General features: G+C 67.1%; 51 protein-coding genes and 7 pseudogenes (2 of these 58 cut by a window edge). 15 read left to right on the top strand and 43 right to left on the bottom strand.

The features are described 5' to 3' along the window. Both A4U64_RS28680 and A4U64_RS27600 read left to right on the top strand, forming a co-directional pair. Window positions 1–196, top strand: the 3' end of a protein-coding gene (locus A4U64_RS28680; RefSeq protein ID WP_232334160.1) for a hypothetical protein. 296 nt of this gene lie to the left of the window's left edge; 196 of the gene's 492 nt are visible here — the last part of the coding sequence; its start codon lies beyond the left edge, outside the window; the stop codon is at window positions 194–196. A 268-nt stretch (window positions 197–464) separates the two neighbouring features. Beyond that, window positions 465–802, top strand: a pseudogene (locus A4U64_RS27600) (transposase); the annotation flags it as partial. Window positions 803–888: 86 nt separating this feature from the next. Here A4U64_RS27600 and A4U64_RS03440 read toward each other — a convergent pair. After that, window positions 889–1,863 carry a GlxA family transcriptional regulator gene (locus tag A4U64_RS03440; protein WP_043798401.1) on the bottom strand — a complete coding sequence of 325 codons (975 nt, stop codon included), beginning with the start codon at window positions 1,861–1,863 and terminating at the stop codon, window positions 889–891. A 143-nt stretch (window positions 1,864–2,006) separates the two neighbouring features. Between A4U64_RS03440 and A4U64_RS03435 the strand changes: the two genes are divergently transcribed. After that, entirely contained in the window at window positions 2,007–2,645 is a 639-nt protein-coding gene (locus A4U64_RS03435) for an isochorismatase family protein (protein ID WP_043798402.1), read from the top strand. Window positions 2,646–2,801: 156 nt separating this feature from the next. Here the strand turns inward: A4U64_RS03435 and A4U64_RS03430 are convergent, their stop codons facing one another. Continuing rightward, a complete protein-coding gene (locus tag A4U64_RS03430) occupies window positions 2,802–3,308 on the bottom strand; it encodes a hypothetical protein (RefSeq protein WP_043798404.1) in 507 nt (168 codons plus the stop codon). Window positions 3,309–3,464: 156 nt separating this feature from the next. Between A4U64_RS03430 and A4U64_RS03425 the strand changes: the two genes are divergently transcribed. The 3 genes from A4U64_RS03425 to A4U64_RS03415 all read left to right on the top strand — a co-directional run bounded on the left by A4U64_RS03425 (window position 3,465) and on the right by A4U64_RS03415 (window position 6,575). Then, window positions 3,465–4,892: a DUF2254 domain-containing protein gene (locus A4U64_RS03425; RefSeq protein ID WP_065922179.1), complete on the top strand. Its 1,428-nt coding sequence runs from the start codon at window positions 3,465–3,467 to the stop codon at window positions 4,890–4,892. Window positions 4,893–5,142: 250 nt separating this feature from the next. After that, complete coding sequence (locus A4U64_RS03420; RefSeq protein WP_006936671.1) at window positions 5,143–5,913, top strand: IclR family transcriptional regulator; 771 nt, start codon at window positions 5,143–5,145, stop codon at window positions 5,911–5,913. A 74-nt stretch (window positions 5,914–5,987) separates the two neighbouring features. Then, the gene (locus A4U64_RS03415; protein WP_043798406.1) at window positions 5,988–6,575 is read left to right on the top strand and encodes a TetR/AcrR family transcriptional regulator; all 588 of its coding nucleotides are present in this window, start codon (window positions 5,988–5,990) and stop codon (window positions 6,573–6,575) included. Window positions 6,576–6,633: 58 nt separating this feature from the next. Here A4U64_RS03415 and A4U64_RS03410 read toward each other — a convergent pair whose 3' ends face one another. From A4U64_RS03410 to A4U64_RS03395, 4 genes are all read right to left on the bottom strand, one after another. Further along, window positions 6,634–7,767, bottom strand: a complete 1,134-nt coding sequence (locus tag A4U64_RS03410; protein WP_029545685.1) for a Rieske 2Fe-2S domain-containing protein — start codon at window positions 7,765–7,767, stop codon at window positions 6,634–6,636. A gap of 51 nt (window positions 7,768–7,818) precedes the next feature. Continuing rightward, window positions 7,819–8,055, bottom strand: coding sequence for a hypothetical protein (locus tag A4U64_RS03405; RefSeq protein ID WP_006930830.1), 237 nt, complete (start codon window positions 8,053–8,055; stop codon window positions 7,819–7,821). Between the two features lie 327 nt (window positions 8,056–8,382). Next, a complete protein-coding gene (gene rph, locus A4U64_RS03400) occupies window positions 8,383–11,001 on the bottom strand; it encodes a rifamycin-inactivating phosphotransferase (RefSeq protein ID WP_065922178.1) in 2,619 nt (872 codons plus the stop codon). A 312-nt stretch (window positions 11,002–11,313) separates the two neighbouring features. Further along, entirely contained in the window at window positions 11,314–12,069 is a 756-nt protein-coding gene (locus tag A4U64_RS03395) for an SDR family NAD(P)-dependent oxidoreductase (RefSeq protein WP_084648594.1), read from the bottom strand. 168 nt (window positions 12,070–12,237) lie between these two features. Between A4U64_RS03395 and A4U64_RS03390 the strand changes: the two genes are divergently transcribed. Further along, window positions 12,238–13,254 (top strand): ERCC4 domain-containing protein, encoded by a 1,017-nt coding sequence (locus A4U64_RS03390; RefSeq protein ID WP_084648593.1) that lies wholly within the window; start codon window positions 12,238–12,240, stop codon window positions 13,252–13,254. A gap of 79 nt (window positions 13,255–13,333) precedes the next feature. Here A4U64_RS03390 and A4U64_RS03385 read toward each other — a convergent pair whose 3' ends face one another. Continuing rightward, window positions 13,334–13,936, bottom strand: coding sequence for a TetR/AcrR family transcriptional regulator (locus A4U64_RS03385; protein WP_043798410.1), 603 nt, complete (start codon window positions 13,934–13,936; stop codon window positions 13,334–13,336). Further along, on the bottom strand, window positions 13,933–15,063 hold the full coding sequence (locus A4U64_RS03380; RefSeq protein ID WP_232334159.1) for a saccharopine dehydrogenase: 1,131 nt from the start codon (window positions 15,061–15,063) through the stop codon (window positions 13,933–13,935). The genes A4U64_RS03385 and A4U64_RS03380 overlap by 4 nt, the downstream gene beginning before the upstream one ends. 73 nt (window positions 15,064–15,136) lie before the next feature. Here A4U64_RS03380 and A4U64_RS03375 point away from each other — a divergent pair. Next, window positions 15,137–15,793 (top strand): annotated as a pseudogene (locus A4U64_RS03375) (arabinosyltransferase domain-containing protein); the annotation flags it as partial. Window positions 15,794–15,917: 124 nt separating this feature from the next. Here A4U64_RS03375 and A4U64_RS28155 read toward each other — a convergent pair. From A4U64_RS28155 to A4U64_RS03365, 4 genes and pseudogenes are all read right to left on the bottom strand, one after another. Next, complete coding sequence (locus tag A4U64_RS28155; RefSeq protein ID WP_157127562.1) at window positions 15,918–16,067, bottom strand: hypothetical protein; 150 nt, start codon at window positions 16,065–16,067, stop codon at window positions 15,918–15,920. A gap of 29 nt (window positions 16,068–16,096) precedes the next feature. Further along, complete coding sequence (locus A4U64_RS03370; RefSeq protein ID WP_006930815.1) at window positions 16,097–16,663, bottom strand: dihydrofolate reductase family protein; 567 nt, start codon at window positions 16,661–16,663, stop codon at window positions 16,097–16,099. Window positions 16,664–16,692: 29 nt separating this feature from the next. Then, a pseudogene (locus A4U64_RS27595) lies at window positions 16,693–16,977 on the bottom strand (hypothetical protein); the annotation flags it as partial. 88 nt (window positions 16,978–17,065) lie between these two features. After that, a pseudogene (locus A4U64_RS03365) lies at window positions 17,066–18,080 on the bottom strand (transposase). Window positions 18,081–18,102: 22 nt separating this feature from the next. Here A4U64_RS03365 and A4U64_RS03360 point away from each other — a divergent pair. Beyond that, on the top strand, window positions 18,103–18,684 hold the full coding sequence (locus tag A4U64_RS03360; protein WP_065922174.1) for a dihydrofolate reductase family protein: 582 nt from the start codon (window positions 18,103–18,105) through the stop codon (window positions 18,682–18,684). Window positions 18,685–19,443: 759 nt separating this feature from the next. Further along, window positions 19,444–20,040, top strand: coding sequence for a maleylpyruvate isomerase family mycothiol-dependent enzyme (locus A4U64_RS03350; protein ID WP_043798414.1), 597 nt, complete (start codon window positions 19,444–19,446; stop codon window positions 20,038–20,040). A gap of 173 nt (window positions 20,041–20,213) precedes the next feature. On the opposite strand, the pseudogene A4U64_RS29195 reads toward A4U64_RS03350, so the two are convergent. The 3 genes and pseudogenes from A4U64_RS29195 to A4U64_RS03340 form a co-directional block, all read right to left on the bottom strand. Then, window positions 20,214–20,282: pseudogene (locus A4U64_RS29195) on the bottom strand (hypothetical protein); the annotation flags it as partial. 62 nt (window positions 20,283–20,344) lie between these two features. Then, complete coding sequence (locus A4U64_RS03345; RefSeq protein WP_043798416.1) at window positions 20,345–20,743, bottom strand: (R)-mandelonitrile lyase; 399 nt, start codon at window positions 20,741–20,743, stop codon at window positions 20,345–20,347. Window positions 20,744–20,810: 67 nt separating this feature from the next. Continuing rightward, entirely contained in the window at window positions 20,811–21,071 is a 261-nt protein-coding gene (locus A4U64_RS03340) for a flavodoxin (protein ID WP_084648708.1), read from the bottom strand. Window positions 21,072–21,209: 138 nt separating this feature from the next. Between A4U64_RS03340 and A4U64_RS28145 the strand changes: the two genes are divergently transcribed. Then, entirely contained in the window at window positions 21,210–21,359 is a 150-nt protein-coding gene (locus A4U64_RS28145) for a hypothetical protein (protein WP_157127561.1), read from the top strand. Between the two features lie 389 nt (window positions 21,360–21,748). Here the strand turns inward: A4U64_RS28145 and A4U64_RS03335 are convergent, their stop codons facing one another. The 4 genes from A4U64_RS03335 to A4U64_RS03325 form a co-directional block, all read right to left on the bottom strand. Next, entirely contained in the window at window positions 21,749–26,314 is a 4,566-nt protein-coding gene (locus A4U64_RS03335; RefSeq protein WP_065922171.1) for an AAA domain-containing protein, read from the bottom strand. Window positions 26,315–26,571: 257 nt separating this feature from the next. Next, window positions 26,572–26,955 carry a hypothetical protein gene (locus A4U64_RS03330; protein ID WP_232334157.1) on the bottom strand — a complete coding sequence of 128 codons (384 nt, stop codon included), beginning with the start codon at window positions 26,953–26,955 and terminating at the stop codon, window positions 26,572–26,574. A 31-nt stretch (window positions 26,956–26,986) separates the two neighbouring features. Continuing rightward, on the bottom strand, window positions 26,987–27,193 hold the full coding sequence (locus A4U64_RS28445; protein ID WP_029545710.1) for a hypothetical protein: 207 nt from the start codon (window positions 27,191–27,193) through the stop codon (window positions 26,987–26,989). 279 nt (window positions 27,194–27,472) lie between these two features. After that, window positions 27,473–29,044, bottom strand: coding sequence for a bifunctional NAD(P)/FAD-dependent oxidoreductase/class I SAM-dependent methyltransferase (locus A4U64_RS03325; RefSeq protein WP_065922170.1), 1,572 nt, complete (start codon window positions 29,042–29,044; stop codon window positions 27,473–27,475). 78 nt (window positions 29,045–29,122) lie between these two features. On the opposite strand from A4U64_RS03325, the gene A4U64_RS03320 reads away from it, so the two are divergent. After that, the gene (locus tag A4U64_RS03320) at window positions 29,123–29,686 is read left to right on the top strand and encodes a helix-turn-helix domain-containing protein (RefSeq protein ID WP_065922169.1); all 564 of its coding nucleotides are present in this window, start codon (window positions 29,123–29,125) and stop codon (window positions 29,684–29,686) included. 142 nt (window positions 29,687–29,828) lie between these two features. Here the strand turns inward: A4U64_RS03320 and A4U64_RS27585 are convergent. The 4 genes and pseudogenes from A4U64_RS27585 to A4U64_RS03300 form a co-directional block, all read right to left on the bottom strand. Continuing rightward, a pseudogene (locus A4U64_RS27585) lies at window positions 29,829–30,186 on the bottom strand (transposase); the annotation flags it as partial. A gap of 697 nt (window positions 30,187–30,883) precedes the next feature. Continuing rightward, window positions 30,884–31,336, bottom strand: coding sequence for a hypothetical protein (locus A4U64_RS03310; RefSeq protein WP_065922167.1), 453 nt, complete (start codon window positions 31,334–31,336; stop codon window positions 30,884–30,886). Between the two features lie 151 nt (window positions 31,337–31,487). Continuing rightward, entirely contained in the window at window positions 31,488–31,715 is a 228-nt protein-coding gene (locus A4U64_RS03305; RefSeq protein WP_065922166.1) for a hypothetical protein, read from the bottom strand. Window positions 31,716–32,546: 831 nt separating this feature from the next. Next, window positions 32,547–32,924, bottom strand: coding sequence for a VOC family protein (locus tag A4U64_RS03300; RefSeq protein ID WP_065922165.1), 378 nt, complete (start codon window positions 32,922–32,924; stop codon window positions 32,547–32,549). 767 nt (window positions 32,925–33,691) lie between these two features. Between A4U64_RS03300 and A4U64_RS03295 the strand changes: the two genes are divergently transcribed. The 3 genes and pseudogenes from A4U64_RS03295 to A4U64_RS29145 all read left to right on the top strand — a co-directional run. Continuing rightward, on the top strand, window positions 33,692–34,291 hold the full coding sequence (locus A4U64_RS03295; protein WP_065922164.1) for a hypothetical protein: 600 nt from the start codon (window positions 33,692–33,694) through the stop codon (window positions 34,289–34,291). A gap of 7 nt (window positions 34,292–34,298) precedes the next feature. Then, on the top strand, window positions 34,299–34,943 hold the full coding sequence (locus tag A4U64_RS03290) for an RES family NAD+ phosphorylase (protein WP_202916754.1): 645 nt from the start codon (window positions 34,299–34,301) through the stop codon (window positions 34,941–34,943). 287 nt (window positions 34,944–35,230) lie between these two features. Beyond that, a pseudogene (locus A4U64_RS29145) lies at window positions 35,231–35,347 on the top strand (type II toxin-antitoxin system RelE/ParE family toxin); the annotation flags it as partial. Between the two features lie 145 nt (window positions 35,348–35,492). On the opposite strand, the gene A4U64_RS27580 reads toward A4U64_RS29145, so the two are convergent. From A4U64_RS27580 to A4U64_RS03195, 20 genes are all read right to left on the bottom strand, one after another. Then, window positions 35,493–38,090, bottom strand: coding sequence for an ATP-binding cassette domain-containing protein (locus tag A4U64_RS27580; protein ID WP_198163384.1), 2,598 nt, complete (start codon window positions 38,088–38,090; stop codon window positions 35,493–35,495). 130 nt (window positions 38,091–38,220) lie between these two features. Continuing rightward, window positions 38,221–39,099, bottom strand: coding sequence for a branched-chain amino acid ABC transporter permease (locus A4U64_RS03280; protein WP_065922162.1), 879 nt, complete (start codon window positions 39,097–39,099; stop codon window positions 38,221–38,223). 28 nt (window positions 39,100–39,127) lie between these two features. Further along, window positions 39,128–40,318, bottom strand: coding sequence for an ABC transporter substrate-binding protein (locus tag A4U64_RS03275; RefSeq protein ID WP_065922161.1), 1,191 nt, complete (start codon window positions 40,316–40,318; stop codon window positions 39,128–39,130). Window positions 40,319–40,478: 160 nt separating this feature from the next. Continuing rightward, on the bottom strand, window positions 40,479–41,237 hold the full coding sequence (locus A4U64_RS03270; protein ID WP_065922160.1) for a class II aldolase/adducin family protein: 759 nt from the start codon (window positions 41,235–41,237) through the stop codon (window positions 40,479–40,481). A 53-nt stretch (window positions 41,238–41,290) separates the two neighbouring features. Next, window positions 41,291–42,556 carry an amidohydrolase family protein gene (locus tag A4U64_RS03265; RefSeq protein WP_065922159.1) on the bottom strand — a complete coding sequence of 422 codons (1,266 nt, stop codon included), beginning with the start codon at window positions 42,554–42,556 and terminating at the stop codon, window positions 41,291–41,293. Between the two features lie 256 nt (window positions 42,557–42,812). Then, the gene (locus tag A4U64_RS28135; RefSeq protein WP_157127560.1) at window positions 42,813–43,052 is read right to left on the bottom strand and encodes a hypothetical protein; all 240 of its coding nucleotides are present in this window, start codon (window positions 43,050–43,052) and stop codon (window positions 42,813–42,815) included. 42 nt (window positions 43,053–43,094) lie between these two features. Further along, entirely contained in the window at window positions 43,095–44,888 is a 1,794-nt protein-coding gene (locus A4U64_RS03260) for a CoA-transferase (protein ID WP_198163382.1), read from the bottom strand. Between the two features lie 30 nt (window positions 44,889–44,918). Continuing rightward, complete coding sequence (locus A4U64_RS03255; RefSeq protein WP_065922157.1) at window positions 44,919–45,917, bottom strand: PDR/VanB family oxidoreductase; 999 nt, start codon at window positions 45,915–45,917, stop codon at window positions 44,919–44,921. Window positions 45,918–46,036: 119 nt separating this feature from the next. Further along, the gene (locus tag A4U64_RS03250; RefSeq protein ID WP_084648589.1) at window positions 46,037–47,503 is read right to left on the bottom strand and encodes an aldehyde dehydrogenase family protein; all 1,467 of its coding nucleotides are present in this window, start codon (window positions 47,501–47,503) and stop codon (window positions 46,037–46,039) included. Further along, on the bottom strand, window positions 47,500–48,588 hold the full coding sequence (locus A4U64_RS03245; protein WP_065922156.1) for an alcohol dehydrogenase catalytic domain-containing protein: 1,089 nt from the start codon (window positions 48,586–48,588) through the stop codon (window positions 47,500–47,502). The genes A4U64_RS03250 and A4U64_RS03245 overlap by 4 nt, the downstream gene beginning before the upstream one ends. Window positions 48,589–48,650: 62 nt before the next feature. Next, window positions 48,651–49,823, bottom strand: a complete 1,173-nt coding sequence (locus A4U64_RS03240) for a cytochrome P450 (protein ID WP_065922155.1) — start codon at window positions 49,821–49,823, stop codon at window positions 48,651–48,653. Window positions 49,824–50,749: 926 nt separating this feature from the next. Further along, window positions 50,750–51,541 carry an enoyl-CoA hydratase/isomerase family protein gene (locus A4U64_RS28130; protein WP_054373365.1) on the bottom strand — a complete coding sequence of 264 codons (792 nt, stop codon included), beginning with the start codon at window positions 51,539–51,541 and terminating at the stop codon, window positions 50,750–50,752. A gap of 295 nt (window positions 51,542–51,836) precedes the next feature. Further along, complete coding sequence (locus A4U64_RS03230; RefSeq protein ID WP_168580965.1) at window positions 51,837–52,730, bottom strand: hypothetical protein; 894 nt, start codon at window positions 52,728–52,730, stop codon at window positions 51,837–51,839. A 51-nt stretch (window positions 52,731–52,781) separates the two neighbouring features. Then, on the bottom strand, window positions 52,782–53,687 hold the full coding sequence (locus A4U64_RS03225) for a fumarylacetoacetate hydrolase family protein (protein ID WP_065922153.1): 906 nt from the start codon (window positions 53,685–53,687) through the stop codon (window positions 52,782–52,784). Window positions 53,688–53,713: 26 nt separating this feature from the next. Further along, window positions 53,714–54,415 carry a 4-carboxy-4-hydroxy-2-oxoadipate aldolase/oxaloacetate decarboxylase gene (locus A4U64_RS03220; RefSeq protein WP_065922152.1) on the bottom strand — a complete coding sequence of 234 codons (702 nt, stop codon included), beginning with the start codon at window positions 54,413–54,415 and terminating at the stop codon, window positions 53,714–53,716. Further along, window positions 54,415–55,122 (bottom strand): PIG-L deacetylase family protein, encoded by a 708-nt coding sequence (locus tag A4U64_RS03215; RefSeq protein WP_065922151.1) that lies wholly within the window; start codon window positions 55,120–55,122, stop codon window positions 54,415–54,417. Before A4U64_RS03215 ends, A4U64_RS03220 begins: the two co-directional genes overlap by 1 nt. A gap of 41 nt (window positions 55,123–55,163) precedes the next feature. Further along, the gene (fdxA, locus tag A4U64_RS03210; protein ID WP_065922150.1) at window positions 55,164–55,514 is read right to left on the bottom strand and encodes a ferredoxin; all 351 of its coding nucleotides are present in this window, start codon (window positions 55,512–55,514) and stop codon (window positions 55,164–55,166) included. After that, the gene (locus tag A4U64_RS03205; RefSeq protein WP_198163380.1) at window positions 55,511–57,109 is read right to left on the bottom strand and encodes an FAD-dependent oxidoreductase; all 1,599 of its coding nucleotides are present in this window, start codon (window positions 57,107–57,109) and stop codon (window positions 55,511–55,513) included. The genes fdxA and A4U64_RS03205 overlap by 4 nt, the downstream gene beginning before the upstream one ends. 62 nt (window positions 57,110–57,171) lie before the next feature. Further along, window positions 57,172–57,606 (bottom strand): nuclear transport factor 2 family protein, encoded by a 435-nt coding sequence (locus A4U64_RS03200; RefSeq protein ID WP_065922149.1) that lies wholly within the window; start codon window positions 57,604–57,606, stop codon window positions 57,172–57,174. Further along, window positions 57,599–57,671, bottom strand: the final stretch of a protein-coding gene (locus A4U64_RS03195) for a Rieske 2Fe-2S domain-containing protein (RefSeq protein ID WP_198163378.1). The gene runs 1,109 nt beyond the window's last position; the window shows 73 of its 1,182 coding nt (coding positions 1,110–1,182); its start codon lies off the right edge, out of view — the gene reads right to left on this strand; its stop codon occupies window positions 57,599–57,601. The genes A4U64_RS03200 and A4U64_RS03195 overlap by 8 nt, the downstream gene beginning before the upstream one ends.

The raw sequence follows: 57,671 nt of genomic DNA, 5'->3' as shown, positions 1-57,671 counted from the left end.
ACCTGCTCGCCATCGCGGCCCGCACGAGCGCACCGTTCGACTCCTGCTGCGGGTCGCCGAAAATCACACGGTGACCGTCCGGATGGAGATGCTTCGTCGATTCCACAACGGAGCACACCACAAACCTGCCCGCCCCACCTCGCCGGACCGTGGCCGATCTTCTCGAGGCCGCGGCGCGTCGCCGAGGCGACCATGAGCGCCGGGCAGCTGCCCGGCGCGCCGGGGAGGAAGCCCGCCGGCACAAGGCCCGTGGTCTCGCATCGACGCGATGATCGCCACCCGAAAGTCCGGCGAGTACGACGCCGCCGCCGCACTGCTCACCGATCTCCGGACGCTCGCCGAACGCGACGCCGACGTGACACCTTCACCCAGCGCATCCTGGCACTACGTCACACGCTTGCGCGCAAACCACGCCTCATCGAACGTCTCAACCGGGCAGGCCTATGACCCGGCACCAATCCGGGAAGTCGGCGAAGGCCGCCGACCACCTCGACGCCGCAGTGTCGGATCTGTTGGGGTTCAAGGTATTTCCCAAACAGATCTGGAAGCAGATCTGGAGCAATCATCCGCAGGGGGCGCCTCAACAAAAGAAGTCCGTAGGAGAACCAATGTGGTCGGGATCTTTCCGGATCGTACCGCGTTGATCCGTCTCGTCGAGGCGGTGCTCGCGGAGCGAGCACGATGAGTGGATCGAAGGGCGCCGCTACCTCGGACTGGATGTGCTCGCCCGCTCCCGTACCAACACGGCCGAAGAACCGTGACTGAACCCGCCGAGGAGGTTGCACCGGCCTTGACTACCTGACCTCCCGCCGAGGAATCACGCGGCGACGTCGTACACCACCTCACGGGACTTGGCCCCTCGCCGGTGACTCGCACCTCGTGTCACTTTCACGTCCTCCTGGGTACCAGCGGTTGCGGCCGGGATGCGAACTGCCGACGATAGGCGGTGGGTGAAGTTGCGAAGGCGGAGGTGAAGTTCTGCCGGAAGGTGGCGCTGCTGCCGAAGCCGCACGCGGACGCGACGGCATCGATGCTCCAATCCGTGGTTTCGAGCAGAGCGCGTGCCTCCTGCAGTCGGCGCGTGAGAATCCAGCGTGCCGGCGTGGTGCCGGTGGCCTGCCGGAAGTGCCTGACAAAGCTGCGCCGGCTCATCCGGGCCCGATCCGCGAGTCGATCGACCGCGAGCGGTTCGTCGAGCCGGGTCAGCGCCCATTCGAGCACCTCGGCGATCGCGGTGTCGGTGGCGGGCCGCGCGAGGGGACGTTCGATGTACTGTGCCTGTCCCCCTTCTCGGTGCGGAGCCACGACCAGGTATCGGGCCACCCGGGTGGCGATCGCCGACCCGAGGTGTTTGCGGACCAGGTGCAGACAGGCATCGATCGCCGAGGCCGTACCTGCGGACGTGAGGACGTCGTCGTGGTCGATATAGAGAACCGAGGAGTCCACCTCGGTGCCGGGGCAGCGTTCGGCGAGCAGCGGCATCGCCTCCCAGTGGGTGACCGCCGCACGACCGTCGAGCAGCCCGGCGTCGGCGACGGCGAACGCCCCCAGACACAACCCGGCGATCACCGCACCCCGCGCATGTGCCTGGCGCAGCTGTCTTTTCAACTCTGCACCGATCGGCCTCGGGGGCATCGGCCACGACGGGACGATGACGATGTCGGCCCAGTCGACCGTCTCGGGTCCGGTCACCTCACCGATCGGGTATCCCTCGGCGGTACAGACCGAGCCGGCCCGGTCCGACCACAGCCGGGTCTGCCAGTCGGGGGCCGGACCGAGACGGCGCACTTCGGCGAACACCAGCAACGGTGCCGCGAGGTGGAACATGGTGATCCCGTCGAAGGCGTAGACAGCGATTCGCATCCTGTTCTCCCGGGTTGGCCCGATCTCATCGAAAGTGTGCATTCGTGCCACTTCCGGCCAGGGTAGACCTGCCGAACAATCGGGCAGTGAGGCGCTCACCCCGTGGGCGCGACACCCCGAATGATTTCCCAGGGAGGAAACCCGTGACCGCACCCCGCCGTGCCCTCGTCGTTGTCGACGTCCAGCAGGAGTACTTCGACGGACCACTCGAGATCCAGTACCCGCCGCGCGAGCAGTCGCTCGCCAACATCGAGGCCGCCCTCGACGCTGCCGCCGCCCACGACGTCCCGGTCGTCGTCGTTCAGCACCGTATGCCCGACGGAGCCCCCGTCTTCGTCGAAGGTTCGCGAGGATGGTCGCTGCACCCGGATCTCGAGCGGCGCATCGACCCGACGTGCAAACGCGTGCACAAGCAGTACGCGAGCGTGTTCGCCGGCACCGACCTGGCCGGCTGGTTGCGCGCCCGCGAGGTGGACACCGTCACGATCGTCGGATACATGACCAACAACTGCGATCTCGCCACCGCCGCGGAGGCCGAGGCGCTCGGATTCGCCACGGAGATCCTCTCCGACGCCACCGGTGCGATCCATCTCGCGAACGCCGCCGGGCAGGTCTCCGCGCAGTCCCTGCACACCACCCTGATGGTGCTGCTGCAGTCCAACTTCGCCGCGGTCACCACGACCACCCAGTGGATCGAGGCCGTGCAGTCCGGCTCGACGCTACCCAAGAGCAACCTGGTCGAATCCGCCCTCGAGGGACGCTCGGCAACCGCTCTCGCCTGACGACCGCCCCGCGTCCCGGGGCAGCCCGGTCGCGGAGGAGACGGCCGGCGCGTCGCGCTGGCAACTCACTGACCGGCTCGGCGGTGCCGGTGTGCTTCACATGCACCGGCACCCCGGGCCTGCTCCACCGACGTCGTCGCGGCGGATCCCGGACGTTCAGCGGTTCTTGCTGTCCTTCTTGGCTTGCCGGCGCGCCCCGGCGGCGATGGTCGACGCCTCGTACTTCTTGCGGCCGGCCGAGTTACGGGTGGCATCGACGCGGGTCTTGCCCTTCGACCGCACCTTGCCCTCGGCACCGACATCCTCGGCGGGCGCGGCGGCATCCGAGCGGGCGCGAGCGAGCCGTTCCTGCTTCAGCTCCTCGGCCGAGCGGCGGGCCACCGCCCCCAGCTGGCGGCTGACCCGGGCCAGCGCATCCTCGAACACCTCCGCCTTGCCGGCGTTCCGCTCGTTCGCCGACTTACCGGCCGCACGAGACTTTTTCGCGCCGACCTTCTCGGCACCCTGCCGCCGGTAGAGCTTGACGTACTTGTTGCGGGATCGGCGGATACGGGTGTGCAGATCGATCAGGCCGTCCTCGTCGAGGTCTGCCATCTCCGTCTTCTTCGTCTGCCGCACCAACACGAATTCGTCCTCGGACAGCGAGTTCACCAGCTTTGTCATGACCGATTCCGTTCGTCGCACCAGTCCTGCACAGGTGTCGGCATCGTATCCACCTCGGCCCGGCCACCGAGGCCGTTCCAACCGATCCGCCGCACTCCGGCAGGCGCAGTGACGGGTGCGCGATTACCCGGCCGCGGGCGGGGGTATGCGCGAGGAATGTGGTTCCGGGCGGTGTCCGTGAAGTTCGAGACCGACGGCGGCCCCGGGGCCCGGAGGCGACGGGGACCGATCTCCTCCGTACTGAAGCGTCGACAGGTGTTCGTCGAAGCGGTGCGCTCCCGGCTGTGGCCCGTCCCGACGGCCGCGGTGCTGCTGGCCGTGCTGGCCGGCATCGGCTTGCCCGAGCTCGACGCCGCCCTCGATGACCGGCTGCCACCGACGGTGGCGGGATATCTGTTCGGGGGCGGTGCCGACGCCGCCCGCGAGGTACTGAGCGCGATCGCCGCCTCGTTGATCACCGTCACGGCGCTGACGTTCTCGCTGACACTGGTGACCCTGCAACTGGCCAGCAGCCAGTACTCCCCGCGGTTACTGCGCACCTTCGCCGCCGACCGTGTCGTCCAACGCACCCTGGCGCTGTTCCTGGCGACGTTCATCTACGCGCTGACCGTGTTGCGCACCGTCCGCAGCGACACCGACGGCACCACGTTCGTCCCGCAGATGGCGGTGACGACGGCATACCTGCTCGCGGTGGCCAGCGTCGTCGCGCTGGTGCTGTTCCTCGGACATCTGGTCCGGCAGATCCGCGTCGAAGCCGTGCTCGAGCACGTGCGGGCCGACACCTGCGCCACCGCCACCCGTCTCCTGCCTCCCGCACGCCGGGACACACCTGCCGTGCCGGTGCCCGTGCCACCGCCGCACCCGCACCTCGTCGAAGCGGCCTCGTCCGGATTCCTCGTCGAGATCGACGAACACGCCCTGCTCACCGCGGCGGAGCGGGCCGAGGCGGTGGTGTGGGTAAACCGCCCGGTGGGCAGCCCGGTCCTGGCGGGCACACCGGTCGCGTTCTCCTGGTCCGTCCGCCCGCAGGAGCCGTTGACCGAGGACGCGGCGCACCGGCTGAGCGAACGGGTACGCGCGGCGCTGCGCACCGGCAGCGAACGCACCGCCGTCCAGGACATCGGCTACGGACTGCGGCAGTTGACCGATGTGGTGGTGCGGGCCCTCTCGCCCGGGATCAACGATCCCACCACCGCCGTGCACGGACTGATCTCGTGCACCGCGGTCCTCGCCGACCTTCTCGACCTTCGGCTCGGCCCGCACACCCAGTGCGACGAGCACGATCGGGTACGGGTGGTGCTGGCGCGGCCGACCTTCGCCGAGCTGCTGGATCTGGTGTGCACCCAGCCGCGGCTCTACGGCGCCGACGATCCGATGGTGCTGGACGCGCTGCTGTCGATGCTGCGGGAGCTGGCATGGAAAGCCGCCACCGGCGAGCAGCGCACGGCGATCACCGACCAGCTCGATCGCCTGCGCGAGCATGTCACCGACCACGACACCGTGACCCGCCGGCACCTCGACCACCTCGCCCGGCAGGTGGGCGAGGCCCTCGAAGGGCGTTGGGCAGGGCGCCGTCCTACCTGACGTGTGCCGTCGCTTCCGCGGCGTCGCTGGCGGTCGCCGCGGGGCCGGCTCGTCGGTGTCACCGTGGCGCTGCGAAGCCGCCGGCCACCTCGCAGGAGGCCGCCGCCCTCGGGTGATCCGCCCCCATCGACCGCGTTTCGGTCTTCGATTCCACTTCCCGCCCCTCGGGCGAACTGTTACAGTCACCACAGTCATTGATTGATCGCTTGATCAGTAGAGGTAACCGCACTTCGGCGGTGGGAGGCAGAGCATGACGCACAGCGATGTGCCGGTGGCGGTGATCGATCGCGCCGCCCGGCTGCTGGAGGCATTCCGCGACAGCGAGCGGCTCACGTTGGCCGAGCTCACCCGCCTGACGGGCATGCCCCGCTCGTCCACGCATCGCCTGCTGACCCAGCTCGTCGAGATCGGCTGGGTGCGACGGGACGCTCCCGCGTATGCGCTGGGCACGAAGATGCTCGAGCTCGGGTCCCTCGTCCAGCACAACGACACCCTGCACCGGGCCGCCCTGCCCGTCATGCACGAACTGCACGGCCACACCGGTCTCGTCGTCCACCTGGCGGTCCTCACCGGCGCCGAGGTGCTGTATCTGGAGAAGGTGGGCGGCCCCTATTCGATGCGCATCCCGTCACGCGTGGGCGGACGCCAGCCGGCACACTGCACCGCGTTGGGCAAGGCGCTTCTGGCACAAGGAAGAACCGACCTCGACGCGCTGTTCGCCGAGCGCCCGCCGACGGCCCGGACCCGCCACAGCGTCACCGACCCGAACCGGCTGCGCAGCGAGCTCGCCCGGACCCGGGAACAGCACGTGGCGCACGACCGCGACGAGGCTGCCCCGGGCGTCTCCTGTGTCGCGGCGCCGATCGGTCACGCCGGCAAGTGTGTCGGCGCGATCTCCGTCAGCGGCCCCACCTCGTCGATCCGCCCCGCCGCCCTGGCGGGCCCCGTGCGCATGGCCGCCCTCACGACGTGGCGTCGCCTCACCCGACTCCGGTCGGCGGACTCACAGCACGCCGTCTGAGGCTCCACTGATCGTTTGATCAATGGATGTGCCACAATGAACCGGCCGTCGACGACCGAGCCCCGAGGAGTGCCATGGATCCGCACGAGCGCCGCCGCCAGATCCTCGACAGATCCGCACAACTGTTCGCCACCAAGGGAATCGCGGCAACCACCATCCGGGAGATCGCCGACGAGGTCGGGGTCTACTCCGGGGCGCTCTACCACTACTTTCCGTCCAAGGAAGCGATCGTCACCGAACTGATCCGCGAATACATCGAGGACCTGTCCGCCCGGTGCCGCGAGATCACGTCCCGAACCCTGCCGCCGGTCGAGCGGATCGAAGCGCTCGTCCTGCTCGCCCTGACCACCTCGGAGAACTACCGTGGCGCCACGACGATCTGGCAGCGCGAGGGCGAGTACATGCGGGACCGCCTCGTCGAGGCGGACCTGGCCGAGATTGCCGACGAGGTGGAGAAGGCGTGGCGGGAGGCCATCACCGAGGGTGTCGCCGGGGGAATCTTCCGGGACGACATCGATCCGGAGGTGTTCTACCAGCTGATCCGCGATGCCGTCTGGCAGGCACCGCGCTGGCACCGACCGAGCGCGCAGCGCTCCAATGCCGACCTCGCGCGCGACATCACCCGGATCTTCGTCGACGGCTTCCGGCCGCGCACCGGCTGACGACCGCCGCCGGCCCGCGCCGAGACGGTACGGCTCGGCGCGGGCCGGCGCTCGCGGGTCAGCCGCGCAGTGCCATGGTCTCGTCCACTTCCCTCTGCCAGTTCTCCAGTGCCCGACTGGTATCCACCTCGAATTCGAAGCGCTGCACCATCTCCGGAGTGACGTCCTCGACGTCGACGAAGAACTGGCTGTACCAGCGACGCAACTGGTAGACCGGGCCGTCCTCCTCGGTCAACAGCGGGTTCTCGATCCGGGTCTTGTGCTTCCAGATCTCGACGTCCTGCTTGAACTGCGTCTCCACACCCTCGGTGAACATCGTCGCCATCGCCGCGGCTTCCTCGTCCCCGACCCCGTCCACCTTCTTGACGATGGTCCCGAACTGCAGCACGAACGAGTCCTGCGTGACCGGGTAGTGGCAGTTGACGAGCTTGGTCTCGACCGTCACGTCTCCAGCGACCGTGTAGACGGTGTCGAGCATGAAGGACGGTCCGTAGTACATCGCGTCCGAGATCGTCTGCGAATCCGGCAGATCCAGCTGCACACCCGTCTTGATGTCGTCACGGCCGGTCGAACGCATGTGCTGTGCGGCGATGTGACCCTCGAAGACGTTCTTGAAGTACTGCGGCATCTGGAAGTGCACGTAGAAGAAGTGTGCCATGTCGACGACGTTGTCGACGATCTCCCGGCAGTTCGATCCCGTCACGTGGAAGGTGTTCCACGTCCACTCGCTCCAGGTGTCGGTCCCGTAGTCCGGGATCCCGGGGATGGTCACGTCCGCCGGCGGCGGGTTGCCCTGCGGGTCGTTCCACACGAAGAGCAAGCCGTTGCGTTCCATGTTGATCCAGGACTTCGTCCTGGCGATCTTCGGGGTGCGGCGGGCGTACGGCACCTCCGCGCACCGGCCGTCGCCGCCCCATCGCCAGTCGTGGAACGGGCACGCGATCGTGTCGCCCTTGATCTCGCCCCGGGCCAGATTGCCGCCCATGTGCCGGCAGAAGGCGTCGAGGACGTGCAGGGCGCCCTTCGAATCCTCGAAGACCACCAGGTCGGTCCCGAATACCTTGATCTGATGCGGCTTTCCGTCGTGGAACGTCTTCGCCAGTCCGAGGCAGTGCCAGCCGCGGGCGTACCGCGTCGGGTTGCTGCCCGTCTCGATGCTCCGAACCTCGATGGTCTCGGGTTCAACAGTCATGAAGTCCTCCAGGTGATGTGCTTCCGGGTGCGGCGACAGACGCCGGACCGACTACGGTTCGACCCGCTGCGAGGGCACGAGCCGGCCGTCACGCACGGCTCGATCGACCGACTCGTGCAGCGCTCCGCAGCGGGGCAGGTAGGTCGTGGTCTCCCCCGGACGGGCCGCCGCGGCGAACTCGCGGCAGGTGTCGCGGGCCGGCCCTGTCCACTGAATGCTCGTGTGCACGGGGCTGTACTTCGCCACGAACACGGTGTTGCCACACGCATGACAGTCGAGCGACTGCATCGATCACTTCCTTCCTCGGGTACCTCGAGCGTAGGAATTTCCCCGCGCTGTGGCTGCGGGGTGTCAGCTCAACGGGACACCTTTTCCGAGGCGGGATTCGGGACCGGGGTCAGGACGCATCGCGTGCCGGTGTGCGTGCCGGCCGGGTCGGTGACTCCGCCGAGCAGAACGAGCGGGGCGCGCACCACCGCTCACCGGTCGGCGATTTCGCGAAGGTGATGCCCCAACCGGTCACGCTCGGCGTCCGACTGTTCGGCAAGCTCGCACCGAAGGTCTACCCGTATCGGGACCTGCATCTCCTGGAACAGGCTCCGCAGTTCCTGCCCCTCAGACGTCCCGCTGGGGCAGGATCTCGACGTACCCGTCGGTTCCGTTCACGCGGATCTGTTGCCCGTCGCGAATCAACCGGGTGGCACCCTCCACACCCACGACGGCCGGCAATCCGTACTCCCGCGCGATCACCGCCCCATGGGTCATCAGTCCGCCCACCTCCGTCACCAGGCCTTTGATCGCGACGAACACGGTAGTCCAGCTCGGATCGGTGTAGGCGGTGACCAGGATGTCGCCCGCCTCGAGATCGGCCTGCGCCATATCCGACACGACACGGGCTCGCCCCTCGATACTCCCGGCGGACACCGGCGTACCGGCCAGCGCTCCAGGCGGGACGCCTTCGCGCCGATACCTTCCGGCGACGACCTCGCCGTCCGATGTGAACACCCAGGGCGGCGTGAGCGCCTGGTACGAGCGGAATGCGGCCTTTCTCTCACGGATGAGCTGGTCACACGATCGGTGCGTGAGCACGACCTCGCGCAGCTCGTCGAACCTCAAGTAGAAGATGTCTTCCTTGCGGCGAAGCACACGCGCCTGCACGAGCCGCTCGGCCTCGCCCAACAAGGCTTGCTTGTATACAAAGTAGCGGCTGACCATGCCGTATTTCGGATACTCCCGATACCCGGAGAAGGCGCGGACACGGTCGATCATCCGCTTGGCCTCACAGGCTTTTCGCTCTCCGTCCGGCAAGGCGCGCAGACGCTCCAGCAACTGGTGTTCCTTCTTGCGAGCCTCTCGCCGCCCGTGCTCGAAGCGTCGCTTTCCAGCGCCCGGCCCGAAGTTTCTGATGTTGCTCATGAGCATCGGCACCAAGGTGGTGGGGCGTTCGCTCCAGCGCGGTCTCGTGATGTCGATCTCGCCGACGCAGCGCATGCCGTGCTTGTCGAGGTAGGCCTCGATCGCCGCGCGCGCCTGCGGGCCGCCGGCGCGTTTCGCCAGCTCGTCCAGGAAGCTCCCCTCCTCGAAGCCCGCGTCCTCGACGTGCTGCAGAAAGGCCACCACGTCCGGGTGCGGCCGGATCGCGTCGGCCACGCCCACGAGCGCCAGGCCCATCTCCGACGTGACGTTGCGCGGGACCGATTGCGTGAGCGTGTCGGCTGCGTTCTTCTCGCCCAGCCAGGCCTGAAGCCGATCGTTGAGCCACCAGGCTGCTTCCATCGCCGCCGTGATCACCTGGTGGCTCCGCGGGTCGAACAGGATCCGCCTCAGCTCCTTGAGGTCGGCCGAGATGAAGTCGAGCAGCGCCGCTCCGCACTTGGCCCGGATCTCGCGCTTCAACATCGCGACAGAGGCCTGGCTCTGCGCCATCAACTCGGCGACGATGCCTTCGTCGGCCTCGATCAGGGCAGGTGCATCGCCGGCCGGTACACCGCCGGCCCCGTCGTCCGGACACCACCTGATGAAGTCGACGCGTTCGACGATGGTCGCCAACGCATCCCCGAGAAGCGGATCGGACTTGCCGAGAGCGTCCAGCAGTCCCGTTCTCTTCACCGGCGAAGCCAGAGCCTGGGTGACATCGACGAACAGCCGACCTCCCGCCTCCCTCGTGGGTGCCGGACTCGTCAGTTGCCACAGGGAGATCCCCAGGGGCTTCATCGGGTCGGTCATCATCTGCTGATGGCCGACAGAGACGTACACACGGTTCTCCCCGTCGTCGACCACGGGGGCCGGGAACAGCGTGGTGATCGGGCGACTTTGCACGATTCGGAAACCGTCGTCGACCAGGCACCATTCGATGTCCTGAGGACTGCCGAAGTGCGCTTCGATTCTTCTGCCCAGCCGCTCGAGTTGCACAACTTGCTCATCTGTCAGCACCGATCGGTTCTGCTGCTCCTGCTCGATTCCCTGCATGTGCGTGCCACCGGCTGGCGCTGCTTGGACGGCGCGCTGTTTGGTGGCGACGGTCCTGTCCGTGACTTTGCCGTCACGCACCTTGTAGACGTCCGGGTTCACCAAGCCGGAAACGAGGGACTCGCCGAGTCCGAAGCCTGCCTCCACCGACGCGACCTTCCGATTGGAGGTGATGGGATCAGCCGTGACCAGAATCCCGGCCGCCCACGGGAACACCATCCGCTGGACAACCACCGCCATGTGAACCTTCCGCTGGTCGAAACCGTTGCGCAGACGGTAGGTGACGGCTCGCTCGGTGAACAACGAAGCCCAGCACCGGCTCACGTGCCGGAGAATCGCCGCTGGGCCCGAGACGTTCAGGTACGTGTCCTGCTGACCGGCGAAGGATGCGGTCGGCAGATCCTCGGTCGTCGCGCTGGATCGGACCGCATATGCGGCTTGTTCACCGAGCCGGGCGAGAGAGCGGACGATCTCCGACACCACATCGTCAGGGATGACGCACTCTTCGACCGCACGGCGGATCTGCGCACTGAGCACGCGGATCGAATCCCGATCCGCCGCCTCGAGACGCGACAATCGATCGAGCCGATCGTCGAGGGACGGCACTTCTGCCACGACCCGCCGGAAGGCGTCAGTCGTCACGCAGAACCCCGCCGGCACACGTATGCCTTCGATTCGCGACAGCTCTCCGAGGTTCGCGCCCTTGCCGCCGGCGACCGCAACCTGCGTCCGATCGATCTCCCGGAAGTCCAGTACATATCCCATTCCCCTGCCCCTCACCTGTAGGTTCCGGCGTTCCGCAGGCGATTATCGGCCACAATTCCGGGCCTCATGAGAGCCTCGAATCGTGTATAACGTAGAAGGGGGGCAGGGACAGCACACCGTCGTGGCGGACCGATATGCCCCGGCATGGTTGATCAGGGCGGAACATCCCTTCGGCCTTCTCCTCCTTGATGATTCGATTGCACATGGCCACGGGACCGAGCCGGGCCGGACCGGGCCGGTGCGAGCACATCGGGCATCTGGACGTTTCTCTCTTCCGCGACAAGGTACGAGTAGCGATGTCCGTCGCACGTCTCAGCGCATCAGCGCTTGACCGCCGTCGACGGGGAGCGAGTGACCGGTGATGTACCGTGCCGCCGGACTGCACAGGAAGACCACCGCCGGACCGATGTCGGTTTCGGGGTCGCCCAGCCGCCCGAGCGGCACGGTGTCGAGATACGCCCGCGCTTCGTCCGGACTCTCCTGCGCCCACATCTCGAGGGCGGATGAATTGGCCAACGGGAGAATCGCATTGACTCGAATCCCGTCGGCGGCCCACTCACACGCCGCCGTGCGGGTGAGGACGCGGATCGCCTCCTTGGCGGCCGCGTAGCCACCGTATCCGGACGGGTCCCAGCGCACCCCCGCCGCGGACCCGAGATTGACGATCGAGCCGCCGCCCTTCAGATGCGGGTGACACGCCCTCATCAGCCGCAGTGTCGCGGTCGGCCCGGAATCCATCCCCCGCTGATAGACCTGTTCGTCGAGGTCGAGCAATCGCCCGTGGACCGTCGACTGGGCGTTGTTCACCAGGATCGACAGGCCGCCGAATCGCGCGATCACCCGCTCCACCAGGAGATCGATCCCGGCCGCATCGGTGACATCGCACACGAAGGCGGCAGCGCGGCCGCCGCGCTCCTCGATCTCCGCCGCCACCTTCTCGATCTTGTCGGCCGTCCTCCCCACCACGGCCACCCGGGCTCCGGCCGCAGCCAACGCCAGGGCGATGCCGCGTCCCACTCCCTGACCCGCTCCCGTCACCAGCGCCGTCTCACCGTTCACAGAGTTCACGTCCGTCTTCCTTGCTCGGGACCGCACACCGCTGCGCGCGCTCATTGAGTAATCGATCAATCAATTACGATCGATGATGCCGGTTGCGACCGGACCCCGGTAGGTGTACCGGCGGGTAACTTCTGGCACCCGCGGACGTCCTTGCGTTGCGATGAGACCCTGACAGCTGTGGAAATGGTGATCGCGGTGAATCCGGAGCCGGCGTCCAAGCTGGGCTACCTGCTGCGGGTACCCCTCGACGGCGGGCTGGTGTTTCGCACCTCGGGAACCTGGCCGCGCACGAAGGCGCTGTACTGCCATCCGGTGCCGATCGACGAATGGCCCGACGACCCCGAGGTGGTCGAGCGGGTGGCCGTGCGGTCGTGTGCGCGGCGCGGCGCGGCAATCGATCTGGTACTCGATCGGGGCCGGGAGAACCGATCGCAGATCGTGTACACCACCGCGCGCGGGCGCGACGTGGTGTTCTGGCAGTCCCCGCGGACCCGCAAACAGGCCCGGCCGAACGTGCGCACACCCACCGCCCGGGCCGCCGGCATCGCCGAGCTGCCCATCGTCGTCGACTCGCACGAGCGTTACGCCTACCGGTTCGCCGACCAGCAGGTCGGTCTCACCAGGCGCGCACTGCCGTGCGGGGACTACGGGGTCTTCGTCGAGGACCGCCTCGTGGCCTCGGTCGAACGCAAGTCGGTGCCGGACCTGGTCTCGAGCCTGACGAACGGCACGCTGCGCTACGCGCTGGCCGAACTGGCGGCCCTACCGCGGGCCGCGATCGTGGTCGAGGACCGGTACTCGGCGATCTTCGCGCTCGAGCGGGTGCGGCCGGCGACCGTCGCCGACGGCTTGGCCGAGTTGCAGGTGCGCTGGCCGAACGTGCCGATCGTGTTCTGCGACAACCGCGCCCTGGCGGAGCAGTGGACCTACCGCTATCTGGCGGCGGCCTACGTCTGGGCCGAGGCAGAGAACACGGCGATCGCCCGCATTGCGGCACCGCGCCCGGTCGACGCGCCCGCTGCCGAATCCGGGAACATCGCCGAATCCGCGAGCGGCGCCGGGGAGGGGGCACCGCCGGCGCCGTCCACCGCCGAGGTTCGGGCCTGGGCACGTGCCCAAGGCCTCCCGGTGCCGGATCGGGGCCGGCTCCGTCCCGACATCTGGCAGGCGTGGAGCTCGGCTCACCCCGAATAGCGACCCCGCCCCGCGCCGGACCGCATCGACGACGCCGGCACCGGGGCGGGCGGTCACAGCCGGCGCCTGCCCGGACGGCTCAGGACCCATGTACCAATCCGACTGCGGCCCGGATAATCTCGCTCCTCGCTTCCGCCGAACGACCGACGCCGACCGTCGAGTGGACAATGGCCGCACCTTCCACCAGGCTGACCACGGTCGCCGCGACCGCGAAGCTCCGCGACCGGTCGAGATCGGGGCGAACGCAGGCCACGAGGTCGGCCACGTGACCGACGTATCCGGTGTAGAAGTCGCGGACGACCGCGGCCGTGCTCTCGTCGCTCATGGCAATGGCCCAGACCTCCACGAACAACCGCACGCACGACGGATCGTCCTGCTCTGCGAGCAGGATCTCGAACAGACTCGTCGTTTCCGACCTGGTCAGGGCCGGCTGCTCACCCCGTTCCTCGACCGGCCCCAGTGCGGACGACAGCCGCTCGAGCGAACGCTGCAGCGCCCGCTCGAGCACAGCCCGGATCAGATCGGCGCGAGTCGGAAAATAGTGCTGGAGGTGCCCGATACGCACGCCCGCCGCAGCGGCAAAGTCACGCAGAGACGCATCGGCGTTGCCGCGGGTCGTGAGTACCCGTTCGGCGGCATCGAGCAGTTCGGCCTGCCGTTGGCCGCCCTTCGTCGAGATCATTCCCGCAATACTTCCACTCCGTGCTCGGGTAGCGATCGCAGGATCGAGGCCGGATCCGGATGCAGCTCGGGGTAGGTGACACCGGGCTCCGACCCCGTCGGATCGAGCACTCTTCGCAAACCGAGGAAGCCGCCGAGCGCAGTCAAGTGAGCTTGGCCTCGCGGATCGACGACCGTTGCCGATGTCCTTCCGCCCTCGCCGTCGACGTCGACCCGGATCTCGGCGTTCCCTCCCTCGCCGGGCGAGTACAACAACGACCGGCGTACGGATGTCCACCGGTCCCCCTTGCCCCACCTGAACAACCCGACCTTCTTCGCTGCGAGCAACGCCGTGGTGGCCGCGCCCGAGCTGAAGCCGATGCGTGTGGACACGGTGCCGACATCGAGGGTGATCGGCAGCGTCAGCTGTTCGGGGGTGTCGATTCGGACCACCTTGGTGCGCGACCCGGCGATATTCACGATCCGCGGATCTGTCAACGGCGCCACCGTCACCGGTAGTCCGCCCCGACGAACCTCGTAGTCGTATCCGAGCCGATCCATGAAGTCGACCGAATCGATGCCGGCCATGTCGTTCATGTCCCAGCGAACTGCGATATCGACCGAGGTGGCACCTCCGCCGCGCTCGGATATCAGGGCAGCGGCTACCACACTCGTGATTCCGCCCATCCACGCCGACGAGAAGAGCACCGGCGCACGTGGCCTCATCACGGCTGCCGCGGCGACGGCGCGGGTCATGCGGCTGGTCCATCGCGTGATGTCGACGTACGGAACGCCCCCGCCGACCGCAGCCGTCAAGACCCGGTCGATCGGATCGTTGACCGTTCCGATCACCGCTCGGACCGCCGCCCGAAATGGCGCCGGATCCGTTAGATCCCAGCGCCGCACCGTAGCCCCGTGCTTGTCGGCGAGCGCCGCGCCCTTCTCGGGATTGCGCCCGGTCAGCAGCAACGGCCAGTGCGGAGCGGCGAGTTCGGTCAGTGCGGAACCCACGGTTCCGTATCCACCGACGATCAGGACCGGACCTTCGTGGTCTCGTGTGAGCGTGTCAGCCATGGCCAAAATATAGGTCATTTGACCTATATTGTTCACTGTGCCGGCCCTCACACCCCGGCAACTCGGGATGGCCACAGCGTGCGCGCACCTCCCGCCGAGTCGATATCCGCGCCAGGACACCGCAAGCCGCGGGCAACGAAGACGAGGGGCCACCGGTGTCGTGCTGACCTGGTGTTCGGTCGAACGCGCGATCGCCCGGCGTCTGCTGCCCGCCGCCGCGATCCTCATCGGCGCGATCACCGTCACCGCCGGCCCGTCGGGCATCATCTGCTTCGCCGCATTGATCGCCGGCGCCCGCCCGATCGCCCCGCATCCTCCATCACCGGCTCGCAACATGGGGTGGTTGCCACTGCTCGCTCCGATGGTCGCGGCCGGGCTGGTGGTGCTGGTGCCGGTCTTCTCGGACCAGACCCCTGCGGCTGTGCTGGAGATGCAGCCCGCACACGAGGTCGGCCCGAATGTGCCGTGGTTCCAGGAGTATCTGCGCTATCAGTACCTGCTGCAGATCACCGTGGACGGGTCCCTGGCGCGCCGGTTCGCGGTCTTCACCCTGGTGCTGTGCCTGCTGGTGGCGATCGTGGCGATGCTCGCTGCCGTGGCGACCGGCCCCGCGGTGTTGCGTTCGCGGCGCAATCGGGCGCTGTTCGCGGCAGCGGTGTCGTTCGTGGTGACCATGTCGTTCATCGGGCCGAACGGCTGGTGGTACGTGTCGAGCTACGGGGTGCCGTGGTGGGACAAGCCGCCGTCGATCGCCGAATTCGGGTTCTCCACAGTGGTCTTTGCCGCGACCGTCGTCGCATTGCTTTGGCTGATGCGACCTCGGACCATGCGTCGTAGTAGGCCTTGCGCAATCCGCTCCGGTCTTTCCGAGTCCGACAGTGCGCGCTCCTAGGATCGAGATATTGTCAAGACCTGTGGATGGGCGAGTTTCAGGCGACCTCCAGGGTGGTTGGTGGGTCGATCGGTCGTTCTGTGAGTTTCCCGGGCAGCAGTTCGTCGAACTGCTGGTGGATGTCGAACAGGCTGCCGTGCAGCAGCAGTACTTGCGTGCCGTTCGAGTCGTGTATCTCGTAGTGCATCCGCAGCTCGCCTGGCTGTGTATGTCCGATCAGTCGTGTTTCGCCTCGTAGCGCAGGAGGACCGTGCCACCCGGGAAGGTGCGGTTCTCCAACAGTCGCAGCGAGATCCATGACGGCAGGGTCGGGAAGAACGGGGTGCCGCCGCCCACGGCGATGGGCGCGACCACGATCCGGTATTCGTCCACCAGTCCGGCCTGCACGATCGGTGCTGCCAGCGTCGCGCCGGCCACCTCCAGCCTGCCGTCGGTTTCGGCTTTCAGCTTCGTCACCACCTCGACCGGGTCGCCGCGTTCCAGGCGGGAGTTCCAGTCGACGGACTCCAGGGTGTGCGAGAACACGACCTTGGGCATGTCGCGCCAGATGCGGGCGAAGTCGACGATCAGAGGGGTGGCGTCCGGGGCCTTGTCGGCAGTCGGCCAGTACGCGGACATCAGTTCGTAGAGCCGCCGCCCGTAGAACGACAGGGCGGTCTCCCGCTCGAAGTCGTTCCAGTACTGGTGCAGTTCTTCGCTCGGATCGGTCCAGTCGATGTTGCCTTGTGCATCGGCGATGTACCCGTCCACCGACACGTTGAAGCCATAGATGAGTTTGCCCATGCAGTTCAGACTGCACCGGAGGGCAGAACTCATCGCGACACCACACGAGTTATTGTCAAATCGTTGTGGATGGGCGAGCGTCGGGCGACCTCCTTCGTAGTTGACGCATCAACCGGTCGTTCTATGAGTCTTCCCTTCTCGAACACGGCTCCGGCCCGAACGAGGGCGACCAGGTGCGGCGCGTTCACGGCGCGCCAGCGTGCCTCAGCGGCCTCGATCACCGTGAACGCCAGCGCGAGCCCGGCCGTCCGCGAGCCCGGCCCCTTGGTGACCTTGCTCCTCAAACGCACTGGCGCGAAAATAGATTCGATGGGGCAACACAATCAGCCAGATACCGCCGAACTGGCTCGACCACCTCGCCCACATCGTCGTAAACGAGCCAGGGCACGATGCGGCTCTTCATCATCCAGGGTGTAGCAGCGGCCTGAAGCCGCCGGTCTCGAGTAGCGGGCCGGCGATGTAGGTGGTGAGGTTGCCGAATCCGAGGGCGGAGCCGCGGAGGTGTTCGAGTCGTCCGTTGATCGCCTCGGTTGGGCCGTTGCTGGTGCCGGGTCGGTCGAAGTAGGCCAGCACGTCGACGGCGCGCTTCTTCAGCGTTCGGCCCAGCGTGATCACCTCGCTCAGCGCAGCGGGAACGCCGGCGCTGACCGACCGATCAGGTTCTGCATCGGCTCGCGCCCCTTCGTTCGATCCGGGTGACGGTAGGCGGCGATAATCCGGTGAGTAGGTCGGCGCCGGTGTGCAGGGTCCTCCTGGCGGAGTGGAGCGGGTCGTCCTTGTGACCGCAGTGGCCGTGGATCGCGAGTTGGACCCGGCGCCGGCACTTGTCGAGCGCGTCACCGGCTACGCGGCCCCCGTGGAAGGGATCCATCACCGCGACCGCTGCGGGGATCCATCGACGCCGAGAACCTGGACGCCGTCGAGCCGGTGCGGATCGTCTATCAGGACCCGCTTGCCCTCGGCCAGGACGGCGTCGTTGGCGGTGTTCCAGGCGCCCACGAGTCCTTCAGCGACACGCGCGACGGTCAGGTGCTGGCGCACGACGCCTTCGAGTGCCCACCGCAGACCACCTCGCGAGAGCTTCGCCCGCGGCTCAGCAGCCAGGCTGGTGTCCTGGCGCCACATGCTCGCAGCCGGAGCACCGATAGCGACGGATCGTGACCACCAGCGTGGTCGGCCGCCAACCCAGCGGCTCGTGCGCCAGACGCCGGGTTACGGTGTCGCGCGACGATCCCTCGCATCCGCAGCGGCGACACCACCTCTCATCCGACCCGTCGGGTTCGACGACGCGACAGGCCAAGACAGCACGGTCCGGCTCGAACCGCGGCCTGGTCACTTCGAGACCAAGCTCGTCGAGTCGGCAGAACACGGTCAGATCAGGGCAGGCAAAGCCCGCCCCAGGGGTAGCGTCAGGCACGTCGAGGTCTAAGGAGAGCCCCGTGGGCAAGGTGGTCATGTACAGCTCGGTGTCGGTGGACGGCTTCGTCGCGGACGAGAACGACCAGCCCGGACCGCTGTTCGACTGGTTGTCCAGCGGTGACGTCCCGTTGGACGAGAGCGGCGAGGTGAAGGTGTCGCAGACGTCCTACGACTACACCCGGCCGTACTGGGACCAGATCGGGGCGACAATCGTCGGCCGCCACGTCTTCGACATGACGGACGGCTGGGAGGGGACGCCTCCGGGCGGGGTCGACCACGTGGTCGTCGTGACGCACCGGCCGAAGCCCGAGGGCTGTGCCCCCGAGGCGCCATTTCACTTCGTCGACGGCGTCGAGGCAGCCGTGGCCAAGGCGCAGGAGCTCGCGGGTGACCGCATCGTCGAGGTCGCCGGTGGCGACGTCGGTGGCCAGGTGCTTGCCGCGGGCCTGGTCGACGAGGTGCGCATGGACGTCGTACCCGTCGTGTTCGGGTCCGGCAAGCGCTACTTCGGGTCGGTCCACGCACAGCACCTGTTGGAGGATCCCGACGTGGTGATTCAGGGCAACCGGGTGCTTCACCTGCGCTATCGGGTGCGCCGTTGACCGATCTGAGCGGGTACTCGAAGAAGTCCACTGCGAACGGTGACACAAGATCGGGCCTCCGGCTGCGTTTGCGCATCGCTGCCCCGGGACCGACGCGCCAGCCAACATCCAGCCAGCGATTACACCCTCAACTGTGAAGAGCCCACAATGCCACCGCCTCGCTCGACACGGCCCCATTGCGGCAGTCTGATCGACCCGATATCCCGCTGCGTCTCGTCGGACAACGTCCCTCACCTCCGTGTTTGAGAGATACCTACGCGGCCGTGCAACGAGTCCGGTGTCGGCAGGACGGCGTGTCGCTACGTAGTCCGGTCACCAGATCGATGCCGTTTTCCGGATGGTAGATCCGGCCTGTCGACGGCAGGCCGGAGTCGGCTCTGGCCCCCTTTCCGATTGCGTCGTCAGGCATGCCTGACGGCCGAGCACTACGAGAGAATCGTGCGCGAGCAGTTGTGCGCCGGCTGACCGCCGACCGGGACACCACTTTGGCTACCGAATCCCTGCAGGCGTTGGCGGAGGCAGTGCTCTCCCTGAGCGGTCGAGAACAGCGATCCGGCGACGTCGTCACCTCACCCATCCAGAGGATCGTGAGGCACCCTGCGGTCTCTGATATTCCCCGCCTGTGGGTACTGCAGCGCATGATCGTCTCCGATGAGTTTGACCGGCCCGTGGAGTCTCAACCTCTGCAGGCGGCGCGATGCAAGGACGTCCGGCTCGGCGGCGGGGCACCTTGCTCAACTGAATGAAAGGGGACCGACCGTGAACAACCTGCAGTCCGGGGTACCGCCAACGTACGACGGCCTCGCCGACCTGCTCGACTCCGCGCCCACCGAGACCTGGGACACCCCGTCGCTCTGCGCGACGTGGCAGGTCCGCCACGTGGTCGCGCACGTAACGATGCCGGCGCGGCTCACACCCGAGCAGTTCGGAGCCGAGATGGCGGCGGCAGGCGGCGACTTCACCCTGCTGTCCAACACCGTAGCCGCCCGCGACGCCTCCCTGCCGGTCGCCGACCACCTGGCCCACCTCCGGTCGCCGCTGCTGCACGAGTGGCAGCCGCCGGGTGGCGGGGCGGCCGGGGCGCTCAGCCATGCAGTGATCCACTCCCTCGACGTCACGGTCGCGCTCGACCGGCCGACGGTTGCGCCGGTCGAGGCCGTGGTAGCCGTCCTCGACCAGCTCACCGCCGCGAACGGCGCACTGTTCGGGGTCGACCTGACCGACGTCCGGCTCGAGGCTGCCGACATCGACTGGAGCTGGGGAAGCGGCAAGGTCGTGCGGACCGACAGCGGACGCCTGGTGGCGCTTCTGAGCGGCCGAACCCTGCCCGATGGCCGCGCCCTACGCCGCGGCTGACCCACCCAGGTGGACGCGAGGGTGTACGCCGCCACCCACCGGCCGTCGCGGGCGGTGTAGTGGATCTCGAGCTGCAGCGGCCAGGTGCCGTGCCCGCCCCGGATGGTGGCCTCCGTCCGCGTCCGGCCGGAGGCGACGTCGGCCAACCATTCGGCCTTCGACTGCTCGTACCCGGTCATGTGTGTGAGCGTGAAATCTTCATCGAGCAGTTCGCGGAGCGCGACCGCGTCGCCGGTGACCATCGCGTCGCGCTGCTGTTCGTAGTCGGCGCGCACCGCCGCCTCGACGTCGTTCCCCGCCTTCATCAGCCGTTGTACTCCTCGTCGGTGACGTGCTCGAGCCACGTCGTGGTCGTCGCCGGGTCGTCGGCGTTGTCGAGCATCGCCAGATGCTCCATGAACGAGTCGGCGGCCGCACCGTGCCAATGTTCCTCGCCGGGCGGGCAGTAGATCGTCCGGCCGGGGTACGCCTCGATCTTTTCCCCGCCACGGGACTGCACCCACGCCACGCCCTGTGTAACGTGCAGCGTCTGGCCGCGGGCGTGCGAGTGCCAGGCGGTGCGGGCGCCGGGCGCGAACCGGACTTTCGCGACGATCATCCGCTGACCGTCCTCGCGGGGGAAGGCAATCGGGTCCAGCCACACGTCGCCGTGGAACTGTTCGGGCGGGTTCTTCGTGGTGGGGGTACGCGGGGCGATCCGCATCTTCCGTTTCCTTCGATCCGGCTCGCCCTGCGAGCGGTGATGTGACAGCCGCGGGTGCGACAGGCAGTCAGAGCAGGCCGGTGCGCTGCAGCCAGGAGTCGACTGCGGCGCCGGCATCGCGGACCTCCTCGCCCCGAACGGCCAGACCCTCACCGAGAGTTGCTCCGCGACAAGCATATTCGTAATCGTCCGGGACGCTCCCGAGCCCGCTCACGGTGTGGGTGGTGATCGGGTGGACCCTCGTGCCGGCGAAGTCGAGCCCCTCGGCGAAGGTCCACATGATCATCGGCGCACTGCTGTTCCACACCGGGCTCGCCACAGAAGTCATGCCCGAAAGTGTGCCGTACCCCCGCACCGGGTGCCGAACCCGACGTCCCGCGCCGTTGTCCTGCGGCCCGGAGGGGACGGTCTGGCACCGAACGGCGATGGGACGTGCATTTTCCCTGTTCAGGAAGCGTTCTCGGCGGTGCGGGCGATCTCCACGACGAAGCGGCCGTCCACGGTCGGGGTGACGCGGGAGTCGATGTGCAGCCTGGATCTGCGCACCGCGGCGATCCTGCCGGTGCGCAAGTCCCGGGCGACGACGCTGGCCAGCTGGCGGCGGCTGCGGTCGTAGACCTTCCAGGTGACCCATTCCCGGGCCGGGCGCCGGCCAGGGCCTTGATCTCGGCTTCGGCCTGCTGACGCGTCGTCGGGACCGGATCCCGGGACGGGCTGGACGCCGAAGACGTCCCCGACCGACCGCCGGTCCGGTTCGGCGTCGAGCTTGGCCAGCAGAAAACAGTGGTGGACCGTCCGCGTCCTGAGCTCAGGAACCGGCGCGACCGTAGGTCCACACCCGCCTGCCTCGAGTACGAGACACGAAGACATAGCGCCGGGCGACGAACTGGTCGTCACCACTCCTGCTCCACGAGGTCGAACTCCGGCATTGCGACGATCCACGCGAGGTCAGCGGCACCAACGTCTCGAAACCCGACCTACGAATCGTCCGATCATCCGATTCGGTCAGAAGCCGGCAACATCGTCGGCAGTGCGATCGACTACACCCGCAACCCGATAGTTCGTCCGTTGCCCTGGCGCAACGAACGCGTCGACCCGCCCCGCGACGACGAGCTCTTCCAGCACCGCGAGAACGACCGTCCAGTCCATCTCGAGCCGATCGGCAAGCTCGACGACCGGATATTCCTCACGCCCGAGTGCCTCCACAATGGTGTCAGCCAGCGATGACGACACCGGCGTGGCCACCGACGACTCGGTGAATCCGGAACGCTCGACGTCGGACACAGCAACGACATCCGCACCCTCGGAGGTAATGCCGCGCCGCTCGAGCTTGCCCCACAGCCCCGACATCGACGCGTCCGGGTCGAGGTAGTACTCGGATTCGCGGACCCTCCAGAACCTCCACCCGCTCCGGCGCAGTTCACGTTCACGCTCGAGGTCGGCGCGCTGCCGGTCGGGAGTGGTGTGCCACTGCTCGCCGTCGCACGCCACAGCCAGCTTGCCTGCCGCACCGGTCACCACCAGATCGATGACGTGACCGTTCACCTCCACCCGGGGGTTCACGTGATATCCGCGGGCAGCGATGTCGAGGAACACCTCCTGCTGGAAGAGACTGTCGAATGCCTCGTGCCGCTCCTCACCCGTCACACCCGCCGGCATCGGCGCCGCAGGCATCGGCGACGTCGACTGCATGTAGGTGAGCAGCGAATGCCGCAGGTCCGTCGGCCGCAACGTGTCGACGGTCCGCGAATGGAACAACCACAACTGGTCCTGTGCCCTCGATGCGGCGACGTTGAACCGTCGTTGATATTCGGTCCTCGTCATCGCCGCGATGTTCTGGTCGGGCGCGACCACCATGGACAGAAACACCACGTGCCGCTCGTCCCCTTGGAAATCCGGAGGCGTGCCGACACGGAGTCTGCGTTCGTCCCATTGGTGCGGGGTGAGCCGGTCGAGCAGTTCGTTCTGGATGACGTCGACCTGCGACTGCCCCTGCAAAACCACCACGCCGAAGGTTTTCCCGTCGTAGGCGGGGTCTTCGACACACTGCACCACAGTGTCGACGAGGGCACCGGCCTCGACACGGTTCGTCAACGTCGAGTTCTGTCCGGTGACGACACCACCGTCGACGTAGGTGGTGCGCAGAGGCGGAAGGCGGTCGGACCCATACTGCCGCAACGGAACCAGGGGGTCGTCTGCATAGAACTGTTCGCTCGACCAGGCGATGATCTCCGGCATCGATCGGAAATGCTCACGCAACCGGACGATGCTCCCGAACCGCGACCGCAACAACGAGAACATGCTCGAGCGGGGAGTGAAACTATCGCGCAAGTACTTCGGGATGTCGGGCAGGGATGAATCGAGACGACGGAACACTCCGTCGAGCGCACCCAACGACACCGCACTCGGCGCGCATTGCTTATCGTCCCCGACCACGATCACACGCGGCGCCAACCACAGCAGGAACAAACTACTGATGTCGACCTGGCTTGCTTCATCGACAATGACGACATCGAACAGGTTCTGTACAGGCGGAACCGAAGACAGCACCTGCTGCAACGGCATCACCCACGCCGGCACCGCACCCTGCGCGACCTGCATGGCCTCACGCGCTGCAGCCCGATAACGCTCTGCATATCTCCCGGTACCCTTTCCGATACTCGCGACATGGTCGCGGTACGAGTGCAGGGCTTGGACCTGCTCGGCGGTCGTGCGGTCGAGACACGCGCTCCACGCCTTCTCCGCGACGAGCTGCGTGGTCAACCGCGAGATGTCTTTCTCGACCGCGTCGAGGTCACGTTCGAACTGCCCGTCCTCACGCCCCTCGTTGACGTTCCGCACCCACTGCTCTGCGCGACGCCACGCCCACGCGCTCTCGATGTTTGCCAGACGAACCGGCCACTGCGGCCACGACGGATCTTCGGCGATGGCCTGCGCGAGCGCCGGTGCGGCGTCGGTCAAACGCGCGTGCAGCGACAAGAGTTCGAGCTCCTCCCGCTGTTCACCGGCCGCACGATCCCATGCATCCAAAGCTGCATTGATACCGTCGAAGTCCGCATCGTGGAAGGCCCGTGCCAGGGCGCGCCCTTCGGGCGACGCTCCCCCGGCGATCTGGCCCCGCACATACAGGCCGACGGATTCGAGCCAGGCCTTGCTGGCTTGCGCAGTGCCGACCGCGGCGATTGCCCGCGCCGACTCCGCAACCGACCGCGCCTGTTCGACACTCACAAGCCGCGGCGCACCAGGGTGGATGTCTCGTAACGCCGATTCGACATCCCGTACCCGTGTGACAAGGTTGTCCACGATGCCACGGTCCCGGTTGATCAGTGCCAGGGTGCCGATGGCACGGCTGCGTGACTCGTCGAGTGCGATGTCGATACCGAGATCGCGCAGGACGATCCCCACGACCCGCACCGCGTCGAGCGCACGGAGGTGCTCGGCGACGATACGCACCGAGTGGGCGGTCGTGGCCGCGACCCCGTCGACGGTCGCAGGCTCGCCGAGCGCCTCGACCGCCGACTGCTCGTCACTCCTCCGGAACCGGGAGAGGCCACTGCGCCATGTGTCCCCCGCCTCCAGCTTGCGAGCCAGCGCGTCATACGCCTCGAACGCGGGCCGCCCGGTCACCGGCGTTGCCACCGTGCTGGCACCGACGACGCGATCGGCCTCCTGCGCGGCCTGCACGAGACCTGCGAACTCGGCGGTCTTTCCCCACAGGTGCTGCGCCCTCCCCGACAGGACATCGTCGGCCACGCGTTGAAATCCCAGGTCGAGCCGTTCTGCATCGTGCAGAGCGCCCTGCAGTTGTTCGCAGAGATCGCGGATACGGGCCAGTATGTCGGGGGAGGCGCCCTCGAGTACCCGCAGCAACTCCGGCATTTCGCCGGTCACGTCCTGCGATGCCTGTGCGACCGCGGCGCACGCGTCCTGCACCTCTGTCTGGGTGGGCAGGGACAAGTCGGGGAACGCTTGGTGCCGGCGACGCGCCCGCTCGACGCTCGACCGCTGATGAAGCGCATGGAGGGTGATGAATTCGTCGACGCTCAGAGGTGGGGCGTCGGTGAACAGCGGTGCGGGCAGCCACCCCTGTCCGGATTCCTGTGCGCGGACCCTCCGGACGATCGACGCGACCGTCCCCTCGTAACCGGCGGCGACCGCGGTGTGAACGACCGTCTCCTGCGCGCGCGTCTGCCGGATCTGTTCCGTCAGGATCGCCCGACGGTTGAGCACGTCGTTGCGTTGCGTGGTGAGTTCGTCGATGCGCTGCGCTGCGCGCCGCCCGTTGAATTGCGCCTTGCGGGTAGCGATCTCGCTGACACTGCGGTTGAGCTCCGCAGACCCTCCCCGCGCCGGGTCGGTCACCGCCACACACAGTTCTTGCAGTTCGAGCGGAAGTTTGTCGCGCAGTACACGCAGCGCCTGAGCCTTCTCACTGGTGACCAGCACGCGCTGGCCACCCGCGAGCAGCGCGGACACCAGGTTGGCGATGGTGTGTGTCTTACCAGTACCGGGTGGGCCCTCGACCACGACGCCGCTGTCGCCGGTGAGGCGATCGAGGATGTCGCGCTGCTCATCGTTCGCGGGCAACGGGAACAACGGATCATCGGCGAACAGCGCGGACGGTGTGCCGATGCGGTCGAGCCATGCGACACGGTCGGCCGGTTCGATCGCTTCGACGAGTTGCGCCAGACCCAGCGGCACCTGGTTCGACTCGTCGGCGACGGCCTCGCTCATGCGGTTGTAGTACTCGATGAGCGCATAGGCGCCGCGCTTGCGGAGCACCAGAGCCGGCGACGGTCTCACGAACGCCTCGGGCGACGATGCCTCCTCCGCCTGGTCGACGACGTCCACGCGCACTGTAAGTGCCCGGTCGGTCCAGTCCTTGAGAAACACCCGAGCCGCGGGGTCGAGGGGCGACGCGACCTGAGTCGCGAGGGATTGGTGCAGGTCGCGGGTACTCGATGGATCGAACACTTCCAATCCGGTGAGGAGCTGGGTGTCTTCGAGCGACGGGACGGCGTCGGGATTCAGCCGGACCAGCAGGTCGCCGGATTCCTCGTGCCGCTCGATGAGGGCGGACTGGGTGATCAAGTGTGTGTGCACCCGCGCGCCTGCGACATCGTCGGAGAGGTGCAGCAACCCCGATGCGACGACGAGCTCGAGCGATTCCGGTTGGGCGTCGAGGTCCAGCATCGCGTGCTGCAGGAACGTGTACAGCTGCGACGCGGGCCGTCGTTCCCGATCCACAGCCGCCCACGCCCGCCATTGCGCCAACCAGATCTCGACGCCGTCGACGGCGTCGGGGGCCTGTGGGTCGAGTGTGGGTTCGGCGGCGGAGTTGTCGATTGCCCCCTGCACATACTTCGCGACCAGCGCGGGGGGACGCGGTGGATCTTCGAGGACAACGCGCCGTGCGCGGAGGACGACGTCTCCTGCCGCGGCATCGGCGCTCAGGCCGACGTCGAGGTTTTTCTCGTCGAGCGACAGCACGGCACGGTGTTTGTCGAGGGTGCGGACAGGTGCGCTCCGTGCTTTGACGAGCTCGGCCAGAAAGGCGAGCAGGCGTTGCACGCGATCCCTGAGTTCAGGTTCGCTCACCCTCGGCTCCACACCCACTCCACTCACCCTGCGGACGTCCTTCCGCCCGTCGACGGAAACCGGGCAACTCCAGCTTAGGAACCACCTCCGGCATGTCCGTGTCCGGTCTCGCTTGTCGCCGATTGCGGCCCCCCGAACCCGTCACTGCGATCGCACCTGGCCTGCGTGAAGGACGGCTATCGAGTGCACGGGGGGATGGTACGGGCGGGTACGTCACGGCAGACGCAAGCTCATAGCCCCCGGGGATACCTGCCGCCGACCCGGTCGGGGTCGTCGGCCAGGAACACCACGTCCCGGCGGCCCTGGTTGAAGGCGCGGAAGTTGTCGTAGTCCCAGCCGGCAGGGGCGTAGTCGTCGTTCCACCGCACTCGCGCGGCGGGCACGAACCCGGCGTCGGCATACAGGTCCGGCAGCACGGTGTCGACACAGTCCAGACGGCGGCCATCGAGCGCGGTGGCGTACCGGACCATCGCGCGTGCCGCGCGCGGGTGGGCGCAGTCCCGGTGCGCGGACACCGAGACGATCTCGTCGCCGTGCAGGGCGGCGCCGGCCTTGCCGTCGTCGGTCACCAGTAGCCGCATCCGCCGGTAGTCGTCCTCGTCGTGGACGGACACCGAGGCGGCATAGGGATTCTTGTGCCGGCCGTCAGCGCACCACCAGCTCCGCGCACGCCCGGAACGGTATCGCGTCCACATCGACGACGCCCTTGCCGGCGAGGGTTTCGCCCAGGTCGGGCAGCGGCGGGATGCTGAATCCGGCGGCGAGAGCGATGTCCTGGCCTTCTTGTACCGGTGCGAGGCTGTGCTCGTCGCCTTGGCCCCGGTCTGATCGGCCAAGACCGCGAAGGTCCACTCCGGGTGGGTGATCTCGAGTTGGGCGGCCGCCTTGACGACCGGAGCGAGGTCGGCGCTGTCGAGGAACGCCAGCAGTTGCGCGATGGTCTGCTGTGCGGGTCGCACCGCCGGCCGGAGGTACCGGCGGTGGGGTCACCTCGTCGAAGTGGGCGAGGTCCGCCGCGACACGAGCGGCACCGTCGCGCGGTGCCACGGGCTCGGCAACGGCGGCCGTCGGTGCGCCGGCGCGGGTGTCGACCGCACGGTCGATGGCCTGTCTCGTCACGACCGTTCCGGCTCAGCCGCGTCGTCGCGCCCGCAGCACCGAGTCGCGGACGGTGACCTGCTCCCCGGAGTGCGGGTGTGCCGTGGTCCGGGACCGGACCTCGCAGAGCTCGACCTCCCACTGACCGTCCTCGAGCGCCGGAATCAGCGACTCGGGGGTGAAGAGGAACCAGTGGTGACCGTGGCGCAGCCCGGTCGCCAGGTCGTCGGGGTGGTGACCGACCACCAGCAAGGTGCCACCGTGGGCGACCGCGGAGCCGAGGCGCCGGGTCAGCTCGACCATCCCGCCGTCGGGAAGATGCAGGAACTGCGAGGACACCAGATCCCATCGCTGCTGGCCGGGCTGCCAGCTGCGGACGTCGGCGGCAACCGTGGTGACACGGTCACCGACGCCGGCCTCGGCTGCGTGCGCGGCCGTCTTCTCCAGGGCGGCGACCGCGAAGTCCAGGGCCGTGACCGACCAGCCGCGGCCGGCCAACCAGACCGTGTCGGCGCCCTCACCACAGCCCACGTCCAGGGCCCGACCGGGTGTCAGGGACGAGGCCTCGGCCTCGAGCTGGGGGTTGACGCGTCCGCTCCAGACCCGCTCCCCGGAGTAGCGATCCTCCCAGGCGGGCTGCTCGAACAGCTCGGCCCGGCGCTCGGCGACCGCGCGGTCGGCGTCCTCGGCGGCCAGGTCGGCGTTGACGAACGCTCCCACCCGGGTGCCGTGAGCGGCCGCGCCGATCAGGGTCATGCCGATGTCGGTGGCGTTGCCGGCCGCGTACAGGCCCGGCACCGCGGTCGCCCCCACCGGGTCGACCGCAATCACCGACCCCACCGGCACCCCGCCCCACTCGACGTGCTGCGGCTCCAGGCCGAGAGAGGTCAGGAAGTCGAGGCATACCTGCGGCCGCGAGGCCACCACGATCGCCTCGCGCTCGAGCAGCGAGCCGTCGGCGAGGCGCACCCCGATCAGCCGGTCGCCGTCGGTGACGACCTCCCGCGCAGTGCCGTGCTCGATCCGCACCCCGATCGCGGCCATCCGCTCCACGTCGGCGGCCGGCAGCTCGACCCCGTCGGCGACGACGAGGACGACGTCGTCGGTGAGCTGGCGCCAGAGCAGACCCTGGTGTCCCGCGACCGGGCTGGTCGCCAGTACCGCAATCGCTCGACCGCGCACCTCGCAGCCGTGGCAGTAGGGGCAGTGCAGCACGTCGCGGCCCCAGCGTTCGGCGAGGCCGGGGACATCGGGCAGTTCGTCCACCACCCCGGTGGTGACCAGCACCCGCCGGGCGGTGACCTCGCGTCCGCTGTTGGTGGCCACGGCGAAACCGTGCTCGGTGCGGGTCACGGCCGTCACGCGGCCGCTCGCCAGCTCCACCCCGTACGCCGCCACCTCGGCCCGGCCGTCGGCCAGCAGGTCGAGCGGGGGCACCCCTTCCCGGCCGAGATAGTTGTGGACGTGCTCGGCCGGAGCATTGCGAGGCTCACCCGCGTCGAGCACCAGCACCCGGCGACCGGACCGCCCCAGCACCACCGCACCACTCAAACCGGCAGCGCCGCCACCGTCCACCACCACATCGAAACTCTCGTTCTCCGTCATGCCTCCAGGGTGCAGACCCCTCCCGGGATATGGCAAACATCATTGCTGGAATGGCAAAACTCCGGCACACTGAGCGACATGGAAGACCAGGACGTCTTGAAGAACGTGGGCCCGAGACTGCGACAGCTCCGACTCGAACGGGAAGCCACCCTGAGCGACCTGGCGGAGGAGACCGGCATCTCGCTCAGCACCCTCTCCCGACTGGAATCCGGACAGCGCAAGCCCACCCTCGAGCTGCTGCTCCCCCTCGCCCGCGCCCACCGGGTCGCACTGGACGAACTCGTCGACGCCCCGGACACCGGCGACCCCAGAATCCGGTCCAAGCCGGTGACCCGGCACGGCCGGACCTTCATCTCCTTGACCCGCCGCCCCGGGGGCCTGCAGTCCTTCAAAATGGTGCTGCCCACCGTGGACGACGTCGCCCACCCGACGCTGCAAACCCACGAAGGCTACGAGTGGCTCTACGTGCTCAACGGCCGACTGCGCCTGATCCTGGGCAGCCGCGACCTGGTGCTCGAACCCGGAGAAGTGGTCGAATTCGACACCCGCACACCCCACTGGATCGGCAACCCCGGACCCACCCCCTGCGAAGTGCTCGCAATCTTCGGCCCCCAAGGAGAACGCATGCACGTGCGCTCATAATCAGCGCCCAGCCCCCGTCCACGCACCGCCGACGCCCGCACCCAACACCGGCCTCTTGAGACGCGGTCGCCTATCGGCTGTATCCCGACGGGCCTGATCGGGTCTGTCAGGAAATCGGTGGATCCGGCTCTGACACATGGGATCAGTCGCTGTTCGGGGTGATGCGTCCTTCGAGGGTGATGGCGAAGGCGTTCAACGCTCCTTTCCACCTCGATATCCATCGTGCGCGCCCCGTGCCGGTCGGGTCCAGAGCTCGGGTGGCCAGGTACAGACACTCGAGCGCGGCTTGCTCGTTGGGGAAGTGGCCCCGGGCCCGGATGGCCCGACGGTAGCGGGCGTTGAGCGACTCGATCGCGTGCGTGGAGCACACCACCCGCCTGACCTCGATGTCGTAGTCGAGGAACGGCCGCGTTCTCCGGACAGGAGTTCTGCCACAACCGGATGATCGCCGGATAGCGCGGGCCCCACGTGCCGGCGAACTCGTCGAACCGCTCCTTGGCTGCGATCTCGTGCGCGAACTCCAACGCGCGCTGATGTATTGGATCGGCACCTGCCCGACCTGCCACCACAGCTTTCCGACCCAACAAAATCCTAGTCACTCGGGCTCAGGTGACCACACAATCCCCCATGCGCAAAAACATATGTTTCCCCACACCTTGACCCATACCTCGTGGAGGCGGCGACCTTGCCGTCTTCCTGCGGTCGGCAGCGCTACGCCCCGCCACGGCCGGGGAGCGCAGCCCGGATCCGCGTCCACCTGGTCACACCATCGAGACGTCGCACCCCAGGATCGGCCATACAGCTCCACCTGATGCAAGCCTCGACTTCACCCGACCGGACCCACGTCGATGATCGACTCACCCAAGGGCACACCGATTTACGCGGTAAACCGCAGCTTCTTCCTCGCGAAGCAAGCAATGGGCACCTGCCGATAAACTTCGGTTCCAGCCCATCGGTGACGTGCTGCAACGGCTCAGCCCCAACGACAGACACAAGTTCAGATACTCACCGCCGCAACCGTCGCCCGCCACCGCACACACTCCGACACCATCACCACGACCGCCCCGCCCGTACGACGGCCCCGGTATCGCGCCCGGCCGGACCCGCCCCTTCGGGCCACCGCCGAAGTCGCGCCGATCGAGCGGGCGGAACACCGCCCCCGCCGAAACAGGTGCCCACACCGGTCCGGGGTGCGCGTCAGGCCAACTTCCGGGCCCGCCCGGGCACCCGCCGCCGGTACCGCAGCACCAGGGCCGTTCGCGCCGCGGCGGCGACAGGTCCGTAGGGCAGGGAGAACCCGACCCAGAAGACGGTCTCGGCCGGCAGCAGCACCAGCGCCAGGGCCGCGCCGGCCCGGCGCTGGTGCCACAGCAGCGCCCCGGCACCACACTCGGCGGCGCAGACCACCACGAACGCCGACAGCAACGGCACGGTGGTGCGGATCCCGCACCGGTTCTCGAACACGCCGTGGCCGTAGGTCGGATAGCCCAGGAACGTGGCGATCTCGCCGTGCCGGACCAGGTGCGCGATCGCGTAAAGCCCCGGCAGCCCGAAACCGAGCCCCGAAGACCACGCGAGGACGGCGGCGGATCTGGCCAGCACCTCGTCGCCGCCGGGGCGATACGCAGAACCGAACGCCGTCCGTTCCATGATCCGCAGAACACGACTGGGCAGGGCTACCGGGGTGGGAGGCAGGGTGCTGCGGCCAGGGCCTCCGCATCTGGCCTGGACATCACGGTCAGCCAGATATCTGTCCGAGGGTGAAGAGATCGTTGCCCTCCGTCCGCCCAGGAGGAGGCCGCTAGACGACAAAGCCTGCCTCGTGCAGGGCGATGAAAGCGATGGTGATCGCCATCAACGCGTACACGGTCACCATCGCCACTTTGGCGGTTCTCTCGCTCGTGGGCGGAAACACCCGGAGAACCGGCTTCGAATACGCGACCGGTCGACGCTGTTGCGACCGCGAGGTGAGTGCGAAAGCCGTGGTGACAGCACCGCTACGGTACGGCTCCGTCGGATTCGTAGTCATCGCACACGTCCTCTCCGCGCCGAACTAGCCTCAATAGTAGGCGCGTGAGGTGCCGCGGAGCGCGTGGATTCTGGACGGGATGCACCAGTCGCCCCCGGCAGCCGCCGGGGGAACTGAACGGGATCGATGCCCGGCAGTCCCGACATCACGACTGACGAAGGTGGTCGCTGCCGTCGGTCGCGCTCGTCCACTGCGTGTTTCCTACGCCCGGCGGGCAGCACCACGAGACCGTCGCGAGCACCTGCCCACCCTCGCCTCACAGACCGACGACGAGCCAGCACAGGCCATCGCCGGCCGCATCGAGCACATCCACCGGATCAGCAACGCCCCGTCACGGACGTCCTCGCCGATTTCGCGCAGCGCTCCAGGTCCACAGCCCCCGCGACCATGCTGCTCGCCGAGCCCGACTGCGTCGCCGCCGGCCGCCGCGACCTCACCAACCCCGACGCCACCGAATGGACCGCTGCGCCCGTTTCCGACACCGAGACCAGGCGCGGCCCCCGGAGCGGACACCGAGGTGGGGACGACCCTGACCAGCAGCCCCGCCGGGCGGGACGTCGCGGTGATGAGCATCGTGCCCAGCGGCACCCCGTGTGGCGCAGGCGGCCAGATAACCCAGTTGCCTTGTATGCCTTGAATATCGGCACGGTCTCCGGCAGCCGGGCTCACCTGGGACGGTGGCCGGGCAGCCACACGGTGTCCGGGCCCGCGGAAGGCGGCCCGAGCCGCTTTGCTGCAGGTGCGCGGTCACCGCCGCAGGAGAGCCGCGCCAGTCGTAGTCGGTCCGGCTCACGCTCAACCGCATGACGTGCCCTGGTTGCCGATCGTCGGTCAGCCGCCATAGGGACGGGTGATGATCTCGAGGTTGTGCCCGTCCGGGTCGGACCAGTACACACCCCGGCCGCCGTCGCGGTGATTGATCGTGCTGGGCTGCTGGTGTCCGGGATCAGCCCAGTAGTCCAGGCCCCGCTGCGTGATCCGCTCGAAGATCCGGTCGAACTCGTCCTCCGCGACGAGGAAGGCGTAATGCTGGGGCGAGATGTCCCGACCAGTGTCGAGGAAGTCCAACGAGACGTCGTTGCTCAGCGGCAGGACCATGAAATGGCCGAAGGGTTTCGGGTCCGGGAGCCCGAGGATGTCTGCGTAGAAGCGCGCCGAAGCCGCGCGGTCACGGACGTGGACGATGGTGTGGTTCAGCTGCACCGACATTGAGCACTTCTCCTGAAATCTATGGGGTAGGAGCGGCCACGTGTCGGTCGCACCGACGCGGTCGCGCCAGTCCGGCTCGCCCGGCACACGGTGTCGGGTGACCCGAGCCGACGTGGGCCGCGGCGTGCACGCACTGATGGATCCCCAGGCGACCGCGCCTGGCATGAAGCCGAGGCCTGGGACCGGTGAGGCCGTCTCGTCCCGACGAGCTATCCGAACCTCGCCCGCGAATTAGTCGGGGCTGTATCAATGCGGTCCGGGGGAACGAGGTCATGCTCTTCCCATGGGAGGAGCCACATACGCATACACGTGTTGCAGGTAGGGGAATCATCAATTCGACCATCGTCCGGATTATTCCGGTCCTTCACAGTTGAGGGTGTAGTCACTGGTTGGATGGTGGCTGGCGCGTCGGTCCCGGGGCAGGTGTCGAGGTCTTCCGAGGGCGGAGGTTCCCACTCCGCCTATCAGGAAGACTTCGACGTGCCTGACGCTACCTTCGGCTGCCCTGACCTGACCACGTTCTGCCCGTCGGTGTGCTGCGCGTGCACGTCCTGCTCCGCGGTGGGACGCCGGGGCCGCAGATGCTCGACCAGTTCCTCGACTGGGTGGTTCGGCGCGGCGGTCGCGACAAGGACCATGCTGCTCTTCCACCTGCGTCGACCTGTGCGGATCCGCGGGCGGCGATGCCGTGCCGGGCCCGGACAACTCCCACACTCCCCTCACTAACAGGACGATATACTGTTAGTGACTGTTAGGAGGTGGTGGGAATGACCGATGTGGAGGACCGCTACCTGGCCGGTGAGGTCGACTTCGAAAGCGCCGCCGCCGATGCGCTCGACACTCCGAGTATCGATCGCCGCGATCTGCTGCCCCTGCTGCACGCGCTGCGGGCCGCCACACACCCCGCCGCGTCCCTGGCCGCCCACGAAGCCGACCTCCTCGACGCGGGCGGCGCACCCGAATCCCCTCTCGCCCTGGCCACCGCCGTCGCCGACCGGACCGCACGGATGCGTCGCCTGCTCGACAGCGCCCTGACCGTCGAGCAGGCCGCCGAACGACTCGGCGGGGTCGGCGCCTCCCGCGTCCGACAACGCGTCGGCGACCGCAGTCTGTGGGCGATCAAGCGAGCGAACCGGCTGCTGCTCCCCGACGTACAGTTCACCGACGACGGCCAGGTGCCCGGCCTCGACGCCGTTCTGCGGGCCCTGCCCGAAAACATGCAGCCCCTGTCGATCCACGGTCTGCTGACGACGCCGCAACTGTCCCTTGTCGTCGACGGTGCCCCGAACTCGGTCCTCGACTGGCTGCTCACCGGCGGCACGGTCGAGGACGCCCTGTCGGTCGTCGACCAGTACCTGGCGGCCTGAGCCGCCGATGCCCCCAGCACTACCCCACCCGCCGGGTGTGGAGGCGATCCGCGCGGCCGGAATCACATCCGACGAATACCTGACCCTAGACACCTACACCCTTCTTTGGCGGGTGCACCCCACCCGCGGCGAACACGTCCTGCCGTGGAACACCCTGCGCACCTTCGGTCCGGTCCTGCGGTGCGACCCGCACCCGATGCCGCGCCGGGACCACGCCCGCCACGGGGTCTGGTACGGCGCCGCCGATGTGCCCGGTGCGTTGGCCGAGGCGTTCCAGACCACCCGGGTGATCGATACCCGCACCCGTGTGCCCTACCTGACCGCGGTGCGGTTCACCCGGCCCCTGCATCTCCTCGACGTCGCCGTCCACGGGCCCGGCCGATGGCCGACGCGCGTCGGAGCGAACTTCGCGCTCTCGACCGCGGCACACGGCATCGCCCAGCACTGGGCACGCACCATCCGCGCCGCCCACCCGGATCTCGACGGGCTCGCCTACCGAGGCCGATTCGCCGGTGGACTGTGCGTCGCCCTCTTCACGCCCGCCGCCCAGGCGTTCCCGGATCGGCCCGAGATGACCCTTCCCCTCGACCACCCGGGATTCGCATCACGGTTGGCCGGAGCTGCCGACCTAATCGGCTACGCGATCGAATAACCGCCCGATCACTCGAGTGCTGCGCCCACCCGCCCTCGGACAGGAGTATCCCTGGGAGACAGAGGGTTACCCCCAGGGATACAGCGGACAGGCAGAGGGAGTATCAGACCTTGCGGCGATCGCGGTCCCCTCACCAGTCATCGCAATCGTCCTGAAAACTCGTCGAGCTGTCGAACGAACACCTCACCCTTCCCGAGCTCAGTACCGTCGACGATCGGCACCTCCCGCCCGGCCACCCGGTAGACGTAGGGCGAGCACTGGCTCTGCGTGGGTGTTCGCACCACAATCTCCTGGTCCCCGACGCGGCCACCGACGTCAACGACCTACGAGTACCGCCAGGTAACCGCCTGGAGGAGCTTTCCGGCGACCGGGCAGGACAGTACAGCGTGCGGATCAACTACCAGGTCACAGAGGTGAGTCATCATTCACTCCGAAAACGCGCGCTAATTCAGTCGGCCTCACCCAGCGCTGCCTACAGAGGCCGACGACGGCAAATCGGCAGGTGGACAGACCCGCCCCCTTCGGAAACGACGCCTACCGGTATTGAGGTTAGAAATAGACATCCTGCAACTGGTGAATCGATCCGGCGTCTCCCTCGAGTTCGACGACAGACCCATCCCTCAGGACGTACAACCGATCACAGACACTCGAAAGCGTCTGAATATTCTGATCGACGACAAGCACACCCTCACCGTTTTCGCGGGCCAGGTCCGACAACACCTGTAGCGCTTCGCTTGTCGCCTTGGGCGATAGCCCCAGACTGAGTTCGTCCACCATCAGAATGGAAGGTTCGGCGGCAAGTCCCCGGGCTATCGCCAGCATCTGTTGTTGACCGCCGCTCAATAGCCCTGCGGGGCGGTCCAACAGGGACCTGAGCCCCGGGAACCGGTCCAAAATCTGATCTAGGTCCTCATTCGTCAATTTGTGGCCGACCGCCAAGGCCCCGACCTGCAGATTGGCCAGCGCAGAAAGCGATCCGACTACGCCCCGGCCCTCGGGTACATGGATCAACCCAGATCTGGCCGCCGCCACTGGCGACGAAGGAACCGGCATCGAATCCATGGTGACAAGACCCTCTCCGCGGGGGATCACCCCGGACAGAGCGCGTAGTAGTGTCGTCTTTCCCGCGCCATTCCTGCCTGTAAGGCCGACGAGTTCTCCGCGGGAGACATGCAGGGAAACCTTGTCGAGAACGCGCGTGGGTCCGTATCCGACGGTCAGGTCGGTAATTGCCAAGCCTTGTGACGACAGATTCACGCTGAGCGATTCCGCCTGAGGAATCTTCGAGGAAGATAGGGCGCCAACTGACTCAGCCACGCGGACCGCGGTTGACTGGACTGGGTTGGAGTCCGATTCACGCTCCGGGTCCGGCAGTTCGACCGGCTTGCCGACGAAGGCTTCCAGTACCCGCTCGTCGCGCGTGACGTGGTTTGGTTCTCCGGAGGCCAAAACCTCCCCGCCGTCCAGAACCGTGACGGTATCGGCTACTCGCCGCACGAACGCAATATGGTGGGCGACGAGTAGAATCGTGACTCTCCCACTGCTGCGTAGTTTTCGAATCGCATTCTCCACACAGTGGATCTCATGTTCACCCAGTCCGGCTGTGGGTTCGTCGAGCAACAAGACCTTCGGCTCCGACACAAAGGACCTGGCCAGGTCGACCAGTTTCCTGTCAGCCAGAGAGATTTCATCTGCCCTCTTGTTCCACACAGACTCGGACACGCCGACGAGAAACAAGGCCTCCTCGCACCTGGTTCGAATATCGGCATCCGTTTTTCGGCCGGGCGTCGGGCGCAACAGATCTACCAGCAGCCAGCGACGGTGCTGATGCAAAAGACCTAGGGCAACGTTCTCTACCGCGGACAAGTCATCAACGAGCGAGGGATTCTGAAAGGTGCGTCCGACTCCCGTCGCACGGATTTCTGGTGGCGACATCGTGGTGGTTTCGCGACCATTGATCCTGATCTCGCCACTTGTCGGTCGGAGCAGGCCGGTGACCGTGTTGATCAACGTTGTCTTACCGGCGCCGTTTGGACCGATCAAGGCATGGATCCGACCGTGCCCTACCGCGAGATCGACTCCATGAAGTACCTGCGCCCCATCAAAAGCGACACCAACGCCGGCAAGCTCGATCGCGGCGACCTCGGTCCTTGCAGTCGCGGTATCTTCCGCAGAATTCTGGCCCCGGCCCAGCGCCGTACGATCGAGATCCCGGGATGAGGGCTCGCCGGCGTCAGCGCTATCGAGATCGCCGGTCATGTCCACCGCAGTGCCGGAACGCTCGGGTGCTCGCCGCGCGACAGTGCCTTTCCCCCACAAGTGAACTCCACCACTCCACTTCGACAGCGCACCCAGAATCCCTGCCGGAGCCAGCACGACAAAGACAAGGAAGGTGATGCTTGCGTATAGGGCCTGGTTCTCAGGAGCGCCGTGAAACACGGCAGGCAACACTGCGAAGAACAGCCCACCGAGCAATGGGCCCGACAAGGTTCCTTGCCCACCCACGACAACCATCGCGACCAGCGTGATGGACGCCGCCACCCCGAACGAATCTGGGGTGATCACCGTAAGCCCTTGGGAGATCACAATTCCTGCCAACGCTGCACCGAGTCCTGTAAAGACAAACGCGGTCCATTTTGCGTGCTTGACCCTGACGCCCAGCAAGGAAGCAACCTGCTCGCTCGAGCGTATCAACCGTAGCTCGTGCCCGCGCCTTCCACCGCCGAAATTTGAGGACGTGAAGAGAACGAGCGCCAAGAAGCAGAGCGCAAGAAAATACAGCCCAGCGCCATTTCCGAGGTCGACGCCGAAAACGAGGAGCTCCGGAACCAGCAGACCAGACTGACTACCCGTAAGACTGACGAACGCACTCGACTGTAGGCCGGCCGCCACGACAAACGCCAGAAAGAACGTGGCCACTGCCGAACCGAAATGAGAAAGTTGAACCACTGCCAGCGCAATGATCCCGCATGCAACCAGGGTGACGCCAAGGCAGACAACGAGCGCCGGAAACGGAGACATCCCCGCGGTCCTCGTGACTGTCCAGGTATACGCGGCAACGGCGACCAAGGCACCATGGCCGAAGGAGATCTCGCCGAGGTGCCCCTGCCACAGGTTCATCCCGACGGCCACGGTGCCCCATGCCATACCGAGTATAAGAATGTACTGCCACGAGGGGTCACGAACGATCATCCCGAGGGCTGCAAGCGCTACAAGTGTCGCGGACAGGCCCCAGTACCGATAAGGGGACCTTCGCTGCTGTCGCGGTATCGATTGCTCAAACACGATGTACGCTCCGCTCTCCGAAAACTCCCTGGGGACGAATGACCAGGACGGTGATGAGTGCCACGAAGATGACGAGGTTGGCCGCGTCGGGCCCGAAGTAGGTTGCCACTACATTGCTGACGATACCCGCGCTGACGCCGCCGATGACCGCCCCGGTCAGGCTCGTGAGCCCGAAAGCGATCGCTGCCGTAAAGGCATAGAGCAAGTAGCCCTCGAGCATGAATGTCGAGACGTAGGCGTGGTTGGCAGCCAAGAGGCTTACGATTGCGGCCAAGAAGCTGCTGATCCCCCAAGCTATCGCGCACAATCGGTCGCTCCGGACGCCGAGCAACCTGACCGTTTCGCGGGATTCGGCTACCGCGCGAAGTAGCAGACCAGCGCCGGAGAATCTGAAGAAGAGACTGAAGCCACCGAGGAGAATCGCTGCCACGGCGACCGTTTCCATCAGGGAATAGTCGATGCGAACCCCAAGAATACCGACGCTGCCGGAGGTCACAAGCTGTGGAAACTGAAACGGTTGGCCGACTCCCTTCAATCGGTCTATGAATGCGGCCAGTACGAGCGACAGGGCCAGCGTTCTGATGATCACATTCGTCTTGTCCGCCCTCGGCTTGGGACGGATGACGGCGTAGAAGCTGACCACGCCCAAGACTGTGCTGAACAACAACCCCATCACGACGGCCACGACAAGGGAGGCGCCGAAATCGACCATTACAGTCAAGGCGACGAAGACAGCTGCCGTGCCCATCATTCCCTGGGCGAAATTTACTGTCGCGGTTGTCTTGAAAAGCACAACCATCGCAAAGGACATCAGGCCGTACAGCATGCCGACAGCGACGCCGCTCAGAACCGTCTCCAAGAACAGACTCATGACACCTCCAGTGACTATCGGGTAAGCATCACTGCAGAACCGGTACGCTGACCGATTCGACTGCCTCGTACACACCGTCCTTGACAGTGACCGCCGGCAATGACGTCAGGCCCATGTGCGAATCTCGAGAGAACGTTACGGGCGGGATGAGAGGACTGGTCTGATGGTCCCGCATGGAGGCAAACGCATCGGCCAGGCTCTCGCTGCTCGGGTTGGGTCCGGCCATCTCGAGTCCCGCGACCACCGTTTGCGCGATCGCGCACCCGAACGTGGTCACTGTGTCGACCTCCGCGCCGGGGTAGTACTTTTCCACCGCTTCCAGGCACTCGGCTGCGCTCGGGTCCGCAGGTGGCTTGGTAATTGCCAGGCTGAACAGTAGACCGTGCGCACTCGGTGGGGTCCCTTGCAAGAAGGTGTTACCAGGCAGCGAGCTCGTACCCAGGATCGCCTTCTTGGGCAGCGTGTCCTTACCAGCAAGGAAATTGACGATCTTGGTGGTTTCTGCGGGAGCAGACGTGAACACCACATAATCCGGTCGCGCCTCGGCGAGTTGAAGGGCTACCGGCGTCACGTCGGCGCCGAAAGGCACGATTGCCGTGCCGAGAAATGCGCCGCCACCATCGCGCACGGCTGTCTCGACCTTCGCAAGAATGGCATCGTTCTGGTCGGACACCGTGCGGACGAGGAAGACGCTGCCGGCGCCTGTCTTCTGGAAGGCGGCGGACACTACGGCATGCGCCTGGTCGGGAAAGGTGGGGACCAGCGCGAAGGCCTGCGGCACCACCGTGTTCACAAACGACGGACTCGACTTCGCCGGGAAGAGGAGAGGAACGCCCGCTTTGTCCAGAACCGGGACAATTGCATCGATCGAGCCCGAGCCCGAGCCACCGACGATCGCTATATTTTTGTCTGTGACGAGCTTTCGGACGTTCTGCACTGCGCGGGCCACATCGAGGCCGTCGTCGAGCAGGGTCAGTTCGATCTTCTTCCCGTTCACGCCCCCGGCGTCGTTGACTGCCCGAAAGATCGCCTGCTGGCCTTCACTCAGCGCCTTGCCATACCCCCCGGCCGGCCCGCTGATTCCACTCGTCTCACCGAGCCTGATGACATCGCTTTGCGACTCGGCGTTACTGGCAGCCCCGCAGCCGACGAGCGTGAGGGCGACCGCAGCGGCAGTGAGCCCGCAAGTAAGTCTACTGACGTGAAAGCGTGTGCGCATTACATCACCTTTCGTATTACATTCCGGAGGAATGAGAAATGTTCTTGCGTTGGGTGACCCTCTAGCGCAATGCGCAGACGGGTGGACGATTCGGCAGGCCGTAATCACCGACCGGCGCGTGGACGAATGACCTCGGGCACCGACATCGAAGTTCGGCGATCTACTCAGCCAGGTCGGGCTGCTCTCGCATGATTCGCGCAAGTATTGGCTGAAAATTGAACCAACCAGCACGCTGATCGTAGAGCGCGGCGACCTGCCGCGCAGTCCCGGCAGGAATCACGTCCGGCTTCCCGGCGGCGAGGGCGAGGAGCTGCGCCTGACAGGATCGTTCGAGGGAGATGAACCACCATGCGGCTTCGTCGACCGTTGCCCCGGCCGTAAGTATGCCGTGATTTTTGAGAATTGCAGCGCGATTCGCACCCAGACTGTCCGCGAGGGCACGACCTTCGTCGCCCTCCAGCACCACGCCATTGTACTGATCGAAAACGGAGTGCCTTTCGTAGAAGGCACACGCGTCCTGCGTGATGGGCTCCAACTTCCGGCCGAATGCGGACCAGGTTTTCCCATACAACGAGTGACTGTGGGCAACGCAGACCACATCAGGTCTCGCGTCGTGCACACTGGCATGTATCGTGATTGCTGCCGGATTGACGGGACCTACACCCTCGACCAATTGTCCGGTCCCATCGATAAGGCACAGGTCCGATGCGCGAATGTGGCCGAAGGACATCCCCCACGGGTTCACCCAGAGGTGATCGGTGTGCTCGGGATCGCGGGCAGTGATATGTCCGGTGACTCCGTCGTCGAATCCGAACGTGCTGAAGACCCTGAACGCTGCGGCAAGGCGCACTTTCCTGTGATTTCGTTCTTCAGCGACAGACTGAAATGTCGGCGGATTCGGCAGGTCGAGAGTGTGCATCGTTGACTGCTCCTGGAAGGGAGGAAGAGTGATGTCGCTTCCGATACTCGAGATCAGGAGTGGGCGATGTTCGAGGAATCGATCAGCGCCTGAGGAGGGAGAGGATGCTGGTAGAGCGCACTCGCATTCCGGAAGCAGAGCTTCTCGACCGTGCCGCGAGGCAGCGACTTCATGTCCCGACGGAACAGGTCCTGCGACTCCGGCCACGAGGAGTCGGCATGCGGATAATCCGTCTCGACCATGACTCTGTCGGCGCCGATGATGTCGAGCATCCGGAACGCCGCCGGATCTTCGATGGACGTAAACCAAAAGTTGCGTCGCAGGATGTCGACCGGGTTCGGATCCGACGGGCTCCACGTCTTCGAACTGGCAGCCTGTCGGTAGGAACGAGTGAGTCGCTCGATGATCATCGGCACCCATGAGACACCGGATTCGGAGAGTACGATCTTCAGCCGCGGAAACCGCAGAGGGATCCGAGAGAATATCCAATCGACCACTGCCTGAACGGAGTTCAACGGAAAAAGCGCAACCGTCACATCTGCAGGCGATGCCACGCTCGGTTGGCAAATCGACCCCGAGGACCCCACGTGCAGGTTGATCACGGTCTCGGTCTCTTCGCATGCACGAAAGAACGGATCCCAGTATTCGGAGTAGAGCGACGGAAGACCCAGCCCCTCGGGATTCTCCGAGAATGTCACCGACTGGAAGCCACGTTCCTTGTTGTTTCTCACCTCCGATCCCGCCACCTCCGGGTCGAGGAGCCAGGGCAATTGACAGGAGATGAATCGGTCCGGATAGGCCCCGCACCATTCTTCGAGCATCCAGTCGTTGTACGCCCGGACGGAAGCCAGACCAACCTCCCGATCGCGCATCCCGCTCAACCGCTTCCCGGCAAACCCCCAGATGAATGACGGAAAGTTCAGAGAGGCATACACCCCGTTGAGATCCATATCCTTTATCCGGGAATGAACATCCCACACCCCGGGGCGGAAATCTTCGTACTTCTGAGGTGCCAGACTCCACTCCTCGATCGGCCGACCGACCGCACCACACATCGTGAGACGCATGGGAACTCGGTCACCATCGATGTGCCAATACGGTATTCCGTCCTGATCCGGAACGACCGACGGAACAAGATCGCGATACCGCGAACTCGTTCGGCGGGTGAAGATGTCCGCCGGCTCGAGAACGTGATCGTCCACCGAGATGAGGGGACACCACAGATCCCCAGGCTGCGGATCCGGAAGAAAAGTGGGCTCCGACCGAACCAGTTCCCTCCCCTGACTTTCGACATCCGGGTTGTGAATATCGAGCGCCATTCATGACTCCATTCTGTCGACATGACGTTATGCACCGAAGAAAGTCTCGGATCCCCGAGGAACAACCGGACCGCGGTCGCGCTGCACCGCGCCGTCCACCAACGCGTCGGCTCGGACCGGCATCGACGGCGCATGGCTCGCCGGCAGGCATCGCTCGGAGCTCTACCCACCCGAGCAGCGTAGGTGTGATATCGATCGCATTTTACCCTGCCGATTGGAAGGTACACGATGTCACGAAACCGGTCAACGGAATGGATCAGCGAATACGCTGTGGTTCAACTGATTCCATCAGTTTATGAGCTCGCCTAGCGATATCTTTCCGTCCGGACGCGGTCGGCGAATCGGTTGCCCGCGCGGTGCGGAGGATCTCCCGCAGCCGGCGTTGATACCGGTCCACGGTCATCCCGAACGTGACAAACACCTCGTCCGGTGGCGCGCCCCCGAACGGTGCCCAGTTCGCCGCGAACTGTACGAGTTCTCGGTCCTCGCTGTTCATCCGACCCATCCTTGCGTTTTCGATCATCGGGCGAGTCCGCGCTCATCCGATCAGGTTGCCCTCCGGGTCGATGGCCCTGAGGTATTCGAGTTCCGCGGTGCACGGCGCCGCCAGCTGCTCGACGTCGGGCGCGAGCCGCACATCCCATCCGGTCGCCGCGCGCACGCGGGCCAGCGCCTCGTCGGCCCCGGCGGCGGCATCCTTGAACCACGCCGACAGCACGTACTCGCCGTCGCACTTACTCAGATGCCCGACGTCGGTGGCGATCACCGCGACATTCGCTCCGTGATAGCTGGTGAAATCGGCCATGCCCACGAATTTTCGAGAGTCGGCCGCGACGACGGCGACCGTCGGAACCCGCGACGCAATGTCGGTGCTCCCCCCGCCGCCGACAAGGAACTGTCCGGACGGCGTGCGATTACTGTTGGCATTCCCATCGCTGTCGAGTACCCCGGCCGACAGCACCGCGATCGTGGTGTCCGGGGTGGCCGGCAGCAGCATGCCGAGCACCTCCAGCGCGCTGCTGAGGTGACGCGCGGTGGGGAGGTTGCGGGTGTTCGAGAGCGTCGCGTCGTGCGGTCTGGGGATATAGCCGAGCACCCCGCTCTCGAAGACCAGGTCGACGACGTGCTCGTCGTCCAGCAGTGTCACCCGGCCCAGCGCAGCGGCGAGGTGCGACACGCCGGCGCCCGCCACCACGGTCCGGGTGCCGGACGCGCGCGCCAGGTTCGCCATGGCGCGGGCACCCGAGACGGCGAGGCGTTCGCCCAGGGTCACCGAGCCGGTCTCCGCGCGGGTCTGTTCGGCATCGAGTTCGTCGATCCGCCAGGACTCGTCGAGGTCCATCGCGATCAGGTGCTCGATGCGCTCACGACCGAGTTCGCCGAGGTAGTGTGCGCGGGTCGGCACGTCGATCCAGCGCCGGCTGAACTCCTCCGCCTCCTCGAAGGTCCGCAGGCACCCCAGTTCGGCAAGAAACCGGTAATCCTCGCCGTACCCGGCGGCGCCCTCTACCCGAATCGGGACCGGGGAAGCCGAGGGGTGCGCCCCGAACGGGACGTGCGCGACCCCGCGAACGCAGGCCGCAGGGACCCTCACGTGGCCCGCCCACCGCCGCAGATCAGCCGGCGACACGATGTGGTCGGCCGTCAGGATGACGCCCTTGCGCGCCGCATAGACGGTGTGGAGGTCTTCCGCGAACGGCGGGAACACCACGCCGTTGCCGTGCCAGTCCGCGACCGGGCAATGGATCAGCGCCACATCCGGACGCAGGGCCGGCATCACCGAGCAGTCCGACTCATCGAAGGGATTGACAATGTTGCGGACGGGCCGCGATCCGGGCACGACGGGCAGGTCTGTGCCGTCCATCGTCGTCGCGGGCACGAACGGCCATCCGAGCGCGCCGGCGAGCACCCGCTGGATCAGCGCCAGGATGGACCACTCCTCGACGACGAGCGCGCCGTCCCGGATGGCCTGCGCCAGGATCGTGTTCGGCCGCACCGCCGGATACGTGGTGGCGGCGAACGCGGTGACGAGCCGGTCCACGCCGCCGGAGGCGACGAGGAGGGCGACCTCCGCGCGCAGCGACGCGGAGATGACGGTCAGCCCGCGCAGTCGGCCCGATCTGACCTGCCGGAGCACCTCGAACAGCGACGCGTACGCGCGCGTCGAGAGCCACGGGAAATGGATCTGGTCTCCCGGCGCCACCACCTCACGCACGATCTCGTCGAGTGGCCGCACCCGGGCGGGTGCGGGCGCCGTCGCCCCTGCGTCGTACCGGAAGTCTGCCGCCGCGCCACGCGGGCGGCCGACCGCCGGAAATGTTATGGATTCCAAGATTATTCCCATCTGTAGGGGCGCGGCGAACTACAGGTCGAGGACCAGACGCGGGGACCTCGAGCGACCCACGCAGATCATCATCCGGTCACCGCATTCGCGCTCGCGGTCGGACAGCAGTAGGTCGTGGTGCTCAGGCTCGCCCTCGAGTACCCGCACCTCGCAGGCTCCGCAGAAGCCCTCCTCACAATCGGACAGGAAGTCCGGGACAGAGTCCCGGACGACGTCGAGCAGAGTTCGATCGGGCGGCACGTCCAACACCGCGCCGGTACGACGCAGTTCGACCTCGAACCCCGTGCCAGCGCTCTCGGCCGGGGGCCTCTCGCTGCACTGACTGCTCGACGCCGCACCGAAGCGCTCAACATGCAGGGCGTCCGGCGCGAATCGGGAATCGACCTGCTCCTCGGTCGCCCGGATCAGACCCTCGGGCCCACAGCAGTAGACGACGCAGTCGCCAGGGACCGCGGCGAGCACCGCGTCCAGATCGAGCATCCCGTGCGAGTCTTGGGGGACGACGTCGACGTTCCCCCCACCGAGGCGGTCCAGTTCGCCGAGGAAGGCCATCGACGACCGGCTGCGCCCGCCGTAGACCAGTCGCCACGGCACCCCCCGTCGCCGCACCTCGCGGACCATCGCGAGCATCGGCGTGATGCCGATCCCCCCGGCCACGAACAGGTAGGAGGGGGCGTCGACCAGGGGAAAGTGGTTGCGCGGTCCGCGCACCGACATCGTCCGGCCGACCAGCGCGCTGTCGTGGATCTCCCGTGAGCCGCCACGGCCGTGCTCCTCGCGCAGCACCGCCACCGTGTAGGCAGCGCGGTCGTCGGGATCCCCGCACAGCGAGTACTGCCGCACCTTGCCCGAGGGCAGGATGAGGTCCAGGTGGGCACCGGGCGCCCACGTCGGCAGCTCGGAGCCGTTCGTATCGATCAGCCGGATCGAGACGACGCCGTCCGCCTCCCACGTCACCTGCTGCACCAACAGCTCGTACATCCGTTGCGGATCAGCGTCGAGGTCAGAGTGTGCCATGCCATGTCATCCGTTCGAATGTGTTCGTCGTTCATAATCCGAAAGCCGCCAGGATCGGGTCGGTTGCGGCGGCGCCGGACCGAACGCCTCGGCGCCGCCGTGCCCGTCCGGGCGCGGGTCTATCCGAGGATCTGTCGATCGCTGATCTGTTGGGTCCAGGTGAACTCCAGCAGGCCTTCCATGCCCATCTCGCGCCCGTAGCCACTGGCCTTCACCCCGCCGAACGGCGCGCCCGGATCGAACGCTGCCATGCCGTGCTTGTTGATGAAGGTCACGCCTGCATCGATCTCGCCGGCCATGTTCCAGGCGCGGCTCGGATCCGCCGTCCAGATGCTGGAGGTCAGACCGTACGGGGTCGAGTTCACGAGCGAGATCGCCTCGCTCTCGGTTCGGAAACCGAGGATCGGCAGCGCAGGGCCGAATTGTTCCTCGGTGACGATGCGCTCCTGCGCCGCGACGCCCGTCACCAGTGTCGGCAGGTGGAAGTACCCGCCCTCCCACGACGCCGTGTCGCGCGCACGACCGAAGGACTTCACCTGGGCACCAGAGGATTCCGCCTCCGCGAGCAGAGCGGTGAACCGCTTGAGCTGCCGCTCGTTGGCGAGCGGACCCATCGTCACCTCAGGATCCAGCCCGTCACCGACCACGAACTCCTGCAGTGCCTCGCCGAGACGGGAGGTCACCTCCTCGAGCAGCGTCTCGTGCACGTACAGCCGCTTGACTGCGAAGCAGACCTGCCCGGAGGTGACGGTGAAAGCCGAAACCAGCTTCCGGATCAGCTCGTCGTCGACGACCACGTCGTCGAGCAGCACGGCAGGATCGTTGCCACCCAACTCGAACACTCCCCGGCGCAGCCGCGATCCGAGGGCTTGGGCGACCGCCCGGCCGGCCTCGGGCCCACCGGTGAACGCGATCATGTCGATGTCGGGATGCGCACTCAACGCGGCCCCCACCCGGTCGCCGGTCCCGGTGACGACGTTCACCACGCCGGCGGGCAGCGCCGCACCGATCGCCTCGATCGCCTTGAGAACCCCCAGCGAGGCGAACGGAGACGGTACGGCGACGATCGTGTTACCCGCGAGCAGGGCCGGGCCGAGTTTGACGCCGAGCAGCGCGATCGGCCAGTTCCACGGGACGATCGCCCCCACGACCCCGACCGGTCGGCGTCTGACCTCGAGCCGCCCGGTGTCGTCGACGCGGCTGTCCGTCAGGATCGCGGCCAGATCGTCGAGGTTGTCGAGGTAGTGCTTCCATCCCCATGGAGGGGACTGGAAGTCCATGATCGATTCCGCCAGGATCTTGCCCATCTCGCGGGTCAGGACCTCCGGGCCCGAGGGATCGATCGCCGTCAGTCGCGCACCGGCATCGGCCACCATGGCGGCCCGCTCGACGAGCGGTAGCCGCGCCCAGTCGCGCTGCGCCGCCTTTGCGGCGGCGACGGCGAGGTCGACGTCGGCATGTGCCCCGTCGGGGATCGACCCCGCGAGTTCCGTGACGCGGGCGGGGTTGACCACGTCGATCCGTCCGCCGGACGTCGAGTCGCGCCACCGGCCGTCGACGTACATCTGCATGTCGAGTCCGTTCACAGCAACACCACGCCCTTCGTGATCTCGTTGGCGGCCAGTTGGCCGAGGGCCTTGGGGACGTCGTCGAGCCCGTAGGTCGCGTCGATGACCGAGTCCAGCGGCAGTCGGCCGTCCATGTAGAGGTCGACGAACGCGGGGATGTCCCGCTGCGGAATGATCGATCCTGCGTACGTACCCGTCAGTTGCTTCTGCATCAGGAACGCGAACAGGTCGGACGTGACGGTCACCGACGCATCCATGACACCGATGGCCACTGCGAGCCCGCCGGGCCGGATGCCCTGCAGCGCCGTCTCCAGCGTGCCCTGCGCGCCCACCGCGTCGAATCCGTAATCCGCGCCCCTGCCGTCGGTGAGGTCGCGGATGGCTACCACGGCCTCCGGTCCCGATACGGAGATCGTGTGCGAGGCGAGACCGAGTTCGCGAGCCCGCGCGAGCTTGTGCTCGGCGAGATCCACGGCGATGACAGAGGTCGCACCCATCGCCCGCGCACCCATCATCGCGGCGAGGCCGACGCCGCCGGCGCCGATCACGACGACGTTGCTGCCGGGTCGCACTTCCGCGCGGACGATCGCCGCCCCCAGGCCCGTCGACCACGCGCAGCCCAGGCCGGCGAGCTTCTCGAGCGGCGCGTCGGGTCGGATCTTCACCGCCGCCGATGCCGGCACCACCGCATACTCGGCGAACGAACCCTGGCAGAAGAGGGTGTGCACGTCCTCGTCGCGCGAGCGCAACCTGGTGGTGCCGTCGAGCATGGTGCCGGAGAAGCCGACGGCGCGTTCGCAGAGCGCGTACTCGCCTCGCAGACACTGGTAGCACGCGTGGCATGAGGTGATGATCGAGCAGAGCACGTGGTCTCCGACCGCGAGTTGCTCGACGCCCGGTCCGACCTCGTCGACGATGCCCGCTCCCTCGTGGCCGAGGACGATCGGGCGCGGTGACGGCAGATGCCCGGCCAGGACCGAGACGTCGGTGTGGCAGATGCCCGAACTCACCAGGCGAACGCGCACCTCCCCGGCCCGGGGCCGGGGATCCGGCAGCTCCTCGATCTCGATCTGGCCGACTCTGCGGCTGACTGCGGCTCTCACATGAACCTCCTGAGCGTGGTGGAATGGATGCCGGGCGCCCGGCGACGTGCACCGGTGGGGGGTCAGCGCTGCGGCGTGAAGACGATCGGCAGGGAGCGGATGATCCGCGTCTGCCCCTCCGATATCTGAACGGCGCTCGGATCCGCCAGCCGGTAGTCCGGAATGCGGGCAAGGATTTCCTCGACCATGATGCGCAGTTCGATCCGGGCCAGCGGCGCGCCCGGGCACCGGTGCACGCCCGCTCCGAATGCGAGATGCCGGTTCGGCCTTCGATCCAGGAGGATCTGGGCCGGCTCGTCGAAGGCCGCCTCGTCGTGATTGGCGGACAGCCACGACAACCACACGCGTTCACCCTCCGGGATCACCGTCCCGGCAACCTCGACCGGGCACGTGGTCGTGCGCGCGAAGCCGGGAACGGGGGAGATGTAGCGCAGGAACTCCTCGACTGCCGAGGTCAGCATCTCGGGGTGGGCCTGCAGTTGTGAGCGGAGCTCGGGGTGACGATCGATCAGGGTGAAGATGTGGTTGGCTGCCGCTGCGGTAGTTTCGCCGCCGGCCCCGGTCAGGGAGAGGTAGATGTCGAGAACTTCCTCCTCGGTGACCGCGCGGTCGTCGATGGTCGACGAAAGCAGATGGCTGGCAAGGTCTGTGGTCGGATTCTCTCGACGGGCGGCGATGTGGCGGACGTAGTAGTCGCGGATCTCCATCTGCAGTGCGAGGCCCTCCTCCGGCGAGGCGACGGAGACCAGCCCGAGAGACCAGTCACTGAACCGGGAGACGTCCTCGTCGGGGATTCCCAGCAGCCAGGTGATCACCCGCGTCGTCAGCGGGAACGCCAGGTCCCGCGCCAGGTCGGCTTCATCGGCGGCGGTGAAGCGTTCGATCAGCTCGACGGCGTGCTTGCGGATTTCGCCCTCGAGTTCCGCGAACCGGCGGGCATTGAAGACGACGTTGAGAAGTGAGCGGTATTTCGAGTGTTGCGGTGGATCGGACTCCATCGGAATGAACGGTCGGGGCGCGCCGACGGACGGCAAGGTGATGGTCGGCAGGGAGGAGAACCGCTCGGTGTCCCGGGTGGCCGCGTCGACCTCCTGGTAGCGGGTCAACGCCCAGAATCCGCCGTGGGTCTCGCTGTGCTGGACGGGACATCTGGCCCGCATCTCGCGGTGGATCGTGTCGGGATCATGAAGGGTGGCGACATAGCGGTTGTTGTATTCGCTGTTGCTTGTGTCCACTGCTCCCCCAGATTGGGTAGGGCCGGTAGCCGGTGAATGGTGTGCCCCGGATTCGGGCGATGGATCCGAGATTAAGGCCTTCCGATCGGAAGGTCAATGAAAAAATGTGAGCTGTCTCACCAATCCGGCGGGCGGGAACCGAGTCGACCACGGACCACCGCACCAGCGGCACGCTGCCGGGCAAGACCCGAGGCGCGCTCTTGCCTCCCCGCATCCGGCTTCGGCGCCGACAGCGCCCGCCGTCAGGCCCACTCTCGGCGAACGGGTCTCGGTGAGTGCGCTCGAGCGCCGGCGCGGTCAGGCACACCGGACCGGCCGACAGCACCGTTGATCCGAGTGATCAGGTCGCACAGCGAGATTGCGAAGATGCCCGCCCTGGTCACCCGGTTCGGTGCCGCGCCGCAGCCGCACCCGACAGCCAGGACGCGTGGACGCGGGTGGACGGAACGGATCGTGTAGGTGCGCAGGACCGCCTGGTCCACGGGGCAACACCGCGTCCGGACGAGGCTCGGATCGAACGACTCCGGATAGCCGATGCCCCGGCCGGAGGCCGGCCCGACGTAGCGTCGGCCGATCCGATCGATGTGACGTCGTCGAATCCGGGGCCCACCCGCATCCTCCGGCGTCCGGTCCACTCGGCGCCGGCCACCGCCATCGTGACAATCCCGCGCACCACGTCGCACTTGTCAGCGGACCGGCCTCCCTGCTCGACGTCGGCAGCGATGTCCTCCAGCTATTCCGGCGATTCAGCCGATGCGGTTGCCCCGCACTGTTCCCGATGCCCCGCAGTCCGGCCGGAAAGACCGCGGGAGCAAGGGAGTGCACGGCCGCCGGCAGCGCCTGGATCAGCATCGAGATCGCATACCGGTCATGCACCGTACCCATTTCCGTGCGACGGGGGTGTAACGACGGGAGAAGGCGGGAGATCAGTGCCAGGGTGAGTAGTCCGCCGGACGCTTGGCCAGGAAGGCGTCTCGTCCCTCGTCGACGGATTCGGCCGGCACACCCATCGCAATCATGTCCAGGCCATTGACCATCGTGTCGTAGGAGTAATTCCACCACACGTTGCTGCCCGCCTTCGCGATCTGGAGCGACTGCGGATGCAGCGCGAGCAACCGCTCGGCCCACTCGCGGGTCGTCGACTTCAGGTCGGCGTCGTCGACGACCGCGTTGACCCAACCCCATTCGAACGCCTGCTCGGCCGGGACTTTCTCGCTGAAGAAGACGATCTGCTTCGCGCGCTTCTCGCCGATCTGGAGGGGCAGGACGTTCGTCCCGCCCAGCACGGGACACGCGCCGATCATCGTGCCGGCCTGACCCAGCCGAGCACTGCGCGCCGCGATGGCGAGGTCGGCCGCGATGACCAGCTCGTTACCGCCGCCGACCGCGATCCCGTTGACCATCGCGATCACCGGCTTGCGGCAGGATCGAATGGAGGTCATCGCGCGCAGGGCATACACCCCGGTGTCGACGAGGCCCTTCTTGGTGAACTCCCGCACGTCGCCACCGGCCGAGAAGGCGCGCCCGTTGCCGGTCAGCACCACGACGCCGACATCGGGGTTCACCGAGACGCCGTCGAGCAGGTCGGCGAGACGGTGGAATTGGGCCGGTCCGAACGCGTTCAACGCCTCCGGCCGGTTGAAGGTGATCCACGCGATGCGGTTCTCGATCTCGATGAGGATGTCGTTTTCGGAGCCGTGGTATCCGTTCAGGGACATGGGTGAGTCCTTTCTGATGTGACAGTTGGTGTTCAGGCGGGCGGCGCCCGCCTCGACGTATGACGGCTGGTGTGGTGCAAGGGCGTGCCCTGGTCCCGTCCCAGGTGCGTGCGACGACGACCTCGGCGAGCAGAGCGTTGAAAGTGTTCTTCGGGTACTCGGTGCGCATCTCGATGTTCGTCGGCGGCTCGACGACGATCCGGGAACAGTGCCGCACCGGCGACCGGAGCCCGACGTCTTCCTCGGCCGAGGCTGCGAGCATGGAGTCCGCCGAAGGATTACGCCGGAGTGCGGATCAGGTCGGCAGGTTCCACTGGGCAAAGCACATGCCGACCCCGTAGCCGGATCGGGTGCGGTACGCCGGCACGTAGTCGATGATGTCGGCGGGGGCCTGCGCGCAGGCGTCGGCGATGATCCAGTCGGTGATCTCCGCCGTGCCGTTGAGGCGCAGTGGCAGGCCGTGCTTGTCGTGGGCAAGTCGGAGCTCGTCGTCCCCGATGCTCCCCCACAGGCCGACGTCGTCCGAGCGCAGCACGGCCAGGACCCGAGCATCCAGCTCCTCGTCGAGCACGAGGTGGCTCAGCCCACCGGAGGCGAGCACCGCGACCCGGGTTTGCGCGGGGGCCGCCTCGATCGCCGCGCGCAGTGCCTGACCGAAGGCCACGCACCGCTCCACACTCGGTACGTTCGGCGGATTCCACACGTTGGTCACCACCGGCAGCAATGCGAGCCCGGAATCGACCAGATCGAGAAAGCGCATCGGCCAGGTCACCGCATGCCCGATACCGTACTCGTCGACCGTCTCCGAGGTGTGAGCGATGTCGAAACCATTGTGACACAAGTACTTCAGAACATCGATCCCGAGATCCCGAGCGATCGGAACGGAGATCCGAAACTGCTCGGGTCCCTCGTCGCGCCGGTTCGCCGCGCTCGCGTCGAGATGCTCGGCGAGATACATCTCGAACACGGGCGCGGACCGCGGACCGAAGTTCTCGCCCTGGTCACTGCCTACGATCAGGAGCACATCCGGCTCCACCGCGAGAACAGCCGCGCGCAGCGTCGCCGTGGCGGCGTCGAAGCGCGCCTCGTGCGCGTCCCAGAGGTCCCGCACGTCACCGACGAGGCGGTCCAGCCCCGGGCGCGCGATGTTCGGCTCCAGAGCCGGCCAGTCGGACACCGGAGTGATCAACGCGGGACTGTGAGAGGTACCGAAAACACCGACGAGATTTGCCATGAGAGTTCACACTCCAGCTTCGACGACGCGGTTGCACTGTCGGCCCAGCCCGGTGATCTCACTCTCGAGAACGGATCCGGGTACAAGCCACTGCGGCGGGGTACGGGCCAACCCGACGCCGGCCGGGGTCCCGGTACTGATGACGTCCCCGGGCTCGAGCGTCAACGTCCGGCTCAGATCCGCAATCAGGGCCGCGACATCGTGGATCATCAGCTTGGTCGTGGAACGCTGCATCTCCACGCCGTCGACCCAGCACGTGAGCTCGAGATCCTGCGGATCGGCGATCTCGTCGCTCGTCACCAAGAACGGGCCGAACGGTGACGAGCCCTCGATGCTCTTGCCCTTCCACCACTGATTCCGGGAAAGCTGGACGTCCCGGGCGCTGACATCGTTGAACACGGCGTAACCGAAGACGTGCCCGAGCGCGTCCGCCGGCCGGATGTTGCGGCCTGCGCGCCCGATCACGACGGCCAGCTCCACCTCCCAGTCGAGCTGCGCGCTCACCGCCGGATCCCAGCTGATGTCCTCGAACGGGCCGCACACGCTGCGCACGTCCTTCGTGAAATACACGGGCGCGTCCGGCACGTCGATCTCTCCCACCGCGCGCACGGACTCCTCGATGTGCTCCCGATAGTTGGCACCGACACAGATCACGTTGCGCGCCAGTCGCCCCATCGGCGCCAGCAGCGTGAGATCACCGACGTCGCCGACGACATGCTCCGAAGACGACTCCGCACACAGCCGACGCAGCCGGTCGATCCCGGCGGAGCCGAGCTCGACCCACCCCGCCACCGTCCGCGGGAGATCGTCACCTCGGGCCTCGACGATCCGGGTCACGTCGAGGACGGAATCATCGACGCCGGCGACACCGGCATGCGCGACCTCCCCGGACAGAAACGAACACAAACGCATGAGTACCCCTCTCGGGAGAGATTGTCCTAGTGCGGGCCGGGGATCCGCGTGACGCCGAGCCGGCGCAGCTGCTCGCGCAACTCCGGCGACAACCCGGGCCACCGACCGGCCGCAATATCCTTGAGCAGCAGCGACTCCCGCTCGGCCCGGTCCCGGGCACGGGCCAAGACCTCGTCGGCCGACTCGCGGGGAACCACCACGACACCGTCGTCGTCGGCGACCACCAGGTCCCCCGGCCGCACAGTTGTCCCGCCGGCGACGACCGGGGTGTTGACCCACCCCGGCCCGCCCTTGGTGGTCCCCATCGCCGACACCGTCCTGGTCCACACCGGCAACGGCAGCCGGCGGAGCTCACGGATGTCGCGCACGCCCCCGTCCACCACCAGACCCGCGGCCCCACGGGCCACCAGGATGCTGCCGATGATCTCACCGACCATGCCGGCGGTGGACGGCGCCAGGTTCCCGACGACCAGGACATCCCCCTCCCGGCACAGGTCGAGCGCGGCCAACAACATCAGGTTGTCCCCGGGATGGTTCAGGCACGTCACCGCGGGTCCCGCGACGCGGGAGCCAGCCACAAGCGGCTTGATCGCGGGATCCATGAGCCCGCTGCGCCCCTGTGATTCGTGCACCGTCGCGACGCCGAGCTCGGCGAACTCCGCCGCGTGCGCGCCGACGCGCCGGTCCACACGGTCGACGATCGACGGGCTGACGGGCAAGTTGTCCATCAGAACAGCCCTCCCGCGGCGGGCAGGAAACGTTCGAAGGCCTCGGCGTGGGTGACCTTGCGATCGAGCAGCAGCCCGGCCATGATCGCCCGATAACGCGCCCGCTGCTCGTAGACCTCGATCATGAACTGCTGTACCTGCGAGCACTGCATCATCTCGAGCTTCTGCTCGGCGACATCGCTGATATCGATGTAGGTGTCCGGCTGGAAGTCGCAGAACTCCGGGAACTCCGGTTCGTAACCGTGGATCTGCCGAACGACGAACCGCTCCGACTCCGGCAGGCGACCGTGGGCCCGGGCCCAGATCGCGGCGTCCTCGACCACGCGGGCGGTGGCCACGTGATCCGGATTGTTGGGGTCGCGGCGACCGTGCGTGAGCACGACATCCGGACGGAGCTCGCGCAGCAGCCGCACCATCTCCAGGCGCCGCTCGTCATCGATGATCATCGGGTAGTCGCCCCAGTCGTAGGTGCGCAGTTCGACCCCCGCCACCGCCGCGGCCTTCTCCGCCTCGGCCAGCCGCATCGCCCGCACCCGCTCCGCGGACTGGTTCGGCTCCGCCCACGCCGACGCCGACTCGCCCCGCTCGCCCATCGACAGGCAGACGACGGTCACCTCCGCCCCGGCCTGGACGTACTTGAGAATCGTTCCGCCGGTCCGCCACACCCAGTCCAGCCCGTGCGCACTGACAACTGTCACCTTGGTCATGCTGTCTCTCCTTCTGGTGGTCCGCGGCTTCCGCGCCGCGGCTAGGTAAAGGAACCGGCCGGGGGCAGCTCGCGCACATAGCGGCTGTCCACTCCGACCGGCCCGGTGCTTCGCGCGCCGCCCGGCGACCCGATCGGGTTCACCCGGCCCGGCAGCACGGATTGGAAGAACTCGACGGCGTCGGCGACGAACGGTGCGAAGTCCTCGTCCTCGTCGCGATCGGAGGCGATCGCCTCCACCGGGCAGGCCGGCTCGCAGGCACCGCAGTCCACGCACTCGACGGGGTGGATGTACAGCTTGCGGGCGCCCTCGTAGATGCTGTCGACCGGACACTCCTGCAGGCAGGACCGGTCCATGACATCGATGCACGCCGCTCCGATGATGAAGGTCATCTCGACACTTCCCGCATCCGGGACTCGGTCTCCACGGCCCGTCGGGAGGCCAGGTGCCGCCCCGCGCTGTACCCGAACGCCAACGCCGGGCCGATCGTCGCCCCGGCCGCCCAGTAACCGTCGTTGGACGGCGACGCCGCACAGTTCCCCGCGGCGTAGAGGCCCTCCACCGGGACGCCGTCACCGCCGAGCACCTGGCCGTCGGTAGTCGTACGCGGGCCCCCCTTGGTGTCGAGCGTCCCGAGTCCGATCAGCACCGCGAAGTACGGTCCCCGCCCGCGCAGCGGCGCCATCACCGGATTCGGGCCGCCGCCAGCGCGCGGTTCGCCGGTGAAGAACGCCTCGATCGGTTCACTCCCGCGGCCGTGGTCGGAATCGACGCCCGCGCGCGCCAGCTCGTTGAAACGGGCAACCGTGTCGACCAGGTTCGACCCGAAGTCTGCGCCGAGCCGGGCGCCGCCGGTCACCGCCGCGAGCGAGTGCAGCCGGTCGGCGAGATTCTCGGTCAACTCCTGCCAGCTCTCGCCCGACACGAGGTGCGACCGCGGCTCGCCGGGCAGCGCCAACGGATAGGCGAACGGCTCCCTCGAGAACAGCTCCTCGGTCCGGCCGTCGAAGACCAGCACGAGCAGCTCCGGCGCGTCGGGCCCGAGGTGCACCTTGGCCCGGTCGCTGTAGAACTGTTTCTCGTTGACGATCCGTCGCCCGTCGAGATCCACGATCAGGGACGAGTCCCCCGGGGCGACCCACATTCCTGCGCGGGTCTCGGTCGCCCCCACCCGGGTGTGCTCGATCGCGACCTGGTCCCACCAGGCGCGGTCCATGTTGTGCAGGGGCACGCCCAGGGCCTCGAACGCCGGGAGCGCATCCCCGGTGTTCGTGCCCGCGGCGCATCCGCCCCACACCCGAGCGGGTAGGTAACGGGCTCGGCGCTCGGCGTCGTGCGTGAAGCCCCCGACGGCGAGCACGACGCCCAGTTCCGCACGGATGGTGCTGTCACGCTCGGCCTCGAGGTCGCGCACCACCGCACCGACCACCCGGCCGTCGTCGATCTCCAGTCCCACGAAGGCGTGCCGGGTGGCGACCCGGACACCGCTGCGCGCGGCGGCCGCCGCCAACTGGGCGATGAGTTCGTCGCCGCCCGCCGGGCGTCCGTGTTCGTCGGCGGGACACAGCGCCCGCCCGAACACGCCCCCTTGCTCGGGCAGGGTCATGTGGTAATCGGGAAACCGAAGTGCCGTCTCGATCGTCGACCGCAGTGCCCCGATGCCGTCGAGGAATTCCACCGCCTCGGAGGCGATCCGGTAGTAGCCGGTGAGCAGATCGTATTCCCAGTGGGACAACCCCAGCAGTGCGTCGTCGGCGCGGTAGCGTTCGGGGGCGCTCACCCGTGCCATGTACCTGACCGCGCGGTCCTGGGGATCCTCGATGCCGTGCTCTCGCATGAGGTGGTTGTCGGGAATCCAGTAGACGCCGCCCGATTTCGCGGTGGTTCCGCCGAGCACCTCCGACTTTTCGTACAGCTGCACGGTGGCGCCTTCCTCGGCCGCGGCCAGCGCGGCTGCGAATCCCGCTGCGCCGGAGCCGAACACCACGACGTCGACCGGTGACGCCGCACTGTCGGGGCTGGAGTTTCCGTGAGGACCCGGTATGTATGTCATTTCGGCCCTTCCGGTGTGTAGCCCAGCCGATTGTCCAACTCGACGACCCGGCACTCGAAGCGCCACCCTTCGGGGGTGCGGATCAGGGTGTCCGTGTACCGCCCCGTCGCCAGCAGGGTCGGCCGCTCCCGGTTTTCGTACCGCCGGAACATCACGAGATTGCAGCGCTGCTCGCCGAGGTCACCGTCGACGGTGACCTCGGGGTCGAGGGTCATGTGCAGGATCCCCCATCCCCGGGACGAGCAGAAGTCGCGGAGTTCGTCGTGCCCCGCGTAGGCGACCCCCTCGCCGGCGACCTCGAGGCGGCCGGACGGGATGAAGGTCGACGCCCAACCCTGCGCGTCCGACCTGTCGAAACAGCGGTTGTAGCTTGCGGTGAGGGCGCGGATCGCCTGCCAGTCCGCGAAGCCGGCACGGCCGGGGCTAGACATACCGGGCCTCGCCGGCCGCGGCGGTACGCCAGTCTCCGGTGGTCTCGATCGTTATCGCCACGCCG

The sequence above is a fragment of the Rhodococcus sp. WB1 genome, from assembly GCF_001700945.1.
Classification (GTDB): Bacteria; Actinomycetota; Actinomycetes; order Mycobacteriales; family Mycobacteriaceae; genus Rhodococcus; species Rhodococcus aetherivorans.
Note: the sequence above shows the minus strand (reverse complement) of the source record. Positions and strands in the feature narration are given on the sequence as shown.

Excerpts from the sequence above, each read along its gene's own strand:
- A4U64_RS03440 (WP_043798401.1), bottom strand. The coding sequence starts at position 1,863 with ATGCGAATCGCTGTCTACGCCTTCGACGGGATCACCATGTTCCACCTC.
- A4U64_RS03430 (WP_043798404.1), bottom strand. The coding sequence starts at position 3,308 with ATGACAAAGCTGGTGAACTCGCTGTCCGAGGACGAATTCGTGTTGGTG.
- A4U64_RS03425 (WP_065922179.1), top strand. The coding sequence starts at position 3,465 with ATGTGGTTCCGGGCGGTGTCCGTGAAGTTCGAGACCGACGGCGGCCCC.
- A4U64_RS03420 (WP_006936671.1), top strand. The coding sequence starts at position 5,143 with ATGACGCACAGCGATGTGCCGGTGGCGGTGATCGATCGCGCCGCCCGG.
- A4U64_RS03415 (WP_043798406.1), top strand. The coding sequence starts at position 5,988 with ATGGATCCGCACGAGCGCCGCCGCCAGATCCTCGACAGATCCGCACAA.
- A4U64_RS03410 (WP_029545685.1), bottom strand. The coding sequence starts at position 7,767 with ATGACTGTTGAACCCGAGACCATCGAGGTTCGGAGCATCGAGACGGGC.
- A4U64_RS03405 (WP_006930830.1), bottom strand. The coding sequence starts at position 8,055 with ATGCAGTCGCTCGACTGTCATGCGTGTGGCAACACCGTGTTCGTGGCG.
- rph (WP_065922178.1), bottom strand. The coding sequence starts at position 11,001 with ATGGGATATGTACTGGACTTCCGGGAGATCGATCGGACGCAGGTTGCG.
- A4U64_RS03385 (WP_043798410.1), bottom strand. The coding sequence starts at position 13,936 with ATGATCTCGACGAAGGGCGGCCAACGGCAGGCCGAACTGCTCGATGCC.
- A4U64_RS28155 (WP_157127562.1), bottom strand. The coding sequence starts at position 16,067 with ATGCACTACGAGATACACGACTCGAACGGCACGCAAGTACTGCTGCTG.
- A4U64_RS03370 (WP_006930815.1), bottom strand. The coding sequence starts at position 16,663 with ATGGGCAAACTCATCTATGGCTTCAACGTGTCGGTGGACGGGTACATC.
- A4U64_RS03345 (WP_043798416.1), bottom strand. The coding sequence starts at position 20,743 with ATGCGGATCGCCCCGCGTACCCCCACCACGAAGAACCCGCCCGAACAG.
- A4U64_RS03340 (WP_084648708.1), bottom strand. The coding sequence starts at position 21,071 with ATGACTTCTGTGGCGAGCCCGGTGTGGAACAGCAGTGCGCCGATGATC.
- A4U64_RS03325 (WP_065922170.1), bottom strand. The coding sequence starts at position 29,044 with ATGACGGAGAACGAGAGTTTCGATGTGGTGGTGGACGGTGGCGGCGCT.
- A4U64_RS03320 (WP_065922169.1), top strand. The coding sequence starts at position 29,123 with ATGGAAGACCAGGACGTCTTGAAGAACGTGGGCCCGAGACTGCGACAG.
- A4U64_RS03310 (WP_065922167.1), bottom strand. The coding sequence starts at position 31,336 with ATGGAACGGACGGCGTTCGGTTCTGCGTATCGCCCCGGCGGCGACGAG.
- A4U64_RS03305 (WP_065922166.1), bottom strand. The coding sequence starts at position 31,715 with ATGACTACGAATCCGACGGAGCCGTACCGTAGCGGTGCTGTCACCACG.
- A4U64_RS03300 (WP_065922165.1), bottom strand. The coding sequence starts at position 32,924 with ATGTCGGTGCAGCTGAACCACACCATCGTCCACGTCCGTGACCGCGCG.
- A4U64_RS03295 (WP_065922164.1), top strand. The coding sequence starts at position 33,692 with ATGACCGATGTGGAGGACCGCTACCTGGCCGGTGAGGTCGACTTCGAA.
- A4U64_RS03290 (WP_202916754.1), top strand. The coding sequence starts at position 34,299 with ATGCCCCCAGCACTACCCCACCCGCCGGGTGTGGAGGCGATCCGCGCG.
- A4U64_RS27580 (WP_198163384.1), bottom strand. The coding sequence starts at position 38,090 with ATGGCATGGGGCACCGTGGCCGTCGGGATGAACCTGTGGCAGGGGCAC.
- A4U64_RS03280 (WP_065922162.1), bottom strand. The coding sequence starts at position 39,099 with ATGAGTCTGTTCTTGGAGACGGTTCTGAGCGGCGTCGCTGTCGGCATG.
- A4U64_RS03275 (WP_065922161.1), bottom strand. The coding sequence starts at position 40,318 with ATGCGCACACGCTTTCACGTCAGTAGACTTACTTGCGGGCTCACTGCC.
- A4U64_RS03270 (WP_065922160.1), bottom strand. The coding sequence starts at position 41,237 with ATGCACACTCTCGACCTGCCGAATCCGCCGACATTTCAGTCTGTCGCT.
- A4U64_RS03265 (WP_065922159.1), bottom strand. The coding sequence starts at position 42,556 with ATGGCGCTCGATATTCACAACCCGGATGTCGAAAGTCAGGGGAGGGAA.
- A4U64_RS28135 (WP_157127560.1), bottom strand. The coding sequence starts at position 43,052 with ATGAACAGCGAGGACCGAGAACTCGTACAGTTCGCGGCGAACTGGGCA.
- A4U64_RS03255 (WP_065922157.1), bottom strand. The coding sequence starts at position 45,917 with ATGGCACACTCTGACCTCGACGCTGATCCGCAACGGATGTACGAGCTG.
- A4U64_RS28130 (WP_054373365.1), bottom strand. The coding sequence starts at position 51,541 with ATGTCCCTGAACGGATACCACGGCTCCGAAAACGACATCCTCATCGAG.
- A4U64_RS03225 (WP_065922153.1), bottom strand. The coding sequence starts at position 53,687 with ATGCGTTTGTGTTCGTTTCTGTCCGGGGAGGTCGCGCATGCCGGTGTC.
- A4U64_RS03220 (WP_065922152.1), bottom strand. The coding sequence starts at position 54,415 with ATGGACAACTTGCCCGTCAGCCCGTCGATCGTCGACCGTGTGGACCGG.
- A4U64_RS03215 (WP_065922151.1), bottom strand. The coding sequence starts at position 55,122 with ATGACCAAGGTGACAGTTGTCAGTGCGCACGGGCTGGACTGGGTGTGG.
- fdxA (WP_065922150.1), bottom strand. The coding sequence starts at position 55,514 with ATGACCTTCATCATCGGAGCGGCGTGCATCGATGTCATGGACCGGTCC.
- A4U64_RS03200 (WP_065922149.1), bottom strand. The coding sequence starts at position 57,606 with ATGTCTAGCCCCGGCCGTGCCGGCTTCGCGGACTGGCAGGCGATCCGC.